The organism is Pseudoalteromonas sp. BSi20495 (assembly GCF_000241185.1).
Lineage (GTDB): Bacteria > Pseudomonadota > Gammaproteobacteria > Enterobacterales > Alteromonadaceae > Pseudoalteromonas > Pseudoalteromonas fuliginea.
Genome location: NZ_BADY01000017.1, coordinates 1 through 57,671 on the forward strand (window position 1 = coordinate 1; position 57,671 = coordinate 57,671).

The following is a 57,671-nucleotide window of genomic DNA, read 5'->3' on the forward strand; positions in this document are numbered from 1 at the left end:
CGAAAGGCCGTAACCTTTCGCTTTTTTAATGCTATTTATTGAATAAGTAATTATGCAAGCTTGTCTGAAGCAACTTTATAAGTTGGATCTTCAATCACATTCACTTCAACCAAATCGCGAGCTTTATGTAATAACTGAGTACAGTCTTTACTTAAGTGACGCAAGTGAAGTTGTTTACCGGCTTTTGTATATTTTTCAGCAAGCGTATCAATTGCTTCTATTGCACTGTGATCCGATACTCGGCTATGTTTAAATTCAACAATCACATTTTTAGGATCATTTTTTACGTCAAACAACTCAGAAAAGTTTTTAACCGAACCAAAGAATAACGGACCATGTAGCTCGTAGACTTTAGCGCCTTCTTCATCAATGTAGTTAGTTGTATATATTTGTTTAGCATGTTGCCAAGCAAATACAAGTGCTGAGACGATAACACCTACACACACCGCAATTGCTAAATCGGTAATAACCGTGACACCTGATACAAGCACAATTACAAACGCATCCGATAATGGTACACGCTTCATCATTTTAAAGCTTGCCCATTCAAATGTACCCAGTACAACCATAAACATTACACCAACAAGTGCAGCTAATGGGATCATTTCAATTAGGCTTGAGGCAAAAATAATAAAACCAAGTAACATAAGCGCAGCACTTATCCCTGATAAACGAGAGCGCCCACCTGAATTTATATTTATCATAGACTGGCCAATCATTGCACAGCCCCCCATTGCACCAAACATACCACAGGTAATATTTGCAGCGCCTTGACCTATACATTCTTTGTTGCTGTGGCCGCGTGTTTCTGTTATTTCGTCAATTAAACTAAGCGTTAATAACGATTCAATTAACCCAATAGCTGCTAAAATAAGTGCATACGGAAAAATAATTTGCAGTGTTTCAAAGTTAAAAGGCACCATAGGAATATGAAATTCTGGTAAACCGCCGGCTATTGTTGCCGCTTCGTCGCCCGTCATTCCTTTTAAGAAATCAAGCACGGTATGCGCTTCTAAATCAAAACCAATCACTAATCCTGTCACTGTTACTATGGCAACTAATGACGAAGGAACCGCTGTAGTCAGTTTTGGTAAAAAGTGAATTATTGCCATTGTTAATGCCACTAATCCCAGCATGATAAACAATGGACTGCCTGTCATCCACTCTTGCCCGCCCATACCGTCAGGCACTTTAAATTGCCCTAGCTGGGCTAAAAATATAACAATTGCTAAACCATTTACAAAACCCAGCATTACCGGATGAGGCACCATACGGATAAACTTTCCGAGCTTAAATATCCCCGCTAGTATTTGCAATATCCCCATTAAGAGCACGGTAGCAAATAGGTACTCTACACCATGATCAAGTACTAAACTTACCATAACAACAGCTAAGGCACCGGTTGCACCTGAAATCATACCAGGACGGCCACCAAATATTGCCGTAATTAAACCAACGATAAACGCGGCATATAGACCAACTAAAGGTTCTACATTTGCTACAAAGGCAAACGCAACAGCTTCTGGAACTAAGGCTAACGCCACAGTCAATCCAGACAGTATATCGTTTTTAGCAGAGCTTGGCGCCCTACTGAGTAAGTTAAACATTGAGTTCCTCAAATGGTATAATGGGTATAAAAAAAGCGCTAAATTCTATCAAATCAGCGCTCAGTTAACAATTGTCATTGTGTGGTTAAGCTAAACTAAAGCAGTTTAGCTTTAAAAAGAAAGTGCTTTTATAAAGGAAGAGAAGTACTACGTTTTACACATGTCATTGTTACATTAGAATGTACTTCTTGTACGTATTCTAAGCTTAATAAATTATCACGGACAAAGTGCTCATAGCCTTCAATGCCTTGTGAAATAATACGTAGCATGAAGTCCATTGTTCCAGCCATAGTGTAACACTCAGTCACTTGGTCGTAGCTCATAATCAGCTTTTCAAACTCAGCAAGGTTTTTCTTACCATGATTTGATAAGCGCACATGTGCATATACCAACATATCAAAGCCTAGTTTTTTCTCATCTAAAAGAGCTACTTTGCTTTTTATGTATCCATCTTGCTCAAGTTTTGCGATGCGTCGCCAGCAAGGTGATTGTGACAAGCCGACTTTATCAGCAATTTCAGCTGTTGATAAACTGGCATCTTGTTGTAAAAGTGCCAAAATTTGGCGATCTACGTGATTTAGAGACATTTTATTTCTTATTTATCAAATAAACTGGTTAAATTATACAGCTATTTTAAAAAACAGTCTGCTTATTTTTATCTTTTATACTTATATGTTATTTCAATCATCAAAGTAAAAAGTCAACCATACTAGCCGATTATAAATGAGCTAGTATTTTCATAACACACCTATTATGCCCTACAAGTATTTGTGTATTGCACGCCCTAGGGCGTATTATATTTCTTTATTCTTTTGATCCGGTATAACAACCTTCTCTTCAAACGACATGAGTATCGGATATTTTAAATAAGCTTGGTCGTAAAACGGACTTTGCTCATATAGCCAATTCAAACGCGCGTCCGCATCTTGAGCAAACGTCTTATCGTCATTGATTTTTTTATCAAACGCGAGTGCAAGTTTCGGATTATCTTTTAGCATTTGACGAGCATATGGAATGAGCGCATAATTTTCCATGTATTCTGTTCGCTGAAAAATTGTATTAAATTCCCCCCAAGCAAAAAATGAGTCTGGCGCTTCAGGATGTAATAAATGCACTGCAAGCTCACCTGCTTTTTGTTGAGTTGTTACTTGGTACCAACCATCTAAATCAACATTAATTGCAGGGATATAATCAAAACTCGCTGATACTCTAAAACGACCTTCAAATGGCGCTTTGTCAAACGTATACTCTGCCACCTTTGCTACTTTTAAAGGCTGTGTATTTTCACCTTCCAGCTTATTAATAGAGACACCGTGTAGTTTCAACTTTTCTATAATATCAATGTATACAGGCGGAATAAAGAACGCTTTGGGTACTTCAACTGTATGCTGTACATCTTTTTGCCAATAAATAGGTAAGTCAGTATATGTATGTGCTTTACCTAAATACTTAACTTCATTTTGGCCCGAGAGCGCATTCATGCTTGATGAATATTCAATACCTTTAAATTGTGTAATCGTATCAGCCTGCTTGGCATAGCCACGCTTGACTATTAACTGTTTAGGAACAAATTCTTGTTCTTTTTTAACTGCATTAGCTAACTCATGACCATGTTTAGATAGTGCATTAATAGCACCATCTAAAAATACGTAAGTTCCTAAAACACGTTGCTTGTATGGCTTTAATGAATGATTTTCTACTAAAATAGTCGGTAATGACTTTAAATCCCCCCAACCATTTGAAAAACGCGGCGTAGCAACCCACCCCGCTAACCCTTTTTTAAAATCTCGCTTATCCATAACAAAAACAAGTGGCCCTGGCGTATGTCCTTGTTTAGCTAGCGTCTCATCTATTAGGGGTTTAAAAAAATTGATTTAAAGCATCAGATACCGCAGGCGATTCGCTTGAAAATACCGGATTGTAACCATAAGTCACATCGTATTGGTAATCTGCGCCATCGGTTACGTGTACATCAATGTATAAATTTGGGTTGTAGTCGTTAATAACCTTTAAAACGCTTCTAACTTCTGGGGTATCTAATTTAGTAAAATCACGATTTAAATTAAGGTTATTAGCATTTGTTCTAAAGCCCATTTTTGTAGGGCCTCGCTGATTGATACGATTGAATGCACTGCTACGTTCGTGTCCATCTACATTTAAAATAGGAATAAATAATATGTTTACCTTTTTTAAAATGTCACGACGCTTACCCGTGGCTATGTCTCTGAGCAGCATAAACATGGCATCTTTACCGTCTATCTCTCCAGAATGTATTCCCGCTTGAATAAAAATAGTCGGCTTAGTGCTATTAGCCATTTGTCCTGATTCAAAAAAACCTTGCTCGCTCGCTATCAACATCTTAATTGCACGTTTGCTGTTACTGTAGCCAATAGTTTGAGATTGAAACTGAGTAGGGTTTGCTGCAACAAGCCTATCAACAAATGCCATAGTATCTGCATAATTAGGCGATATCTCACCGTTAGACAACTCAAAATCGGTTGTTAATGGGCCCTGTTTTTGTAAAAGCTCTACACTTTTTCCCTGCCACTCAATGAGTAGAGGTAAATGTGCGTCATACGCCACACTTGCAGATAAAACGAGTAAACTTGCAAACATAAAATTCTCTAACAAACGCCTTAATTATATAAATTATATCAACTTAATTTTTTATAATGAGAAAACTGCGGTGATTCAACAAAAAAAAGCAGCCAATAGCATATGACTCACTTATGTTTGAAATTTAAGGCTTTATTACGCTAACGAATAATCGATATAAAGTTTTAAAAAAAACAACTGGTTCAAACTCCTCTTCATTGTTGAACTGAATCAGAATTTTTAGCGCCGTTAACGCTAGGTTTAATAACAATCTGCTCATATATGGGTCTATATAACATTAAGAAAATTACGCTAGAGCTAGGCAAAAATTTCGTTATACAGTTGTTCTATATAAGAAATATTTTAACGCAGTTAACGTCAAATTTAATCCCTTAAACTGATTAGGTATTATTGCGGATTGGTATAATTAGTTAAATTACTCAAAGATTTATGCAGGTTGGTTTAATCTCCCAACTTGAGCAAATATTATTACGGATAGGTATTTGTAATTGAAATAAAACTACTAAATAGCAGGCACAAAAAAAGGAGCCATAGGCTCCTCTTTAATACTTATACAAAAAAGCTTAAGCGGCTAGGCCTTCTTTTGCTTTTTCTACAAGCGCTGCGAATGCAACTTGGTCGTAAACAGCGATATCTGCAAGGATCTTACGATCGATTTCTACAGAAGTCTTTTTAAGACCATTGATAAAACGGCTGTAAGACAGACCATTTTGACGTGAAGCAGCATTGATACGTGCAATCCATAATTGACGGAAAGTACGTTTCTTCGCACGACGGTCACGGTAAGCGTATTGACCCGCTTTAGTAACAGCCTGGAAAGCTACGCGGTAAACACGTGAACGTGCTCCGTAGTAACCTTTTGCTTGTTTTAAAACTTTTTTGTGACGTGCACGTGCGACAACGCCGCGTTTAACTCTTGCCATTTCTAAAAACCCCTATTAAGCGAACGGTAACATACGTGAAACTAGACCATGGTCATTTTTATGAACCATCATCTTAGGACGTAGGTGTAACTTACGCTTAGAAGTTTTCTTAGTCAGAATATGACGAAGATGCGCTTGTTTACGCTTGAAACCGCCAGAAGCAGTCTTTTTGAAACGCTTAGCAGCGCCACTGTGACTTTTTAGCTTATAAGCCATTGCAATAACTCCAATTGTATTGCTTTTAAATTAGTAAGCAGGCGTGAGATATATTGCTATAGCTCCACTTTTAGGCCTGACTTACTGCCATGTTCCGGTGAAGACCCAACATAAATGCCGCAATCTTACTTTAAAACCGGTTAACTCAGGTGAATATTCGCATATTGCTTGCAGACCTGAGCTAATTTCGGTGCGTATTATCGCTTAAAAATTATTTTTTAGCAACAGGCGCCATCATCATAACCATTTGGCGGCCTTCAACACGATTTGGGAAAGACTCAACTACAGCAAGCTCTTCTAAATCGGTTTTGATACGGTTTAATAATTCTATACCAATTTCTTGGTGAGCCATTTCACGACCACGGAAGCGGATAGTAATCTTAGCTTTATCGCCAGCTTCTAAGAACTTACGTAAGTTGCGAAGCTTAACCTGATAATCACCTTCATCCGTACCGGGACGGAATTTGATTTCTTTTATCTGGATTTGCTTTTGCTTCTTCTTCTGCTCTTTTAGTTCTTTGCTTTTTTCAAAGATGAACTTACCGTAATCCATGATTCTACAAACAGGCGGCTCAGCGTTTGGACTGATCTCAACAAGATCAACACCCGCTGCATCGGCCATAGTTTGCGCGTCTTGTAATGACTGAATTCCAGCTTGTTCGCCTTCAATGTCAATTAAACGAACTTCTTGCGCTGTAATTTCTTCGTTAATACGATTTTTTTGAGCTGTTTGTTGCCCTTTCTTGCCGCCTCTAATAGTACGTTCCTCCAAGAATATCAATAATATAAGCGTGTAATTGGCTGTTTGTTAATGCCCTACACGCTCGGTTTTTACTGTCGATTTTTAATTTCTTCGCTAATTTTAGCTACAAAATCATCAACATTAAATTTGCCAAGGTCTTCACCTGTGCGAGTACGCACTGCTACTTCTTGCTGTTCAACTTCTTTATCGCCAACAACAAGTAAATATGGAATACGCTTCAGTGTATGCTCACGGATTTTAAAGCCAATCTTCTCATTTCTCAAGTCAGCAGCGGCTCTAATTCCAAGTTTATTTAATTTTTGTACAACTTCTTTAACATAAGGAGCCTGTTTATCGGTAATATTCATAATTACCACTTGCTTTGGTGCAAGCCACGTCGGGAATAATCCAGCGTACTCTTCAGTTAAAATGCCAATAAAGCGTTCAATAGAACCTAAAATAGCACGATGTATCATTACAGGGGTACGACGTTCGTTATTTTCTGCTACATAAGTAGCACCTAAACGACCCGGTAAAGCAAAGTCTAATTGCACTGTACCACACTGCCACGCTCTGTCTAAACAATCGTACAAAGTAAATTCAATCTTCGGACCGTAAAACGCGCCTTCGCCCGGAAGATAATCAAATTCAATATCGTTTAGCTTAAGTGCATCAGCTAAAGCAAGCTCTGCTTTATCCCACATATGGTCTTCACCAATGCGTTGTTCTGGGCGAGTAGATAGCTTAACGATAATCTTCTCAAATCCGAATGTTTCATATGTATCATAAACCATCTTAATACACGCTGATACTTCGTCCATTATCTGCTCTTCAGTACAGAAAATGTGAGCATCATCTTGGGTAAAGCCACGTACACGCATTAAACCGTGTAGTGCACCTGATGGTTCATTACGATGACAACAACCAAATTCAGCCATACGAAGTGGTAAATCACGGTACGATTTTAAACCTTGGTTAAAGATTTGCACGTGACCAGGACAGTTCATTGGTTTAATTGCGTATTCACGTTTTTCAGACTCAGTGGTAAACATTGCTTCTGAATATTTTTCCCAGTGACCTGATTTTTCCCAAAGTGAACGGTCCATCATCATTGGACCTTTTACTTCTTCGTACTCATATTCGCGTAATTTTTCACGTACAAATTCTTCAAGCTCGCGGTAAATGCTCCAACCATCGTTGTGCCAAAATACCATGCCTGGCGCTTCTTCTTGCCAATGCCATAAATCAAGCGCTTTACCAATACGACGGTGATCGCGTTTTTCAGCTTCTTCAAGGCGTTTTAAATACGCTTTAAGTTGCTTTTTATCGCCCCACGCGGTGCCGTAAATGCGTTGTAGCATTTTATTTTCTGAATCACCACGCCAATATGCACCCGCCACTTTCATTATTTTGAAGTTTTGGCAAAATTTCATGTTAGGAACGTGAGGTCCACGACACATGTCTACATATTCTTCGTGATGATATAACCCTGGACGGTCATCTTTTGCAATGTTCTCGTCCAAAATTTCTATTTTGTATGTTTCGCCACGCGCTTCAAATGTATCGCGTGCTTCTTGCCAGCTTACTGTTTTTTTCACTACGTCGTAGTTGGTTTTTGCAAGTTGCAACATGCGCTTTTCAATTGCTTCAAGATCATCTTGTGATAATGAATGATCCATATCGATATCGTAGTAAAAACCGTTATCAATGGTAGGACCAATTGCCATTTTTGCGTCTGGGAAAAGTTGCTTAACTGCATGACCGATTAAGTGAGCACAAGAGTGACGAATGATTTCAAGGCCGTCATCGTCTTTAGCGGTAATGATCTCAAGACGAGAGTCTTCAAAAATTTTATCACATGCATCAACACGGTCGCCATTTACACGGCCCGCAATGGTCGCTTTAGCTAAACCAGGACCAATGTCGTTTGCAACATCAAGCGTGCTTACAGGGTTTTCAAAACTACGTTGACTTCCGTCTGGAAGAGTAATAACTGGCATTATAAATCCTTGCTACAGTGGTGACACCTACAATGTATCACGTGTATTTTTAATAAATTAAATGAGAATGACTCGACAACGCTTTTACGAATAAGCATTGACTAATATATGTAGATGAGGAGTCTATTCAACTACAAAGATATATTGTCGCGTGCCGCGCATTTAATTACAAGTTTAAAGGGGTGAAATCCACCCGTTTTATCCACAAAATGTAGCTTTTAAAGCAAAAAAATCATTTTATTAAAATATAAAAGCATCAATGCATTAATTACGCGCCTACAACTATACCCACACTCGCATTTTAATGTGCGTTGCGTATAATACTGCGTAATTAAGTTATTTTAGAGAATAGACATGAGAACATGTGGTGTAGAAATTACCGGTAGTGATGTACTACTTTGTATTTTAAGTAAAGATAATGACGTATTTGATATTCGCGATGTGCGCCAAACACGCTTTACCTTAGGTAACGGTAACGACACTGAAGTAATGCGTAAATTTCAATTCGATTTTGCAAAACTAATGCAAGATTACCAAATTGATTCTGTTGCAATTCGTGAGCGTCAGCCTAAAGGTAAGTTTGCTGGCAGTGCAAAAGGCTTTAAAATGGAAACTGCAATTCAATTAATCGACAACTTAGATGTACGTTTATTTACTACAACTGAAGTTAAAGAGCAGTTAAAACGCAACCCCATCCCTATTGATTTTGAAGAAACAGGCCTTAAAAAGTACCAAGAAAATGCTTTTGTAAACGCTTACGTTTACATCATGAAAAAAACATACCGCAGCGACGAAATGTAAACTCATTACTCTTTTAAAAACGCGTACTTACAGTGTAAGACGCGTTTTTTTGTGTCTAAAAAGTAGTATTAGCTTTTATTAATCTAATAATACATTAGTCTAACCGCACTTCTCTTTGTCGACAATATGTGTTTATTTTAACTTTGTAGTTTAATAACTCACACACATTTCCATGGAGAGAGCAATGCACACACACACTATTACGGTAAAAGAAGTAGAGAAAATAAATCACTTGCCGTTATCTCAAAGCTACTTTAAAGGTATACAAAGCACACCTTTAACAAATTCAACTATAGGCGAGTACTTTGACTTTATTGTCGACAAAAACCCAGGGGCGTTAGCTGTTGTAGTTCATCACCAAGGTATTAGATTAACGTATAAAGAATTTCAAAAAGAAGTTAATCAGCTTGCTATGGGGTTACTTGCCCTTGGCGTAAAACCAGGTGAACGCGTTGGTATTTGGTCTCCTAATAATATTGAGTGGTGCTTAACCCAATTTGCAACGGCAAAAATTGGCGCAATAATGGTGTGCATCAACCCGGCATATCGTCCTAACGAATTACAATATGCTTTAAATAGTGTTGAATGCTCTACTCTGATCACAGCATCAAATTTTAAAGGCAGTGATTACTTAGAAATGCTTAATGGTTTAGCGCCAGAACTTGCAACTTGCGATAAGTACACACTTAATTTAAAAGCACTACCCACTCTTAAAAATATAATCCGCATTGGCGATGAAGCATCTCCTGGTATGCACTCTTTTAACGATGTTGTTAACTTGCCAACAGCTGCTCATGAGCTTGAATTAAAAGCAATAGGTGAAAACTTAAATGCTGAGCAAGACATCAATATACAATTTACATCAGGCACAACAGGCAACCCAAAAGGCGCAACGCTCACGCATAAAAATATTTTAAATAATGCGCTATTCGTCGCCGAATCTATGCACTTTACGAGCGATGACAAGTTATGTATCCCTATCCCGTTATATCATTGCTTTGCAATGGTATTGGGTAGCTTATTGTGTGTTAGTAAAGGTGCAGCAGCCATTTACCCAAGTGATTCGTTCGATGCAAAAACCACACTAGATGTAGTTCAACAAGAAGGATGTACAGCGCTGCACGGTGTACCTACTATGTTTATTAGTGAGCTTGAGCTAAGTAATTTTAACGATTATGACTTAAGTACTTTACGCACGGGTGTAATGGCAGGCTCTACATGCCCAGAGCAAGTAATGCGCAAAGTACAAACACAAATGAACATGCATCAAGTACTGATTGCTTACGGGCAAACGGAGTGCAGCCCCATAAACAACATTACCGAAACAGACTCTTCAATAGAGCGGCAAGTAACGACAGTTGGCCGCGCCCTTGCCCATACCGAGGTTAAAATAATTGACGAGCTGGGTAACATTCAAAAAATTGGTCAACCTGGCGAAGTGTGTAGTAAAGGTGCTGGCATAATGCGCTGCTATTGGAATGACGAAACTAAAACAAAAGCCACAATAGATGAGGAAGGTTGGCTGCACTCTGGCGATTTAGGTGTCATGGATACAGAAGGGTTTGTCACGATTGTTGGGCGTATAAAAGATATGATTATTCGCGGAGGCGAAAACATTTACCCTCGAGAAATAGAGGAAGTACTTTACACCTACCCGGGCATTCAAGATGCTGCCATATTTGGTATAACCGATGAAAAGTATGGCGAGGAAGTGTGCGCTTGGATCCAACCAAAAGAAGATGCTGTACTTGATGAGCAAGCAATTCGTGACTTTTTAAAAGACAAACTAGCCTACTTTAAAATGCCACGACATATCCGTTTTGTAGAAAACTACCCAATGACAGTAACAGGTAAACTGCAAAAATTTAAAATGCGTGAGCAAATGCAAGAAGAGCTAAGCGAAAATCCTTTTTCCTAGTTTCGTCTTTAAGTAACTGAGACTCTGGATAGGGAATTTATCTCAGAGCTATGTTCAGAGCTAGCAGCGTTAAATTTACGTATGTTAGGACTAATACTAAAAAGCACAGCCAATTGGCTTTGCTTTTTATGAACTGAATTGTACTGAATTTATTATAAATTCAACATTCTCTTTTTTAAACGTTCTAAATCAATCGCACTCGAGCGCACTGTTAATTTAATATGGCTGTATTCATATTCTTCTTTAACAACACTCATACTCGATCGAATTTCGCCCACGATACCTTTGGCTGTGTACGGTATAACAATCTCTTCTTCAATCATGTCCTCTTGAGCAATGCCAATAATGTATTTGTGCAATTTACTAATATCATCTGGATTACGCGTAGAGGTCATCATCGCATCAGGAAACTCATCCATTAGAGACTGCTGCTGTTCAGTACTTAATTGGTCTGACTTATTCAGTACTAATAATTTTTTGCTACCTTCTACCCCAACTTCTGCCAGTACTTTATGTACTACTTCAAGTTGTGAGCGAAAAGAAGGATCTGAAGCATCTACAACATATAACAGTAACGATGCATCATGTGCCTCAGCGAGCGTTGAATGAAATGAAGCAACCAAATCATGAGGTAATTTTTTAATAAAACCAACCGTATCTGACACCAATATACGAGGCTGGGTAATCGGATACAGCGCGCGAACAGTGGTATCTAGCGTTGCAAAAAGTTTGTTTTCGCCTTCTACATCGCTACCTGTAATTGCGCGCATCATTGACGATTTACCCGCATTGGTGTAACCAATTAAGGCAACTGAGAATAGCTCAGAGCGCTGCGTACGTCTGTCCATCATTACATCTTGAACACTAACAAGTTCGCGCTTTAATTCTGCTAACTGATCGCGCACCTTACGGCGATTAAGCTCAAGTGTGGTTTCACCCGCACCTTTACCCATTTGGCGTTCTTTATCGCCTGTTGATGTTTCACGCAGTCGTGGCGCGACATAATTAAGGCGAGCAATTTCAACTTGTAATTTTGCTGTTTTAGTACGCGCATGACGGCTAAATATTTCAATGATAATACCAGTGCGATCAAATACTTCTACACCTAATTGGTTCTCAACATTACGCAGTTGAGAGGGCGTTAAATCGCAGTCAAATACCACTACATCGGCACATGCAAAATCTAAATCGTTTGATGGGATTTCTGAGGATATTTCGGTTAAAGGGTCTTCATCAAGTAAATTATCTTCTTGCTCGTCTTCAACCATCCCTTTATTGCCGGTAAGGTGAGCTATTTCAGCTAGTTTACCTGAGCCCAGTACATTAACTTTTTGAGTTGAGCTTTGCTTTTGCGATTGCGTACCTACTACTTTAAATCCTAACGTAGTCACCAAACGCGCAAGCTCTGCAAGCGACTCTGTTGCTTCGTCACCTTTAAATTGTGGTGTGCTAATAGAAATAAGTAACGCATTAGGAAGTGATGGTTTTGCAGTTAGTTGCATAATTTTTTATATGTTAATGCACCTAAAGTGCAAACCTAATTTTCATTCGAAAGTAAGCTGATCCTACGCTGTTATGGCCGAGCTTTACAGCGTTATAGCTTACGAATGCAATTATTATCTTTATTTTGCCAAAATTAGCGTAAATCTGTGAACTATTTGTGCGGGGGCAATATAATTTTTACACGCAAGTAAACCAATAAGTAACTTGGTGTTGTTATAAATGTATTTAATTTTTAAGTGTTGGGGTTTACCATTGATAATAGGCTTTATGTAGCATTGCACTTACACAAGCCCATTAACTAAAAGCTAATTAGCTAAAAACTAATTAGCTAAAATCAATTACTCAGCAGACTCTTCTGGACGATGCTGCTTTTGTACGCCGGTTAAAAACAAGCGTAATATTTGATCGTTACAAACACGGTAATGTTTGTTATCTACTTTTCGAGAAAATGCACTTAACTCATGTTTACTTAAGTCAAAATCAACAAGTGCAAGTGTTGCTATGACATCTTCTGCTTTCATATTTAAAGCAATACGTAGCTTCATAAAGATAATATTGTTGTTTAGCTTTTTCTCAGGCTCTGGTTGCTCACCTTCGCGTTTGCCACGTTGGGTATTAATAAACCCATTTAAAAAGCTAGCAAACTCAGTATCACTTATTGGGGTAAAAGCCTCTTCACCTTCTTTAGTTAACCATGCAATTACTTGCTCTTTGGTGACCGTATGCTCTGCTGATGCAAAAACATTGACCATAGCAGTATCAGTTAAGTTAAAAGTGTAGCGAATGCGGCGTAAAATATCGTTATTAGTCAAAGTAAATCCCAAAGTGAGGTATAGCAACCAAGCAGTTATTGCTTAATTTTAAATAAGCGCCTAGTTTAACAGGTTTACTAATACCACCCTATTAATTTTTATCTGAGCTTCTTATACCTAGTTACCAAGCACCTTGGCAGGATCTACGCGCGTTGCTTGCCATGCAGGATAAATAGTGGCAAGTATCGCAAGCACAAACGTAACAATCACTGTAATACCAATGTCTTCGAGTACTAATTTACTTGGTAAAAACTCTATAAAATAAACGCCCTCAAGTGGATTGGCTCCAAATAATTGGCTTATCCACGTAAAAAGCTCACTTATATTAAGCGCTAATACCACACCAATTAGTGTTCCTAGTGCCACGCCTACAAATGCTTGCATTAAGCCTTGCATTACAAAGGTGGCTAAAATAGTACTGTCTTTCGCGCCCATGGTTTTTAAAATTGCGATATTGCCTTGTTTTTCGCGAACCTCCATCACTAAAGAGGACACAATATTAAAACTGGCTACCGCTATAATTAAAAACACCACAATATAGACAATGGTACGTACCATTTGAATATCTTGATAAAGGCTGCCTTGGGTTCTGAACCAACTAGAAACATACACATAGTCGTCAATAGTTTGGCCCACTTTTAGCGCTATTTGGTGCGCCGAAAACACATCATCAACACTTAACCGCAGCCCTGTTACTTGAGTTTCATCGTAACCCAATGTTTGCTGCGCTTTATTAAGATGTATAAATGCAGCGGTACTATCAATGGGGCCTCCCATTTCTATAACACCTGCAAGGTTAAGTGTTACGCGTTTAGGCGCTAATAATGACTGACCTTTTTGGCCTATTTGCGGAATAAGTAACGTAATGTTGTCGCCTACTTTTGCATCTAGCTGTTTTACTATTTGCTTACCTAAAATTACATCGTCAAGGCCTAACTGGCTGACCAATTTACCACTGGTAAACTGGTTTACCGCCGATACATTACTCTCGAGCGATGGCTCAACACCTCGAATTTCTATCGCTTTTAGCTGGCTTTTATATTGCGCCATCCCATTCACTGCAATAAATGGCGCAGCCCCTGTTACATGCGGTTGTGTTTGTAAATCCTCAACTTTTTGCGACCAATTCGCGATGGGTCTACTTGGTGCTACATATTCAACCTGCGGCACAACACTTAGTAAACGGTGTACTAGTTGCTGCTCAAAACCATTAATTACCGACAGCGCCACAATTAAAACCGCGACACCTAATAAAATACCAATAGTCGACGCTTTAGCGATAAAACTAACAAAGCCGTTTTTTTCATCTTTGTGGCCTGAATAGGCTCTAAAACGTTTACTTAAAAATGCACTAAGCAACATGCTGCGACTCTTTAATAGCTAATTTTCCATCGTCTAAATAAGCTATTTTGCCTAGCTTATCGGCAAGTTCTAAATCGTGTGTAACTACCACAAAACTCGTGTTTAAGCTTTGGTTAAGCTCATTAATTAAATCGTAAATTTTAATCGCATTTTGTTTATCTAAATTACCGGTTGGTTCATCAGCAAGCACAAGCGCAGGTTTAGTAACCAGTGCGCGGGCAATGGCCACGCGCTGGCGCTCTCCACCAGAAAGCGCAGACGGTTTATGCGAGCTGCGATGTGCAAGGCCGACTTTTTCGAGCATATCGAGCGCTTGAGCTTTGGCTTCTTTTGCACTCAAGCCTTTAATTAATAATGGCATAGCCACGTTTTCAACTGCGCTAAACTCCATTAATAAGTGATGAAATTGATAGATAAAGCCCAAATTTTGGTTTCTAAATGCGGCTTGCTCTGTTCGCGAAAGTTTTGCAACTTCTTGGTTTTTAATTTTAGCGCTACCTGAGCTTGCGGTATCTAATGTGCCAAGTATGTGTAAAAGCGTACTTTTACCAGAGCCAGAACTCCCTACAATAGCGAGCATTTCACCTTGCTGCAGCGCTAAATCAACACCTTTTAATACTTCAACTTGGTTGCTGCCATCTTGATAAACTTTACTTAAATTTTCACAACTAATCACTAAATCATTCATAACGTAATACCTCTGCTGGTTTTACTTTTGCGGCTTTACGCGCAGGATATAAGGTAGCTAAAAAGCTCATAGCAATACTGGCAAACGCTATTATTACTAAACTAAAAATATCAAATTTTACCGGAAGTTCTATACCTGCCAGTAAATTCAAGCCCACTAATGCAAGTAGTTCATTTATATATAAACTAAGTATTACACCTAAAAATGCACCTATTGCAGTTCCAATTACACCGTTATATAAGCCTTGCACCATAAATACTTTTTGCACTTGCGAAGGTGTTAAACCTAACGTTTGTAGTATGGCTACCTCACCTTGTTTTTCGCTTACCATCATGGTTAATGCCGATACAATATTAAATACAGCCACCAGCACAATTAAAGCTAAAAGCATGGTCATAATGCGTTTTTCCATGGCAACGGCTGCAAATAGAGTACCTTGGGTACTGCGCCAATCACTGTAATTGTGATCTTTTAAAATACGTTGGCTTGCTTCAATAAATTCATCTAATTCGAAAGGTTCGTGCAATGAAACACTTAAATTTGGGGCGGTATTTTTATCCATCTTTAGTACCCGCTGTAGCGAAGTGCCACTTGTAAACGCAAGTGCCATATCTATCTCAGATCCGGTTTCGTATATTGCGGCAACTTTAAATAAACGTTGGCTGGGTACTCGCCCAAGAGGTGTATACGTCGAAGCGTTAGGCATAATAACGCGAAGCTTATCACCCACACTAACACCTAATTTACGACTCAAATAACGGCTTATAGCAATGTTGTAATTTTTGTTTAATACAGTTTTCCAATCGCCTTGCACTATTTTATCGGTAATTTTATACAAAGAACCGCTATCGTTATAAAGGCCTTGTAGTAAAACGCCGTGCAAGTCTTTATTTGTTTGCAAAATAGCTTCGCCGTGGCGATATAAGCTTACATGATCAACATAAGGAGATTGTTCGAGGTCGGTTTTAAGAGTGCCCATTTGAGTGGCAGTGTTTTTACCTGCGCTAACTTCAACATGCGGAATAAGTCCAAGCATATTGGTTTTTAGGCTATTTTCAAACCCGTTCATTACACTGCTTACCGTAAATAATGCCATTAAACCAATAGCGATACCGGCAATAGAAAAAAACGAAATAAACGATATAAACGCATTTCCTTTAGATGAGCGACTATATCTAAGCCCTATAAATAAGCTAACCGGTTGAAACATATTATTTTTAACACTTATCGTAAAAGTATTGAGCAATAGTAGCACGAAAAAAGTGCCTTTGGGTATGGCGTAAAATGTAAGAAATAATTTAAAAATCTGATACTTGGCTATATTTACAGCAATATGTATTTAACCATTAATTCGCGGTTAAGCTTTAAGCCCTTTAACTAAATAATCGAGCAATACCCGTACATTAGTGGCCACAAACTGCCTTGGTGGATATACGCCCCATACCCCTTCTTGCTGTGGTTGATAGGGTGTTAAAATAGGCACCAATTGCCCTGAGTTAATTTCGTTTTCAATGTAGTAGTCTGGGAGCTGTACAATACCGAGCCCCTTTTTTGCGCCATCCACCAGCGCCCAACCACTATTACACTGTAGCCGCCCCGCTATTTTAATGTGTTTATCGCGCCCATTTTCGTTTACGCGCCAGTAGCTACTATTCCCAATTAAACATTCATGGCTGTTTAGCTCGCCTAAAGTATGCGGCTCACCAAATCGCGTTAAATACTGTGGTGCCGCGCACATTATAAAGCGCCGCGCACTTAACCTACGCGCTTTTAAGCTCGAATCTTTTAAGTGCCCAAGCCTTATGGCTAAATCAAATCCGCCCTCTAACAAATTTTCTTGTTCGTTACTTAATGTGGCAACAACTTCTACCTCGGGATGATCCTTCATAAAATTATGCACTATAGGCATAATAAAGCTCTCTCCGTACATAACTGGTGCTGTGAGCTTAATTTTACCCTTTGGTGTAGTTTGGTGCGTGGCAAGACCTTGAGTTGCTTCATCCATAGCATGTTGTAAGTGCTTTATTTGATGTAAATACACTTCACCTTCTTTAGTTAAAACCACTTTACGGGTTGTACGAGTTAATAGTTGTGTATTTAAACGTTGCTCAAGCGCCGTAACATGGCGGCTAATATGCGCAACCGAAAGCCCAAGCATTTTTGCAGCCGAGGTAAAGCTGCCCTCCTCCCCTACAGCTATAAACTCATCTATTCCATTCCAACGCGCCATTATTACCATACTGTAAAAGTGTTTTAATAAAATTGAGATTATCATTATTTGAGAAACAAATACAATAAGCACATCACCCAAGCAAATTGGGTCTACAATTATTTTTTAATAGCCAGTTAAAGGAAATAAAACACATGTCTGAATTTATTAAATCAAAAGCCGCCATTGCTTGGGGCCCTAATCAACCACTTAGCGTTGAAGAAGTTGATGTAATGATGCCTAAACAAGGCGAAGTAATGGTAAAAATTACCGCTACAGGTGTGTGTCATACCGATGCATTTACATTATCGGGCCAAGATCCTGAAGGCATATTTCCTGCTATTTTAGGTCACGAAGGCGCTGGTGTTGTTTATGCTGTTGGCGAAGGCGTAACGAGTGTTGAAGTGGGGGATCATGTTATTCCTTTATACACTGCAGAATGTGGCGTATGTAAAATGTGTACCTCAGGTAAAACTAACCTGTGCTCAGCCGTGCGCGAAACACAAGGTAAAGGCCTAATGCCAGACGGCACTACACGCTTTTTTAAAGATGGCCAACCAATTTATCACTACATGGGAACGTCTACGTTTTCTGAGTACACAGTATTGCCAGAAATCTCACTCGCTAAAGTAAATAAAGAAGCATCACTAGAAGAGATTTGCTTACTAGGCTGTGGTGTAACAACAGGCATGGGCGCAGTTACCAACACAGCTAAAGTAAAGCCTGGCGACACTGTTGCTATATTTGGCTTAGGCGGTATTGGTTTGTCTGCGATTATTGGCGCAAAAATGGCTGGTGCTGGTCGTATTATTGGTGTTGATATAAACACCACTAAATTCGATTTAGCTACAAAACTAGGTGCAACTGATTTAATTAACCCAAAAGATTTCGACAAGCCAATTCAAGAAGTTATTGTTGAAATGACAGACGGCGGCGTTGACTACTCGTTTGAATGTATTGGTAATGTTGACGTTATGCGCTCAGCGCTTGAGTGTTGTCACAAAGGTTGGGGTGAGTCGGTCATTATTGGTGTGGCAGGTGCAGGCCAAGAAATATCAACCCGTCCGTTTCAGCTGGTAACTGGGCGTGTATGGCGTGGTAGTGCATTTGGTGGCGTTAAAGGCCGTTCACAACTTCCTGAAATTGTTGAGCGTTACATGGCAGGTGAATTTGCTCTTAGCGACTTTATTACTCACACAATGAGCCTTGAAGATATTAACGAAGCGTTTGATTTAATGCATGAAGGCAAAAGTATTCGTACAGTCATTCATTACTAATAAACTGCATTCGTAAAATAGCTTATTAATAAGCCGTAATACTTTTAAGTTTACGGCTTTTAAGGATTAAGTATGTTAGAAAATATCTCAAGTGTAAAAGTGTCTGGCGGTTGGCATAAGCAATATACTCACAGCTCGCAAAGTACACATTGCACTATGCGCTTTGCCGTATTTTTACCACCTGGCGCAAGTGAAGCAAATAAAGTACCGGTACTTTATTGGTTATCGGGATTAACCTGTACCGACGAAAATTTTATGCAAAAAGCCGGTGCATTTAAAAAAGCCGCCGAGCTGGGTATTGCTATTGTAGCGCCTGACACCAGCCCGCGTGGCGAGAACGTACCCAATGAAGACAGCTACGACTTTGCACAAGGCGCAGGCTTTTACGTAAATGCCACGCAAGCTCCTTACAACACCCATTTTAATATGTACGATTATGTTGTTAGTGAGTTACCAGCATTGATTGAACAACATTTTCCGATAACAAGCACAAAAGCAATTAGCGGTCACTCTATGGGCGGGCACGGTGCATTAATGGTTGCACTTAAAAACCCGACTGCGTTTGTAAGTGCCTCGGCTTTTAGCCCTATTGTAAATCCGATTGAATGCCCTTGGGGTGTAAAAGCATTTACTGGTTATTTAGGAAATGATAAAGCGCTTTGGAAGCAATACGACAGCTGCGAGTTGATGAAAAACGCAGAGCAAGCTCATTACTTACCCATGTTAGTGAGTCAAGGTGATGCCGATGGTTTTTTACAAGAGCAACTTAAGCCAGAAAACTTAGTCGCTATTGCAAATAAAAAAGGCTACCCGCTTACACTTGAAATGCAAGCAGGCTACGACCATAGCTACTTTTTTATAAGCAGCTTTATTGACCAACACTTATTATTTCATCATCAGTTTTTAACTGCTTAGACTCATTAGTGTGTAGAGATGACTTTTCTACCTCTACACACTCTTTTAGACTTTTAGTGACCTGCCTACATACTTGCGTAGTAGTGCTTTCCCCTTTAACTAGGCTAACAAGAGCCGAATCTATCTTTAATCCCATATCAGTAAAGTTAAATCCGTTTTTATCTGTAGGTACTGGCTCTAGTGGGTTTTTATAAGGTGTTGACTGCGCCGGGCTAATACTATTTTTATCATTACGCGCCTGAGATTGTGCTTGCCCATCAATAATAGCGCCCGCAACTGTACAGCCAGAAAGGCAATAAAAAAACAAAAGTACAATAATTGTTTTCATCATTCATCCTAAACAAAATATTACCTAAATTGTATACGTTTTTTATTGTAACTCTGTAAAAAAATGTAAGTATTACTACCTAAAATCATTTATAAACTTTCTTGTAACACCCACCAGCTGCAATATAAAAAATGGTGATCCTAAATAACCTAAAATTTTATTAATGGTAGGTTGTAAGTGTTCTGTGAGAAATTCAGGGAATAAAAAAGCAAAAACAGATAACCCAGCGCAAAATAGTAACGCTGTTTTTTCAAGTTTAGTTGTTGTGATTAATGTTTTATTTAAAGGCAAAAGGTTCACATAGGTGTCTTTTAGTATGATAAAAGAATACGGGGCTTTAAAACTCAGATCAAATTAACTATTGCGTAAAATAGTAATAAAGGCATGTAAAAGTTTCCTCAATAATTCTTGTTAAATACAGGAATTAACAATAACTCATTGATTAATATTCATTTATGCCATGGCTTGCTGTTTGCTTATTATTAATAAAGTTAACCAGCGCAGGCTCAATAATGGAAATTGATTTACAGTGGAATGAAATCATCGATAACTTAATACACTTAGGTATTGCATACCTACTTGCACTACCCATGGCTTACGACAGAGAGCGAAGTAATGATGGCGCAGGCCTTCGTACCTTTCCTCTTGTTGCTGTTGCATCGTGTGGGTATGCATTAATCGCTATGTCGGTTTTAGATGGCGCAGAAGCTCAATCTAAAATGTTACAGGGCATCATTACAGGCATTGGTTTTATTGGCGGTGGCGCAATTTTGAAAAATAACAAATCAACCTCCGGCACAGCAACCGCTGCAAGTATTTGGAATATGGGCTTAATTGGTATAGCTGTAGCCTACAGCCGTTACGAAATAGCCATTTTGCTTGCCATTATTAATTTTATAACGCTTAGGTATGTAAAAAAGTTTAAGTAAATTCAATATAGTTAACGTTCAGATTAGCGAATAAACCTGTACGGTAATTAAGCTTAATATTAAATAACGATATTCCTAATGAACAGGGCTATAAGGAATGGCGGCAGTGTGCCATGAGCTGTCATTTGTAGTGGTCAATAAAATTGAAGATTCTTAATGTGTGAAGTCAAGATTTGACCCCATTCGCTTGCTGACATATCTTCCTCTTTATTATATTAAATATTAAATTCATAATGGCTAACGCTTACATAAGCGGTAAACTATAGTTGGCTATAATGTTTGAAGAAAGAAGACAGCAAACTGTAATTTGCCCAACTTAAAAACTATTACTAGATTACTTTAATTGGGTTAAGAATTGCTCATACTTTGTCGGAAGCAAGCTGTAAGCCCCCCACTTTAAAACCTTACAAGCTACTACACTCTTATCTGCCTCCCAATAAAGAGTTGCCGAAAATAATATGTAACGACCTATAGAAGTGTTATCAATGGATTTCCTTTCATCATAACTTGGCTCCGAATAAATTTTAAACTCATAATCGCCTGATTTTATTTTTAATACATTTCTATGGCTCAGACGGTTAAAGGAAGTTATTTTTCCAAAAAATAATGTTTCTTTTTTAGGTAGCTCCTTTTGAACCTTTAATGTTGAGTAAAGCTGGTCCGATAACAACATCACATATTGCGAATTAGGAAAATAAAACCCTCTTTTTAGATTTTGGGGAAAGTCTTTACATAAAGCCATCACCGTTGAAACATTTGAAGGTGCTTTATATTCTCGACCTGTGTGCCTAGCAATTGCAATCAATGTTTCGGGGCCATTTTTGTTTTCAATTGCAGTTTTTGAAAACTCACCGTTTGGCACTAAATCACTAGAGTTTGAAGGAGGCTCAGACTGCCAACTGCTAACTACAACTAGATCTTTAGCTTCTATAGCTTTACCCACTTCTTCTTCATTCTTATATTTCATTCCAACAGGAGCATTAACACGCCAACCACAAACTTTACTCTCTGGATATTTTTCATGACTTCCATGCTTGAAATGGGCTGAAATATTATTAGTGCTAATATTTTTAAGAGCAGGAGTTCGACTTAAAGGAGTTGCACAAATAGGACAGAATATTTTGTTTTGCATTTCTTCCGAAAAAGCTTCAGGTATAACTTCAATTGATAATTTATCCAATTCGTCTTTACTATTTTTACCATATCTCCAACAATTTGAAAAAAAGGCATATAAAATACTATGTTTTTTACTTTCCATATAAATTCCAAGTATAGGCTTCGATGTAATTGAGGATCACAACTTTATCGGAGAGTGCTTTCGCTTATTCCGCAAAACTGTCCTTGTTCTATGAGGGTCTATTAATAGCAAATAGTGTAAGTTATTGCCAGCTATAAATATTGTTCTTAGGGAAGGCTTTTTCAGCATGCAAAAAAGGAATGTTTTCCCGTAGCACCAATCTCAATGACCGCTTCTCGCTCTTTGCCAAAGTACGGCTCAGTACCGTGAGCGTGCATTAGCTTATTCGAGAAAAATATAATAGATTAGTATCTATCAAAAGTTAGATGAAATACGACGATGTCTTCAATAATTATAAATAATTTCCCAAAACAATTTGGCTTCATGAAAAAGTACGACGATAAATCCAAGCATTGGGATAATAGCCCTAGCACATTTATTGGTTTTCACGTCACTAAACTTGAAGTATTAAAGGGAATTCAATCAGCGTTTAGTAAACTTTTTACTAGTATTTTGCTTCACGATACGATTTACCTTCGTCACCCTGATTACCTTTCTTGCTTTCAACTTTTAGGCTTTGACAACACACTAAAACTTTTAGAACGCGGTATTATTAGGGTTGTTTATGACTTTCATGATTATACCTATAGCTTAATAGAAGGTGAATATAAGTTAAGCTATTGTATGCGGCTGGCTCCCCTTGAAGATTTACTTAATGGGTACGTATCGATTAAACACAAGGATAAAGGCATACAAGCTAGAGCAAGGTATCTTACAGAACGAAATCAGGTTTTATTGAACAAAAGTAATGAATTAAAGGTTGACGCTGATGTTGCTAATATTGATAAATTACCGAATTCAATAATTGAAGAAGTAAATAGGGACTTATCCGATTATAATTTTTGTAACCAATTCGGTATATCTTCTAAGGGCTTCACTGCTAAAAAAGCACTCACTTCTTTAAGAATTTGCGATATATTAACTGGTTATGCGCTTCAACAGCGGTTAGAGGTAAGCGCTATTTCTCAAGATTCCTTCTCCAAAGATTATGCTAACTCTAAACTCTTTATTTCAAACGTAAAAAGCGAGACTACCGATTGCTTTGAAACGATACTAAAAATGAAAGGAGTTCCAAATTTATATAAGTTATTCACTGATGGAGTAATTGCATTTGATGATATTTTAAAAATACGTGAGAAATATTCAGCAAAAACCTTCAGAAGCTGGATTGAAGATAAAGAATATGATCAAGTGGAAGTTACAAAAGAACTACTAAAACCTTGTAAATCGACTATTACTTCGAAGGCAATATCGTTTGTATATCCAAATGTTATCGGTCTTATAAATCCAGTTGCTGGGATTATTGCTTCGGCAACTGACTCGTTCTTTTTAAATTTAATCTCCAATAAATGGAATCCTAAATTATTTTTGGATGATGATTTATCTTCTTTCATAAACGGTAAAATATCAGAATCTGAGGCCAACGAATTGAAGCAAAAAAGAAATATGTATACGAAGTTATCAAGTACTGATTCATGCTACTGCGGGAGCAGAAAAGCTTTCTCAAGGTGCCATGGTAAGTGACAAATAAATTAAGGCTTCAGTGTCCAGTTATCGCTCTTAGCCGCCCCACACGAACCAAACCTCAAAGACACCAGTCCTTCGCTTTAGTGCCACCGCCATAGGAAACACCTAAGCCCGAGCTGATTAGAATGTCAGTCAAGTTTTTGTTGTCCACGAATACGTCAGCCACTATTCTAAAATACTTACCACGTTTCGTGTTCCTAAGCTCAATAGCCTTTGCTGAGCGTAGCGCTTCAACTGTTACTTGCTTAGCTTTGCGAGCAAGATCTTTCTCTTGTTTACACTTACCGCGCATTTCAGGTGTGTCGACACCCGCTACGCGAATACTAATCCTCTCCCCTATCAGAGAATGCAAACCCGCGATATTAGCGCGAAAGGTGTCACCATTATAGATTGAAGTAACTTTTTCAATTATCAACGTTCCGTAGTTTTTGCTTTTGTTTTTGATAAGCTCGGCGTGAGCATTGAACGCCTGAAGTATGAATACAATAAATAGTTTCGCTGTGAATTTTAGAACGATTTAGAGCGGATAAATAGGTCTGTTTGTGGATCTGTACCAATTCTAATATTTAACAAAATATCACTATCGTACATCCCATTAAATACAAGCTGTTGAATATTTTTTATGAGTGCATTAACTTAATAGACATTAAAAAAGGCGCTTAAAAAGCGCCTTGCTAACAAGTATGTGTGCTTAAAACATATCTTGATAGGAATTTGTTGTGCTAAACGTAATTGCTTTTTCAAAGCCTGGTAACTGAATACTTTGCTCGTCTATTACAATGCCGTTGTCGTCAATAAGTCCGTCGCCAAAGCGATAAATAAGCTCGTACTGGCCTAAATCTGCTTGCGTTTGATACGTTTTCTGCGAAGCGCTAACCACACTATTTTTCTGTGTGTAACTAGTCATAACATCATTGCCATGGCGCTTAGCAAGCATTTGCATTGTTACTTTTGGTGAAAGTACAGTAGCTGTTGCATTGTTTCCGCCAAAGCCTTTTGAATTTATAAAAGCAATATCCATATCAGTGCACTCGTAATGGCTATTACGAATATCAAGATGGTCGCTATAAACATCATCAGCCACTTTATCAATTGTGGTAATACCCGGCATAATATTATGACTAAATATGCCTAACGCAATCGCTAACTGGTCACCACTTGCCGGTGCAATAGTATGGCCAACATACGCTTTTGGTGCTGTTACTTTCCAATTATTAATAGCAAACGTTTGTGCCACTTTGTGATAAATCAAAGACTCTGTTACACGGTTTTGCGGTGTACTAGAACCATGGGCTAAAATAAAGCTACGTTCTTGCAGTGCTTCTTTACCTAATAAGCTGCTAGCAAGTGCGGCTGATTTTGCCATTGTAATATAGTTACCAGGGCCAGGTGATGTAATCGACTTTTTAACGCCATCTGCATTTACAAACACATCCGGTACGCTGCCCATAATATCAGCGCCCAACTCAAGGGCTAAAGCATCATCCATTAAAATAGCAACTTGCGCGCCTTCACCTAATGTAAAGCCACAGTTATCGCCAAATGGGCGGCTGCTATTACGGTAATCAGGTTCTTCATCATTTGATAAGTTATCTAAACGGCGCAAACCTTCAACGTTTGCAAGTGCGCTCATGTTACCAAAGCCTTCTACAACTTCTGGTGTAATAGCACACTCAACACTTGCGACAACCGCAACGCGTGTACGCCCTGCCTGTATGTCATTAACCGCTGCACGTAAATTATATAAAAACGTTGCACATGCGCCCGAGGTCGAAAACGTAGTCCCTACATTGCCCGTAACATAGGCATTAATAAAATCGGTAGACATTGTATTTAAGCCCAGTGCTAACTGCTTAGTGCTAACACGGTCGCCTTGTTGGCGCGCCTTTACTAAACCGCCTAGGCCTTTGTCGTCCATTTGGCCAATTACCGATGCTGAATAGGTACCAATTTTATCTGGCTCTACGCTATTCATAATATGCTGCCAATCAAGCCCAGTTGATTTAATCGCGTCAGTAGCTGCAAAAATAGTGGCTTGCAAACCACGAGGCTGATAGCGGCTGTTATACATAACTGATGGATCAAACCCAGTCGGAAATTGCCCAGCAGATTTAATTGGGTTATCGCGTGTTGAGTCGTGCTTTACGTCTAAGTCGGCTGCAATAGTTACTTTAACTTTTTTGCCTTCAAGCTCTTCAACTTGCCAGCTAGCTGGAACAGGTGCAGGTAAGTCGCGAGCACGCGTTTCAAACACAATTGCGTTATCGCTTGATGCGCTCAGTGTCATTTTTTGCTGCCATGGTGTGGCATCGGCATCAAAGTGTTCTTTTTCAATTTTACGAATAAGTGTACCAGCAATAATTTGCTCACCAAAGCGTGCTTCTATGTCGCTTTGCTCAACATTATAACCTTGTGTATCTTGTAATTGGCCGTTTACAACGCTTACTAGATTCATCAGTGTGGCGAGGCCTAAAAATGTTTCACTGCGATCTTGAGCATTTAAACTATCTAACACGATACGGCGATAACCTTGATGAAAAGAAGTACGGCCAGCGGCGTTAATGCCACCCATGCCTACTATAACGGGTAATGCTGTCATAATTTACCTTTTAGAAACGTGTTATAAGGAGAAGAGGCAGTTTAAATGGATTATGCACCACACATTGTGCTTTAATAGCCAAATATTCAGCACAAAAGGCCAAAAGATACTGGTCGGAGCATTTATATGACTGATAAACACACTAATCCACCACTAAACATTGCTATAGCGGTATATCCGCATTTGTTAGTGACTAGTTTAACGCTGCCTATAGAAATGCTAAGAGCCGGCGAGGCCTTTGCTAAAGGGCATCTTGATAAGCAAAGCTTTAGGCCACTTGCTATAAATTTAGTGGCTAAAAGTGCTGAATCTATACCCACCCGTGCAGGCCTTGCTATAAATCCTGATTGCATAACAACTAACGCGCTCTACAGCGATTTAATTATAGTGCCGGGTATTTGGCGAAACCCACGCCCAGTGGTGCGAACAAATCAAGAAATAGTTGATTGGCTAAGTGAAAGCTTTAGCACAGGCAGTCATATAATTGGTGTAGGTACTGGCAACTGTTTATTAGCTGAGGCTGGCTTACTTGATGGCCACCCTGCTACCACCCATTGGCATTACGCCAAACAATTTAGCCATGACTACCCGCAGGTGCGCTTAAAGCCCGACTTTTTTATAACCCAATCAGAGCGCATGTATACCGTAGCAAGCCTTAATGCCCTTGCAGATGTGATCGTGCATATTATCAGCCAATACTACACAAAAGCCGCCGCGCAGCATGTAGAGCGTAATTTTTCGCACGAAATACGTAAACCCTACGAAGATCAACGCTACTTAGAAGGTGCAGTTGACCGCCACCCCGATGAGCTAATTGCGCAAATTCAATTTTGGCTAAAAACTAATTTAGCCACCGAGCTAAACTTGCAAGAAGTTGCTACCCAATTTAGCTTAAGCTATCGTACTTTTACCCGCCGTTTTAGAGCCGCTACTAATCAAAGCCCTATTGAGTATTGGCAGCAATTACGTGTAGAAAGTGCGAAGGAGTTATTAGCATCATCAAATTTATCAATTCAAGAAGTGGCTTTAGAAGTAGGATATAACGACCAAGGGCATTTAACCCGCGTGTTTAAAAAAGTATTAAGCCAAACACCCAGTGGTTACAGAAAAGTAGTTAGGAGAAAGTTATTTGGCTAATTATAGTGCTTGTTCGAATAGTACTAATTTCAATAGCACTAAAAAACGCCACTTTTAGTGGCGTTCTGATTCGTTAAATTCTTTTCGATAGTAACGTTTTTGATAGTTTTTTACTTTAGTGTGTACGCCTTTGCTTAAGCTTTTAAATTTAGCTTCGAGTACGTCTACACCGTATAAAATACCGACCACCAGCACCGAGAGTTTTATTGCAGCGCCAAGGTTTTCGGTCGCTATCATAACGCCTATTGATGCAAGCACCCAAATAGTCGCGGCTGATGTAACGCCAACTACCGCACCATCTTTTGCGAGCATAACGCCTGCCCCTAAAAAGCCAATACCTGTAATTATTTGCCCCACTACACGAGAATGATCTATTACATCCCCCTGTAAATTAAACGCAGTGGATAAAAACAAATACGTACCCAAGGTTATTAACGCTGATGTACGAATACCGACAGGTTTACCACGCAATTGGCGCTCTATTCCAATAATGGCACCGCAAAAAGCCGCAGTACCAATAGCTGCCCACGAATACGGGGCTACATCAATTAAATCTAAAAAAGTCACTGTTAACCTTATATTTTATTAGCTATAGCCACCGCCGTTCTTAAACGTTGGCTACCAAACGCTGACATTTTACTAAAATCACTTCGTGCAATAGGTACATATTGGCAATCTATTGCGAGCTGTTTATCGTTACCAGGCTCACAAAATGGATCGTGAACATACACGCAGTGCTCATCAAGGTGCGTAACACACACCCAATGTGGTGATTTTTTACCATCAAAACTGTATGTACTAATTAATAACAGCACACTAAAGCCTTTACTTAACCACAGCTCAATATGCTCAAGCTCTACATCTTTATACGTAAGCGGTATATTTGCCTGTGCAATACCATCTACAAATTGCTGATGCACTGTGGCAAGCACCACTTTTTTGTTTTCGTTGCGTACGCCATCTAAAAACAAAGGCTCTGTGGTATTAACCATTACTTCGCTTTTAAAACCACGCTTATTAGCGGCAAGCGCCAAACCAAACGGATGGCAACCACCATGACCCGATGTCATAAAAATGGTGGTACCTTCACGCCAAAGTGCCAGCTCATGTGATTGAGTTAGCTCAGTTGTTGGCTCAAGTGCACCCATTGCCATTAATAGCGCAGCAGGCCCACAAGTAAACTCGGTAGTTTGCTGATACCACGGCGTTAAACGTGCCACTTTTAACTCACTTGTTTGTCGAATGTTTTTTTGCATTCGTAGGGCATCACTGTGGTCATCGTAATAATCGCTGTATTGACCAAACACTCTGTAACCCAAGCTTTTATAAAGCCCTATCGCACCTTCGTTATTTACAGCCACCTCTAAACGAAGGTAAATACGCCCACGCTCACACGTTTCTTTTTCAAGGCTAGTAAGTAGTGCTTTTGCAATCCCCTTACCTTGCATTGTGGGTTTTACAGCAAGCGAATATAAACGCGCTAAACGAGTCCCTTTATGGCACCACACTAATCCATATCCACATACTTGCTCGCCATTTTGGGCAACGAGTAAAATACCGTGTTTTGCACTAAGCCAGCGTTTTAGACTACGCGGACTTAATTTATCGTTATTAAAGCAAGCATTTTCAACGTCAACCAGTGCATTTAAATCACTGCTAAGCGCTTTTCGAATAACAAGGTTGCTCATGTTATTACCCACGACCACGTGCTTCTAAGCGTTGTTTAAACTCATCCATAATGATCATGTATAGCTCGTCGCCTAAGTAGCCGTCTTCTACTTTGTGATCAATACTTGGGTTGTCGTTTACTTCAAGCACGTATGCTTTGCCTTGATGCTCTTTAACATCTACGCCATATAAACCTCTACCCACTGTTTTACATGCTTTTAATGCTGCATCTAACACCGCTTTTGGTAACTCAAAGGTTGGTAATGTTTCAAAGCCACCAGAGAAAAAACGTTTAGCATCGTGGTTATAAATTTGCCAATGGTTACGCGCCATTAAATAGCGGCATGCATAAATTGCACGGCCATTTAACACACCCACTCGCCAATCGTATTCGGTATACATGTACTCTTGTGCAAGCACTAATGCGCTAAACTCAAACAGCTCTGTAAGCTTAGCGGCAAGCTCATCACGGTTTGAAACTTTAAACACACCTTTTGAGAACGACCCTTCAGGCATTTTTAAAACAAGCGGATACGTAAACGCTTCTTCTAATTGCTCAAGCGTTTCATTTGCTTGATCAGCCACTACAAGCGTTTTTAAACTTGGCACTTTTTGATAATTAAATGCATCGTGTAAATACACTTTATTACAACAACGTAAAATAGACTCAGCATCGTCAATAACCACTAAACCCAGGCTTTGCGCTTTGCTCGCAAGGCGATACGTTGGATGGTCAATCGCTGTAGTTTGGCGAATAAATAACGCATCAAACTGGGCAATATTGTCAATTTCGTCAAAGCTTAATGCTTGTGCATAAATACCGTGTTTAGCCGCAGCTTTAATAAAGCGTGCGATGGCATCTTTATCACTCGGTGGTACTTTTTCGTTATGATCAACAAGTATTGCCATATCCCATCTAAAACGACGTTGCACCGAACTAATACGCCACTGCGTTTTAGTAAAGTTATCTAGCTTGGATACAAATTCACTGTACTGCTGCTCGCTTAAAGACGACATCGAGCCTTGTTGCAATAATCCTTGTTCATCAACAAATAAAATAGGCGCTGGGTATTGTTTAAATACCGACTTTGCCGCTTTTGATTGTAAATCGTTTTGGGCATTACCAAAGTAAAGTGTGCCGTCTATTTGACCCACATTTAACATAGGAGCTTGGCCACTACGAAGAGCATTAATGGTTTTTACACTGGGTAAAACTTGGTGCTTGCGCGCCTCTGCAAGTAATGAGCAATAGTAACCTTTGCTCAAGTATTGGCTTGAGTCGCATAGATTAATAATGCGTGTTTTTGGTTCGTTATGTTTTGGGTAATCACGTAAGTAGGTATTAAACGTAATTACATTTTCGAACGATTGAGCAAGCGTTTGCTCGTTGTTATCAACCACAATTAAGGTTTTAAACACGACTTTTCCTAGTTAAGTCAAAATATAAAAAGCATGCTTAAGTAACATTACTAAGCATTATAAATAGAAACACCCATCGTACTAAGTGGGCATTGCGCGAATCACTTAATATGATGGGTGCTTTAACAGGTACCTACTGTACGAGTTAGCGCTTAAATTGCTTAAGCGACATGTGCTTTATATGCCCTTTTTTAAAAACGCACAAACGAGATATTTTTAGCGTGAAGATGAAAAATATTGATTAACTAATAACGCAGATTAAAATACGCAAAACAATACCTTATGAGAGTTAAAAATGTCGCTGCCTGCTTGCCCAAAATGCCAATGTGAATATGTTTATGAAGACCAACAACTGCTTGTTTGCCCCGAGTGCGCCCATGAGTGGAACCCAAATACTGCACATGATGAAGACGCAATTTTAGTAAAAGATGCCAACGGCACTTTACTTAATGATGGCGATAAAGTGACCGTAGCCAAAGATTTAAAAATTAAAGGCAGCTCGCAAGTAATTAAAATTGGCACCAAAGCGGTCGTTAGAAGAGTACTTGATAAAAAAGATCACGAGCTTGATTGTAAAGTAGAAGGCATTGGCGAAATGATGGTAACAGCGAAGTTTGTGAAAAAAGCTACCTAAAATTGGATATTTAAAATATAGGATGTTAGATGAAAAATCATAAAAATAAATTCATCCAAGCCTTATGGTCTGTTATTGAAGCTTATTATTAGTGCGTGTAATAGATTTTGTTTAACTGCTATTAGTTGGTGTATATCTAAAGGTCCACCATACATTTAATAAGGCGAATTATCGCTTAGGTATATTTAAGCATTTAACCTCCTTACCTTAATGAGGAGGTATCTCTTGAACTGATCAGTTTACATTTCAGTTAAAGTGCTTTTTAAGCTTTGATTACCCAGTAAAGAAATCAAATACGTTACCAAGTGTTGATGATGAACCTTTATAAAATTCAGTAAAACTACATCGACTGCATGTCACAGCGGTGTACTTTTTATTTTGAACATCAAAAATTCTTGACCAAAAGCCACCCGAAACTCTTATTTCACCGGTATCAAATTCGTTATTATTACACTTAGAGCAAGACCAATTGTTATGTCTCATATTTCAACCTCCATATTATTTATGTACGGTATATTAAACACTTAAGGAACGTGTGTAGCAATTTTTTTAATAAACAAACCATAATTTAGTTCTTATATTGGTTAAGTTGGAGTTTTGATAGATGTTTGGATGGCTTTTTAATAATTGCTTTTTATAATAATTAGTATGGGGGTCATACTAATTTCACTCAGGGATTACCTACTTGTTAGCTTCATATTGCGTTAGCAACAAAAATTTTCGTAAGTCTCGTTCTTGTCTCATTACGTGCAAAATATATACTTTATCGTTATCTTTTTTGTAAAATATACGACAAGGATTCACGACCAGTTCAAGATAATTTAGGTTAGCTAACTCAATTGGTTTTTTACCTGATTCAGGAAAGAGTTCGAGACGTTCAACTTTTTCAAATATTTTGGAAACCAATTTTTTCGCTGACTGCAAATTGCTTAATGCGATATATTCAGCAATATCGTTAAGATCATCCAAAGCTGGATTAGTCCAAATTATTTCAGCCATTTATTCATTTTATCTTTAGCTTCAACATTCGAGATGGTTTCACCACGACTTATCGCCTGCTCTCCTTTTGCAAGAGACTCAAGAATTTGCATACGCTTTTGCATAAATTCATAATCATCAACATCTACTAAGTATGCAGATGGTTGCCCATGTTCAGTTATCAACACAGGTTCTTTAGAGGAATGAAGTTCAGATAATATCTTCGTTGCTTGACGCTTCAATGTTGTTACTAGTTCTACTCTCATAATAATCCCCAAACAGATGTATCACTATAGTAGCACCGAGTAGCCAACTTGGGAAATTCAACTAACGAGGCTGTAAAACCACTAAAATCAATTAAAAAGGGAGCACCTAACGTCAACCCTGCTCATTTTTAAACTATTAGGTACTTTTCATTATATGCCTTTGTACAAATTGAAATACACACCACGTCAGGTATTAAAGCATTGACGTAGGTCGGATGGCGCTTCACTTAAAAAAGCTTTATAAAATCTCTACCACCACATATTCGTTGGCTTTACCTGCAATTGTTAACGTAATTTCATCATCAATCTGTTTATTTAATAACTGCTTACCCATTGGTGCGCCGGGTGTTACTACAGCTATTGCGTGCTCTTTAACGTTTACTGTTAACCCACCAGCTGCGGGGCCTAAATAAAACCATTTTTGGGCTGCGTTATCATTTTCTAAACATACCAGCGAACCGATAGCTATTTTGTCGGTTGGTTTTTCGTTAAAGGCAGGCTCAAACAATTCTATGCTTTTATAGCAATCGTTTACGCGCTGGGCTTGGCCTTGTGCTAAATAAGCGGCTTCGAGCCCGAGGGTATCGTATTTGTTTTCGGCTATGTTTTCTTCATGTGTGGCGGTGTCGTGCGCGGTTTTTGCCGCTACTTTTGCTGTTGTAAGCTGCGCTTCTAGCGCAAAACGAAGATGTTCGATAACGTGGGTTTTATTCATGGGGATTAATACAATACAGGCTGTAAAAATAAGGCCGCTAGTTTAACATTTTTGCGAGGCTTAAAACCATTGTTTTAAACCCCGCAAGTTAGGTGGGAATACTTGTGCGGGGTTTAAATAAACATTAAACAAGCAAAGAGCCGTTAGTTGGTGTAGCTCTTTGCTTGTGCTTTATTAAAAACCTTATGGCATATCTAATAATGTTTGCGTGTGGGCATCTACTTTAACTTCGTAGTTTTTAGCGCTTAAACCCAATAGCTCCGGCAAGGTTGCCGCTATACAAATAGACGAGAACGTACCCACTACAATGCCGGTAAATAATGCTATAGCAAAGCCTTGCAGTGGTGCGCCTGCAAGCAACCAAACGCTCGCAACCGTTGCAAGTGTGGTACCCGACGTTATTAAGGTGCGCGTTAGTGTGCTTTTAATCGCATTATTAATAATAGTCGCTGGGCTAAGTACATTGTTTGATTGAACACGTAAAAGCTCGCGTACTCTATCCCCTACTATTATTGAGTCGTTAAGTGAGTAACCAATAATAGCCAGTAAACTTGCCAGTACGGTTAGGTTAAATTCAATTTGTAATAGTGAAAATAATCCAAGTACGAGTATTAAATCGTGCACTAGCGCAACCACAGAGCCAACGGCTAAGCGCCACTCAAAACGCACTGCAAGGTAAATCATTACTGCAATCATTGCAGCAAACATGGCTAAACAACCTTGATCAAATAACTCATCGCCCACTTGTGAGCCAATATAAGCTGACGATAACACCTGTGCGTTTATATCATCGTTTTGTGTAACGGCGCTTTGCCAATCAAGGCTATTAGCTGCTGCTGTTGATGTAGTTGATGCACTTGGCGCTTCTCTTAATTGAAAATGACTATTACCTTGCGCGGTTAGCTCAAACTCACCGTTGTGATTTTTAGCAATAAACGATTGAAGCTCTTTTAGCTCAACACTTTGGCTGGTTGTAAACTCAGTTAAATAACCGCCGGTAAAATCTAGGCCAAAATTTAAACCTTTTTGCGTAAGCGTAAATACTGATAGCAGCACTAATATAGCGCTTAAAAGCATGCCAATAAAACGTAAACGTGTACCCTTTTCACCTTTCAAAAAAGTGTTAAGCATGTGCTTTTTCTCCTACTTTTTTACCCATTTTTAAATACAACGTTTGGCTTAATATTTTTGATACGTACACACCTGTAAATACAGACGTTAAAAGCCCCAGTGCGAGTGTAATGGCAAAACCTTTAACTGGCCCATAGCCTATGCCGTATAAAATAAGTGCGGTGATCATGGTGGTTATATTGGCATCAAATATTGTATTTGCGGCTTGTTTATACCCCTCTTGAATAGCTTGGTATGGTGCACGGCCTTGGCGACGTTCTTCTTTAATGCGTTCAAATATTATTACGTTAGTGTCTACCGCCATACCTATGGTTAGCACCAGGCCAGCGATACCCGGCAGGGTTAACACAACCCCTGGTAATAATGAGATTAAGCCCACAAGCGACGTTAAATTTAATATAAGTGCCACGTTTGCAATAAGGCCTAAACGACGATACCAAAGCGCCATAAATGCAAGGGTAATACCCATACCTAACATAAGCGCGGCTAAGCCATTACTAATATTTTCGCTGCCGAGGCTTGGCCCTATTGTTTGTTCGTGCACAATTGTAACGGGTGCTGTAAGCGAGCCTGCACGTAGTAATAATGCCAGATCGGCTGCCGCTTGTTGGCTTTTCATATTGGTAATACTAAAATGCGAACTTAAATGCTGAGCAATATTGGCAACGTTAATAACTTCGCTTTTTTTAACTACTTCGCCTTTAGCATTTTGAGAGTACTCAGAGTAAACCGTCGCCATTGGCTTACCAATATTGGCTTTTGAAAACGCCGACATTGCATCCCCGCCTTGGCCGTCTAGGCTTAGTTGTACAAGTGGTTTACCCCAATCGTCGCGGCCTATGTTTGCATTATTAATATGGTCCCCTGTAAAAATTGGCACAGGATCGAGCTTTATGGTTCCGCCCGATTGCATATTAAATGTTTGCCCGCCAATTTCTTTTAATTGATAAAAACCAAGCGATGCTGTTGCACCAATAATACGTTTTGCTTCGGTTGGATCTTGCACGCCTGGTAGCTCTATGCGAATGCGGTGCTTTCCTTGGCGCTGTGTTACCGCTTCGGTAATGCCTAACTCTTCAATACGTGAACGAAGGGTTGTGAGGGTTTGCCCCATTACTTCTTTATCAAAGCTGCTGCGGCCTTGCTCTGAATAACTAAATTTGGCAGTTTTAACGCTGCCGTTATTGCTTGTTACAACGGCTAAATTAGCAAATCGGCTTTGTAGCTCTTCAATAACTGGGGTTAACTTGTCGGTTGCATTAGGCAATGCGTTTATTTCAAACCCGTGCTGAGTTTGCTGCGCTTTTACGCCATGTGCTTTTTGCTTAATGATGATTGATTTAGCTTGTTGATACGCACTGACTAATTGCTCATCAACGGCTTTATCTAAATCTACGTCTAGTACAAATAGCACACCGCCATTTAGATCAAGGCCCAGCTTTATTGGTGATAAACCAAAATCTTGTAACCATGTAGGGCTGGTTGCATGCTCAACAATTTTTACTTGCGTGTTTGGATATTGCGCTTTTATAGCCGCTTGCGCCTGAGCGCTTTTAGTTGGCTCGTTTAAAAGTACATTAATAGTCGATTGCTTATCTAAACCCTGCTCAACCTCAAGCCCTTGGTTATTCAAAAAAGTAACTAGCGTTTTAGTGCTCGGTAAAGATTGCGTTTCGCTGTGCGGCGTATTACTTACGTGCAACCACGATTTATTTGGGTATAAATTTGGTAATGCGCTAATAGCTAATAAAACCAATACTATTAGCATGGCTATATAGCTTAATTTGAACTTAGCCGTAGACGGCTTTTTATCTTTTTTAAAACTTAACATGTTGAATCCTTATTGCCAGCAAAGCTAGCAACGTACTTTTTAAAAGCACAATTAATCTGCAGGCTAAAACTTTAAAAGTTAAAACCTAATAAAATTAAATAAGGAAAATTAAGCGTGGTAGGTAGTTACAGCTCTGTAGAGTAAGTTTACGTCTTTCCAGCCACTCAAGCGCGACTTTTTACTATTAGTTACAAGCGTATACCAAGGCTGTATAGGATTAATCGCTCTTGGTCGTAAGAATATATGCCTAACAAGATTTTGAGCAAAAAATTCAAAAACCACATCGTATTCTGGCTCACTTTGAACAGTGTGCAAAAACAATGATGAATTATTGGCAGTTAACCTTGGTTGGTGCGCGTCAAAATCGGTTTGATGCGTTTTTTTATGTTGCGAAGTATCTACAGACTTACTAATAGGCTGTATTTTAGTTAAATCGCCAATATCAGTAAGCGAAACCTGCGTACTAACAGTAATATTTAAATTTTGTGAGGCGCCCATAGCATTGCTCTGCACACTAAAAAGTGCAGCAAGTAGCAAAAAGGCAGTTAAAAACACTCTAAATTTAAACATTCACGTTTTAAAACTAAAATAAGGGATGCGTAGTATATAAGGGCAAGCATTTAAAATACAATGCTTATTAATTAAGTATTTAGTTTTAACAGAGATCGCTAATGCGCCCCAGACAAAGCACAGAAAAACGACCAGACGCCATGAATTTACGCCAAAGTGTAAAAACACTGTGGCCCTACCTTACAAAATTTAAAGGCCGTGTTTTTATTGCACTTATGGCGCTTATTGGCGCAAAAGGTGCCACGCTGTTAATGCCTTGGGCGCTTAAAGAAATAATAGACTCTGTAGATAAGTCGATTAACCCACTGTTAGTTATTCCCGCTTTATTGTTATTAATGTACGGTGCACTGCGTTTTGCTAGCGTATTTTTAGGTGAAATAAGAGATGCTGTATTTTCTCGCGTAACCGAGCACGCCATGCGTGATATTGGTTTAAAGGTATTTAAGCATTTGCACTCACTTGAGCTGGCTTTTCATTTAGACAGGCAAACTGGCGGTATTAGCCGCGATATAGAACGCGGTACTAGCGGGTTAAGTTTTTTAATGCGCTTTTTAATGTTTAACATTGTGCCTACTTTATTTGAAATACTGACTGTTGCGATTATTTTTGGCACGTTGTTTTCTGTTTGGTTTGCGCTTATTACATTATTGGCAGTTGCTATTTATATTACCTTTACGGTGGTTGTTACCCAGTGGAGAAACCGCTTTATTAGAGAAGCAAATGCTGCCGACAATCAAAGTAATACCCGCGCCATAGACAGCCTACTTAATTATGAAACTGTAAAGTATTTTAATAATGAGCAGTTTGAAGCAAAAACGTACGACACATTTTTAGCAAACTGGGAAAAAGCCCGTTTAAAAAATAGAATGTCGTTGCTCGCCCTCAACTCAGGCCAAGCACTTATTATTGCTTGTGCTATTACCGCGTTAATGTGGTTGGGCTCAACCGAGGTAGTTGCAGGTACGCTTTCTATTGGTGAACTTGTGATGATTAACGCGTATATGATTCAGTTGTTTTTACCGCTTAACTTTTTAGGTTTTGTGTACCGCGAAATAAGACGCGCGCTAACCGACCTTGAAAACATGCTTGGACTACTTAACAAAAAACCACAAATAACCGATGCACTTAATGCTAAAGAACTCAATATTAGACAAGGTGAAATAACATTTAATAATGTAAGTTTTAGTTACGATGCGCATCGCCCTATTCTTAATAATCTTAGCTTTAATGTTAAAGCAGGCAGCAAAGTAGCCATTGTTGGTGCCAGTGGGGCAGGTAAAAGTTCATTAGCGCGACTGCTTTATCGTTTTTATGATGTAAGCGGTGGTGAAATTAGTATCGATAATCAAGCAATAAACTCAGTAACACTTAATAGTTTACGAAAAGCCATTGCAATAGTCCCGCAAGACACCGTGCTGTTTAACACCACGATTCGTGAAAATATCGCTTACGGCAGACCATCAGCAAGCGATGCTGAAATTGATGAAGCCATTGCTATGGCGCATTTAAAAGACTTTATAGGCACACTTGATAAAGGCGATAAAACACTGGTTGGCGAGCGCGGTTTAAAAGTATCCGGCGGCGAAAAACAGCGTATTGCCATTGCCCGCGCCATTTTGAAAAAGTCCCCTATTTTAATTTTTGATGAAGCAACATCTGCACTCGACTCTCATTCTGAGCAAGCAATTCTCGCAGCAATGCGTGAAGTTGCCAGTAACCATACGAGTATTGTTATTGCTCATCGGTTATCTACTATTACCGATGCAGACACCATTATTGTGCTCAAAGCCGGACAAATTATTGAGCAAGGTAAGCACGATGAGTTACTTACTATCGCCGGAGAATATGCCCGTATGTGGGAGCTTCAGCATAAAAAGTAAATAGAGTGTAACCCCTCTTAGCTCGGATACTTTCAAGTATTCGAGCTAAATAAAGCGTTTATAGAACCTATTAGCCTTTCTCTTTTCTCCTATATTAGTTTTATCGAGCACTGTGGTGATTCACCTCAAAAGGTTTGTTTGTCTGATTAATATCAATAACAATCGATAAGTTAAATATTCGTAACAATAAAAATGATTCACTGCTGCTTTAATTCAATCAGTGATACTCAGGAGTAAGTAATGAAAAAGAGTTTAATTGCCGCAGCATTAGCTGCCACATTTATTACCGGTTGTTCAGAGCCGCAAACAACAAAAACAGAAGAGCAACAACCTAAAGTAGCCACTGCAGCAGTGACAGAAAAAGCAGAGTTAGGTAGTTTTGGTGTTGATCTAACAGCCCGTAACGAAGCCGTTAAACCAGGCGATGACTTTTTTATGTATGCCAGCGGCACGTGGTATGACAACTACGAAATGCCTGCAGATAAAACCCGCTATGGTGCATTTTCTGGATTAGCTGAGCGAAGCGAAGACGATGTTAAAGCTATTATTGAAGAAATAGCAGCACGCAAAGATTTAAACGCAGAAGAAAAACTCGTTGCTGATTTTTACAACGCCTACATGGATACCGAAACACTTAATAAACTAGGTGTGGCGCCAATCAAGCCATTATTAAGTGAAATTAATGATATATCGTCGACCGACGATTTAGCTGAGATGTTTGGTAAGTCTTGGTTAACCGGTAATAAAGCCCCTTTTGGCGGCGGCATGTGGTTTAATCGCCTAGACCCTAATAAATATGAAATGTCACTAGGTGCTGGTGGTTTAGGCCTACCCGATCGTTCTTACTACCTTGAAGACGCTGAGCGCTTTGTTAAAACCCGTACAGCTTATGTTGCTCACATTGCTGACATGCTTGAGTTTGCAGGAGTAAAAAATACCGCAGAGCGTGCTCAAGCAATTGTTGATCTTGAAACCAAAATTGCACAAGGTCATTGGCCTCGTGAAAAGCGCCGTAATCGCGATTTAACGCTAAACCAAATTGAACGCGCTGATTTAAGCACTGCTTATCCTGGTTTTAACTGGGATTTATATTTTGCGCAAACAGGTTATAAAGTACCTCAGTTAAATGTCTCTCAACCTGAACCTATAAAAGCGATGATTGAGCTAATCAATCAAGAAGATATTGCAGTATGGAAAGACTACCTAACGTATCACGCTATTAGCGGTAACGCAGGTTTACTATCAGAAGACGTATTTAATACTAACTTTGCTTTTTTTGGTAAAGAACTAAACGGACAACAAGAGCCTCGCCCTCGTTGGAAACGTGCAATAAGTCAAATGTCAGGCACAAGTTCGCTTGGTTTTGCTATTGGTAAAATATACGTAGCACGTTACTTCCCTGAATCATCAAAACAACAAATGTCAGAGCTGGTTGAAAACCTTCGAACAGCTCTTGGTGAACGTATTGATAACCTAGAGTGGATGGGCGATGAAACTAAAGTAAATGCGCGCGCTAAACTGGCTGCATTTGTACCAAAAATTGGTTATCCCGATGTTTGGCAGTCTTATGATGGTTTAAGCATTACTAAAAACGATTTAATCGGTAATGTGAAAAACATGCGTGAATTTTTCCACGCAGAAAGTGTTGAAAAAGAGCTACAAAAAACAGATCGTAACCGCTGGGGCATGACGCCACAACGCGTAAACGCTTACTACAATAGCTCGTTTAATGAAATTGTATTTCCGGCTGCGATACTACAGCCACCTTTTTTCGATCCAAATGCTGATCCGGCTGTAAACTATGGCGGCATTGGCGCTGTAATTGGTCACGAAATGGGTCATGGGTTTGACGACCAAGGTTCAAAATCAGACGAAAACGGTGTGCAACGTAACTGGTGGACTGATGCTGACCGCGCTGCATTTGACAAAAAAGCCGAACAACTGGCTGCGCAGTACAGTAAGTACGAGCCAATTGAAGGTAATTTTGTTAATGGTCGAAATAGCCTTGGCGAAAACATTGGTGATGTAGGTGGATTATCAATGGCCTATCACGCGTACAAGCTGAGTTTAAATGGTAAAGAAGCGCCTGTTATTGACGGTGTTACTGGCGATCAACGTTTCTTCCTAGCGTGGGCACAAGTATGGAAAGAAAAACGTACTGAGCAAAGTATGCTTAACCAACTTCGTGGTGGCACACATGCTCCAGGTCGCTTTAGAGCACAGGCGCCACGTAACCACGATGCATGGTACAAAGCGTTTGATGTAAAACCAGGCGATGCGTTATACCTTCCTGAAGATGAACGTGTGCGTATTTGGTAAGTTACACTTACTTTTTATTACTTAGTAAGGCAACCTGTTATACAGGTTGCTTTTTTATTGAATTAAATTTACACATAATAGATATAATTCCAACGTCTAGAACCCTCGATGATCCCATTAATAAAATACACTTTAGATGGACTTTAAACGTTACCGTTTTAATCTGTTTTAATACTTACTAGCCCTTGAATGCATTTACCTTTAGAATACGCATTATAATTTTATTCTATTATTTACATATATTAAGGCGAAACGCAGATGGGAAGAGCTTACCAAAACAAAAAAGATTCAATGGCTAAGACTGCGGGTGCTAAAACTAAAGTTTATTCTAAGTACGGCAAAGAAATTTATATTTGTGCTAAAAACGGCGGTGTAGATCCAGATGGTAACTTATCATTACGTCGTTTAATTGAACGCGCTAAAAAAGACCAAGTACCAGCACACGTTATTGACCGCGCAATCGACAAAGCAAAAGGCGGCGGCGGTGAAGACTACGCAGCAACACGTTACGAAGGTTACGGCCCTGGTAACAGTATGATTATTGTTGACTGTTTAACAGACAACAACAAGCGTACCTTTGCTGATGTACGTGTTTGTTTTACCAAAGCAAATGCTAAAATTGGCGCTCAAAACTCTGTTTCACATTTATTTGATCACCTTGCTATTTTTGTATTTGACGGTGATGACGACGAAGCAGTACTTGAAGCTCTTATGATGGCTGATGTTGATGTAACTGACGTAGAAGTAGATGACGGTAAAGTTACTGTTTTTGCTCCTCATACAGAGTACAACAATACACGTACAGCGCTTGAAGAAATGGGCGTGACTGAATTTGACGAAGACCTAATTAGCTTTGTGCCACAAATTGAAACGCCGATTGAAGGCGAAGACGTTGAAGTTATGGAACGCTTTTTAGCCATGTTAGAAGATTGCGACGACGTACAAAACGTTTACCATAACGCGCAATTCTAAAGAGCAATTTAGTAAGTTAGAACGACTTTAAGCCAACAGCTATGTTGGCTTTTTCATTTTTAGAACATGGTATTAATATGAACTCCCTTAAAGAGCTTAAAAGTGGCAAACTTGTTGGTGCTACTCGCCTGCAATTAGTAGAAGAGCTAACGACATTTCCTGAAGAAATTTTTAGCTTAGCTGACACGCTTGAAGTTCTCGATTTATCAAATAATAACTTATCAACACTACCTGATGAATTTGCCTGTTTAACACACCTGAAGCGTGTGTTTTTATCGTTTAATCAGTTTAAGCATATTCCTGCTGTGCTGGCTAAATGCCCTGCTTTGATTATGGTCGCGTTTAAAGGTAACCAAATTTCTGAATTTGCTTTAAACAGCCTGCCAAAAAATATTGAGTGGCTAATACTCACCGATAATACGTTAAACGAATTGCCTGAAGATTTTGGTAATTATACCCAGCTTAAAAAGCTTGCGCTTGCAGGCAATCGACTTAAGCAACTGCCAAGTAGCATGGCGCAGTGTAAAAGCCTTGAGCTTGTTAGGCTCTCTGCCAATAACTTAACACATGTAGACGACTGGCTGTTTGACCTGCCTAAACTTGCTTGGCTTGCGTTTGCAGGTAACGATTTTAATAAAGCCCAGTGCCTTACAAAATGCAGCTTAGAAAATAAACTTCTTAACGATTACACGCTTAGTCATGTTATTGGCCAAGGTGCATCAGGCGTTATTCACTTAGCAAAATCGGCTGATAACGCTATAGCGATTAAATTATTTAAAGGCGCAATTACCAGCGACGGCTACCCGCTTGATGAAGTGAATTGCTGCTTACAAGCAGGCGATCACGCTAATTTAATTAAAGTCCTTGCCTACATTGAACAAAGTGATCAGCTAGGTTTAGTGATGGAGCTAATAGATAAAAGCTTCGCTAATTTAGGCCTGCCTCCAAGCCTTGAAACCTGTACGCGTGATACCTTTAATGATGATTGCCATTACTCAACTCAAGCTATTTTAAAAATTGTACAGCAAATGGTAAGTACGCTGCATCACTTGCATGTTCGTAAAGTAAGTCATGGCGATGTGTATGCACATAACACCATGATAAACAAAGATGCTGATGTTTTATTTGGTGATTTTGGTGCAGCCACAAACTTAGTCATGTTAAGTGATTATCAACAAAAGCAAATCGAGTTAATTGAAGTACGTGCATTAGGGTGTTTAATTGAAGACTTATTAGGCACAGTAACTGGCGATGATAGGCAAAGTGCGTTCTTTGTTAAAATGTCCGATATGGCAAAATATGCCATGCAACCTACATTAAATCAAAGACCTACATTTACTGAGTTATTAGCAGAGCTAAAATAAATTTAATATTAATAATATAAGCGAGCAAAATGTAACACCTTGCTCGCTTTTAATTTATGTTTATTCGGATTTTCCGAACTTATTTAGTGCGCTTAAACGGGTAAATCTGTTGCTTAAGCATACCTACGGGCATGTAATCCCCGACTACACCATACGCTTGTGGCCACTCTTTTTGGCCTTTAACAGCAGTACCAAACGCGTAATCTAAAAACGAAAAATGTGCAGCGTAATTTCGGTCAATCGCGGCTTTATCTGACGCATGATGCCAATGGTGAAATTGCGGTGTAACCATAAAATACTTTAGCCAGCCAAATTTCACACGTACATTTGCATGGTTAAACACAGCCTGTAAACCCACAATTATTACGTACAAACTAATTATTTGCTGTGAAAAACCAAGTACAAATATAGGCGTGAGCACTAAGCTGCGCGTTACGAGTATTTCAAGAATATGCTGGCGAGAGCCCGCTAACCAATCCATTTCTTTAGCACTGTGATGTACGCCATGAAAGCGCCATAATAAAGGGACTTCGTGATAGGCACGATGCACCCAATACTGCATTAAATCTGCCACAAGTATTATTAAAAACAACTGCACTACAAAGGGTGTTTGCTCTATATAGCCTTGTACTGTAGATGATACAGCCCAGCCAAAGCCATAATGCACAAAGTGGTTAGTAACGAGTAATACAAAACCAATAATTAAATGATTTACAAAAAAGTGGTTTAAATCGCCTCGCCATTCGCTACGTAATATTTTTTGATCTTTACGATGAGGTAATAACTTTTCAATCACAATAAATATAAGTGTTGAGCCGAGTAAATCTAAAATAAACCAATCAAGCCCTATATAAGGTGTGTCGGTAGCAAATTCGTTTACTTCAACGTTTGGTCCGCCAAACATGATAGCGAGTAAAATAAAAAACCACGCTGTAGCCCCTAAACGCTTATTGGTATTACGCACAAAGTTAAGTAATCCTAGACTACCCGAGACCAATAATGATGCAAACATAAGCTGACGTAAAAAGTCGACGCTGTAGCTTTTTCTCAGCTCTGGTGTGGTTAAGTATTCAGGGAAGTGAAACGCTAATACGCCTAAGCAACTCAGTATTGCTAAAAAGCAGGCTATGTAGCCACTTATGTTGCCCTCACCTATCTGAAGATGATTTGTGCGAAATACTTTTCGCGATAAAGCTCTGATCATTTTTATTATTCCTTGCGTCGTTGAGTTGATTAAATACAACGAAATTCCATTGATTTACACACCCACATATTAACAAAATTTAGGGTATAAAAAATACAAATAGTTCCCTGCTAATTTTGAATTGCAAATATACAGATAAACCAAACGCAAAAAAGCCACGCAATGCGTGGCTTGGTTGGATAAAGCTAAACTTTTACAAGGTCAATTATAAGTACTGACCTAATGCTTTAACTTGGTCTAACATGCGGTTTGAGAAACCCCACTCGTTGTCGTACCAAGCCATTACTTTAACTAGTTTGCCATTGGCTTTAGTTTGCGTTGCATCAAAGATAGACGACGCTGGGTTATGGTTAAAGTCGATAGAAACAAGCGGAAGCTCGTTATATTCTAAAATACTCTTCATTGAACCCGTTGATGCTTCTTTCATGATTGCATTGATTTCTTCTGTAGTCGTATCACGCTTAGTGATAAACGTAAAATCAACTAAAGAAACATTGATTGTAGGTACACGTACCGACATACCGTCTAATTTACCAGCAAGTTCTGGTAATACTAAACCAACAGCTGCCGCAGCACCTGTTTTAGTTGGGATCATAGATTGAGTTGCACTACGCGCACGGTATAAATCTGGGTGGTAAACGTCAGATAAGTTTTGATCGTTGGTGTAAGCGTGAATAGTTGTCATGCTACCTTGTTCAATACCTACAGTGTCGTTAATTGCCTTTGCAATTGGCGCTAAACAGTTAGTAGTACAAGAAGCGTTAGAAATGATATTGCTATCAGCATTAATTACGTCGCTGTTTACACCATGTACTACTGTTGCATCTAAACCAGTACCTGGAGCAGATACGATTACTTTTTTAGCGCCTGCAGTAATGTGCTTAGCAGCGTCATCACGTTTAGTGAAAAAACCAGTACATTCTAAAACGATATCTACGTTTAGCTCTTTCCACGGTAAGTTTGCAGGATCACGCTCTTGCGTTAACGTAATTACGTCATCACCAATTAGCATAGTGTTGTTTTCAAGTGTTACTTTTTTAGAAAAAATACCATGAACTGAGTCATACTGCGTTAAATGTGCATTTACGTTAGCTGGTGCTAAATCGTTAATTGCGACAATTTTAATTTCGTTGTTTTGAGCTGACTCGTAAAGTGCACGTAATACATTGCGACCGATACGGCCATAACCGTTAATTGCTACATTAATCATTTTAGACTCCTATTTAAGTTCACTTGCTTGGCGAGCAAGCGCTTCAATTGCTTGCCAGTCTTTATTTTCAATTAGTTGTTTATCTAGCATCCAAGTACCACCAACACAAATAACGTTGTTAAGCGCTAAATAATTAGGTGCAGTTGCTAGGCTAATGCCGCCAGTTGGGCAAAAAGTAATATGTGGTAATGGGCCACCGATTGATTTAAGCATTGCTGTTCCGCCCGCGGCTTCTGCAGGGAAGAATTTTAAAAACTTAAAACCATGCGACGCAAGCTGCATAACTTCACTCGCCGTTGCAGCGCCTGGTAAAAATGGTATATCTGACTCTTTTGCTAAAGCAATCAGCTCATCGCTAACACCTGGGCTCACCATAAAATCAGCACCCGCAGCCACTGAAAGATCAAAGCTTGCTTTATCTACAACTGTTCCAGTGCCAACATATGCTTCTGGTACTTCCGCTTTCATTATCTTTACAGCTTCTGCGGCAATTGGTGTACGTAGTGTAATTTCTAAGGCTTTTAAACCGCCGTTATATAACGCTCTAGCAAGTGGTGCAGCATCTTCTAATTTTTCGATTACAACCACTGGCACCACTGGTGCCGATGCTAAGATTTTTTCAATACTCATTACTTGTTCCTCATTACCCAGTATGGCTAATTTTTATTCAAGTCCAAAAGCACTCGCCCCTAAATCGGCACTGCTTACGATATTTCTAAACCCTGTAAATAATTCACGACCCGTACCAAATGTTGCACTTGGTTGGCTAAGTTCTAGTTCACGTTTTGCAAGTTCTTCATCGCTAACATGTACTTTCAAAATTCCGTTTGGCGCATCAAGCGTCACTAAGTCACCTTCTCGAATTTTAGCTATAATACCGCCCTCAACAGCCTCTGGCGCTAAGTGAATAGCTGCAGGTACTTTACCAGATGCACCCGACATACGGCCGTCAGTAACAATGGCGACTTTAAAGCCTTCATCTTGAAGCGTTGCCATTACTGGCGTTAGCTTATGTAGCTCTGGCATGCCTTTCGCTTTAGGGCCTTGCTCTTTTAGCACAGCAATAAAGTCTTGGTTTAATTCGCCACGCGTGTATGCATCTTGCAGAGCACTTTGTGAGCTAAATACTTTCGCAGGAGCAGTAACAATCTGATGTTCTTCAGCAACCGCTGACACTTTGATAACAGCTTTACCTAAGTTACCCGTTAGAAGTTGCAGACCACCTTGCTTACTAAATGGGTTGCTCACTGGGCGAAGTACTTCTTCATCGTGTGAGTTTGCTGGGCAATCTACCCATTTAACTTTAGTTGGGCCGGTTGAGTTACTCATGATCAAGCTATCGTCTTTATCTAAACGAGGCTCTGTCATGTAAGGTGCTAAACCATCGCCTAGCATTGTTTTAACGTCTGTGTGTAAGTAACCAGCGCTTGCTAGCTCTCGCATTAAGAAACCCATACCGCCAGCTGCTTGGAAGTGGTTTACATCAGCTGAGCCGTTAGGATAAATACGTGTAAGCAGTGGTACAACTTCTGATAAATCAGACATATCTTTCCACGTAACCTGAATGCCGGCAGCTTTTGCTATCGCAACAATATGGATTGCATGGTTAGTAGAGCCACCTGTAGAAAGCAGGCCCACTAAACCGTTTATAATCGTTTTTTCACTGATCACATCGGCTAAACACGGACTTTCTTTATCATCGGTAAGCTGCTTAAGCATGGTTTCTACAGCATTACCAGTAAGGCCATCGCGAAGCTCAGTGTAAGGATTAATAAACGAACTACCTGGAAGGTGCAAGCCCATTATTTCCATTAACATTTGGTTTGAATTGGCAGTACCGTAGAACGTACACGTACCTGCGCTGTGATAAGACGCACTTTCAGCCTCAAGTAAGTCTTCGCGACTGACTAAACCTTGTGCAAATTTTTGACGAATACGTGCTTTTTCTTTGTTAGGAATACCTGATTGCATTGGACCTGCTGGTAAAAAGAACACAGGTAAATGACCAAACGACAATGCACCAATTAATAAACCAGGAACAATTTTGTCACAAACGCCTAAACAAAAAACGCCATCAAACACATCGTGCGAAAGCGATATTGCTGTAGACATAGCGATTACGTCACGAGAAAATAACGAAAGCTCCATGCCGTCACGCCCTTGCGTAACACCATCACACATTGCAGGAACGCCACCAGCAACTTGAGCTGTAGCATCGTATTTTGTTGCAATGTCTTTAATTAAATCTGGATAGTCTTTGTATGGCACATGAGCCGATAACATATCATTATATGAGTTAATAATAGCAAGATTTGGCTGCTCATCAGCCTTTAAGCGGGCTTTGTCATCACTGCTACATGCAGCCATAACATGCGCAATATTACCGCAACCTAATCCAGCACGAACTCTTGTTTGTTTTTTTGCGTGCGAAATACGATCTAAATAGGCTTGACGGGTATTTTTACTGCGTTCGACAACGCGCTGGGTAACTTCTTGAATACGAGGGTGCAACATAATTTAACTCATCTCTATTAGTTAGAGGATAAAGGCTCAGTAGCAATTACAGACTCCACGTAAATAACTGTACTGAGCATCTTTGATTTACCCGTTCAAAGGTACGCTACCAGGGAGCCTCTCACAACAACCCTGACACCGGTGTCACTGTATTAACGCATGACCATGACACCGGTGTCAACCCTGAGTAATAAAAATAGACTAACTTTTTAACATGACCGATTAATGAACATTATAATTTTTAGGTATAAGCGGCTTTTTAGCAAGTTTATAAAAATAAAAAAGACCCAAATATGCGTCACTCATATTCGGGCTACTGTGAAAAAGAATTTAGACTATTTTTTAACTTGAGCTGTTGATTCACGTGTGATCAAACGAGATTCAAGAATTACCTGAAATGGCTCATCTTGAGGCTGTGCTATATGAGAAATAAGTTGAGTAACAGCCTGCTTAGTCATTTCCTCAACAGGTTGTGCAATTGTTGTTAATCCTGGCCAAATATGGCGTGCAATCGGTGCATTATCAAACCCTGCTATTGAAATATCATCAGGCACTCTTAATTGACGCTGAGTTGCTAATTTAAGTACTGCTGCAGCCATGTAATCGTTTGAAGCAAATACAGCGGTTGGCCTTGGTGACAAATCTAAAATACTACGTGCGCTATCCACACCAGAGTGATAACTAAAGTTACCCTCCTCTACTAGGCGTTCGTTAAATTCTATACCATGGCTGGCAAGCGAACGTCTATAACCTTTAAATCGTTGTTGCGTAGCACTATGATCTGGATGCCCCTTGATAAAAGCAATTGACTTATGACCAAGGCTTATCAAATGTTCTGTTACTTCAAATGCACCTTGCTCATCATTACTGCGCACAGAGATTGAATCATCTTCTAATATTGCTGATGCCACTCTGGCATAAGGAATTTTTTTTGATTTTAAAAAATTAACCAACTCAGCAAAATCACCAAATGGTGGCGTCAGAACAATTCCATCTAACCGTGATGTTTGTAATAATTGCTCAATATTGTTGATAAGAGCTTCACCTCTAAATTCACAAGGGTGAATTAAAAGGTTGTAATTATTCTCTTGGCAAGCAGCTAGCGCACCTGTTTGCACTCGCGTAATGTAACTTTTACTTGGGTTATCGTAGAGGCAACCAATGATAAAACTGCGATTTTGAGCAAGCCCACGTGCTATTGGGTTTGGGGTATAATCAAGCTCTTTGAATACTGCAAGCACCTTTTCACGCGTAGCCACACTAACATTAGGTTCGTTATTTAAAACGCGTGATACCGTTTTTTTAGAAACACCAGCATGGCTTGCTACGCTGTTGATTGTTACTTTTTTCATCACTCTATTTTCCAAATGCAAACAAGGAAACGACCTTATTTACTGTTGTGCAAACATGCTGCGGCACCAATTAACGGGATGTTATCTTGCGTTACAAGCGTTACGGGAATTTGCCCTGTATATTGCGACATAATACCCTTTTGCGAAAAACGTTCAACAAAACGACTTTCAAGTAAGCGAGATTGCATGCGAGGCAAAATACCACCACCAATAAACAAACCACCTAATGCGCCATAAGCCAATGCTAAATCACCTGCCACGCTGCCTATCCAATCACAAAATTGATTGAGAGTTGCATCGCACACTTCACACTCACCACTATTAGCTAAGCTACTAATTTGCGCCGCATCAAGGTTTTTTGCAGTAACACCTTTAACTGCAGCCATTGCTTTGTATAAATGTGTAATGCCTGGACCAGAGAATACGGTTTCTAAAGATACATGCTGATGCTCTTTTCTGAGTTCTGTAATTAGTGCGGTATCTAATTCGTTAACCGCCGCAAGCGATATATGGCCACCTTCAGAACTTAATACTGACGTAGAGTGAGCTGTTCTTACTAAACACGCAGCACCAAAGCCAGTACCGGGGCCCATTACACCAATATTTGCATTTTCATCAGCTTGTCCTGATTTCACAGTCACATTTTGCAGAGGATCTAAATAAGGCGACGCATACGCAAAAGCAGCAAAATCGTTAATAACATCTAATTTTTCTAAATTAAAATGTTGTTTAAATTCGTTAACACTAAAATGCCAGCCTAAATTAGTTAAATGCACTTGCCCTGCTTTTATAGGGCCTGCAACTGCTAAACATGCGCGTTTAGGTTTAATATGTGAGATGGTTGATAAGTAACGCTCTAATGCATTTTCAAGCGAACCAAAATCAGCACTGGGAAATGTGTTGTTATGCTCTATAATAAATTGGTTTTTTGCCTCGTCAAAAGCTGTAATTAGAGCAAAACGAGCATTGGTGCCGCCGACATCAGCAACTAGGATAGGATCAAATTTGGTAGAAGCGTGTAAGCTCATGGTGTTATCTCTTTTGTTTAAGCGATTAATGCTTATTATTCTACAACGGTAAACCATTGGTATTTATTTACTTTAGGCTATCACCCTAAAGCAGCTATCACAGTAAAAATGCTGCCTATAAGAATATAGACAGCCAATACGTTTTGACAACAAAATGATAAAACGCCCACATTATGACACCGGTGTCATGGTCAAATCAATAAATAAATCCCTTTAACCATAAAAAGCTTGAAAAAATCCATTAATAAACGAGAATGGCACAATTATTTATTACTTTAATTAAGTTGTAACAATGAAAGGTAAAGCTACTTCATTCGACATTGCCCACTATGCTGGAGTGTCTCAATCAACCGTTTCTCGTGCTTTACGTAATAGCCCTCTGGTTAATGAAGAAACACGCAAACGTGTTCACGATGTAGCCAAACAACTTAACTACAAAGTAGATAAAAATGCCAGTAATCTTCGCACGCAACAAAGTAGTACACTCGCGTTGTTATTATTTGAAGACCCAACCTCAGATGACTCACAAATTAATCCATTTTTTTTGGCTATGCTAGGTAGCATAACTCGCGCGTGCGCTAAAGAAGGCTATGACTTATTAGTTTCATTTCAATCTGCTAGTGCTGATTGGCAAGCTGACTACGAAGATAGCCACAGAGCTGATGGCATCATTTTATTAGGTTATGGTGATTACATCGACTTTCAACCAAAGTTTAAAAGTCTACTTGAACAAAATACTAAATTTGTATGTTGGGGAGCAACGGTTGATAACCGCCCTGATCTAACCGTATGCTGTGATAACTATGGTGGAGGTAAGCAAGCTGCAGCCCATTTTATTGCACATAATCGTAGCGATTGTGCGTTTATAGGTGATGCTTCAGATCATAGTCCAGAATTTTTTGCACGCTTTCAAGGCTTCAAAGATGAGCTACTTGCTAATAAAGTAACAATAAACGAAAGAAAGATGGCCAACGCTATATCTACAGAAGAATCTGGATATCACGCCACCCGCTCCCTTATTGCTAATAATATAAAGTTTAACGCCTTATTCGCTGCAAGCGATTTAATCGCCATTGGCGCAATACGAGCGCTTAAAGAAGCAAATATCAAGGTACCTAAAGACGTAGCTGTTGTCGGCTTTGATAACATTGCTATTGCGAGCTATGTAAACCCACCACTTACGACCATAGAGCAAAATACGACGGTTGCAGGACAAATGCTAGTTGAAAATTTATTAAAACTCATACGCGGGGAAGAAGTGCAAAGCACTTTATTACCGCCGCTGTTAATTGCCAGAGGCTCAAGTTAATTTAATTGTAAACTTTAGGGCTCATTTTTTACAAATAACTTATTAAATAACATTTCACATTGTTTAAGCCCATCAACCGTTAATACGATAGATTTAGCTTTACCAATAGGGTTACAGATTAAACCTTTTTCAAACAACCGGTTGGTTACTTCCCAATCAACTTGCTTCCAAGCTCGATTGTGCTCATGTAATGTGAGATACATCAACGCTAATGCAGCTTCATCTATTTTATTTTCATCAATATTCATTACTAACTCCCAATCATTAGGACTCTTGAATTCAAGCTTTAAATTATTTACGTATTCATTAAACCCTTTATAGCGAGGCTTTATTCATTAAACCCTTTCATTTTTATAACCAGGACGTGCAGTTCTGCTTTTTCATCACTTCGTCTATCTGCTACTGGTTTAGTTTCATTCTTGAACCAGAGAATGAAGAAGATAAAATAATTGAGCAATATAATTGCCACTGAAACCATTATTTCTAATTCAAACTCTGTGATAATAAGTAACCAGAGTTTTTAAGTAATCGACTTTTTAGTTCTTTGCTGTAAGTACGGCTTACTTTCATAGATTTATCATTTTTTAAAATAGCGTTGTACTCACTATTTCGCAGAGGTTCTAAACGCTTTACATGCTTCAGATTTACGATAGCTGATTTATGTATGCGTACAAAATCAGCTGGGAGTGTATCTTTTTCGAGACTTTTCATTCGAGCGCGCATCACAAATGTTTCTTGTTGAGTATGTACACACATATAATCACCTGCTGCATCTATACATAAAATATCGTTGTAAGGTACAAGTTGTATAGGGTTTCGACCATCTTGTATAATTAAGTTATTAGCCTCAACTAACGTTTCAATTTTTGTTGAGTTGGTGAGTCTTGGTTGCTGCGCGTTTAAATAACTTTCGCGCATTTCAAGTAATTGCTGCTTGTTAACCACGCTACTTAAACGTTCACTTGCGCGCTCAATAGCTTCAGCTAAGCGCTGCAATTTAACCGGCTTGAGCAAATAATCTACCGCCTTAACTTCAAAAGCTTGCACTGCATGCTGATGAAAAGCTGTAACAAAAATAACAGCAGGGCAATAATTCCCAATAAAGTATTTAACTAACTCAAAGCCTGATTTTTCAGGCATTTCTATATCTAAAAAAATAAGGTTTGGTTGGGTTTTATTTATAATACTTACGGCGTCATCTACACTATTAGCATGGCCAATAACATCTATTTGAGGAAAGCTTTCAAGCCTTATCATCAACCCTTCTATAGCACTGTACTCATCATCAACTATCAGTGTTTTTAGCTGCATGCATATTCTCCTGTGTACGCTCAAGTGGAATTGCCATATTAACCCACGCTCCGCCCAGTTCGTTGTTACCTGTTTTAAATTTATTATTTTGAGGATAAATTAAGCTTAATCGTTGTTCACAATTTTTTAAGCCTATTCCTCTTTGAGAATTAGTATTTGTGTTAAAACCTTTGCCTGTATCTAAAACAGAAATAGACAACGTATTATTCTTTTGCTCTATTCTTAGCGTTATTGTTATGTTTTGAGCTTGATCCATTCCATGCTTTAAAGCGTTTTCAACTAAAGGCTGAATAAGCATAGAAGGAATTAAAAAGTCATCGCAGTGAGATTCGGTAATAATGTTTACATTCAGCTTATTACCAAAACGGCATTGCTCTATATCAAGATAGGTATTTAATATTTGTACTTCTTCGTGCACTGTTATTTTAGCAAGCGGATCGGTGTACAAACTATACCGTAATAAATCGCATAGTTTTTCAAGCATATCAACTGCATGCATATTATCTTTTTTTAGTATTAACGTACAAATTGCGTTAATGCTATTAAACATAAAATGAGGATTTAACTGATAACGCAGCATTTTAAGCTGTGCTTCGTTTGCTAAGTTAAGAGCAACAGCAGCTTTTTGTTTTTGCGCTTGGTTATCAAGGTAAGATGTAATACCAAAATAAGCCCCCGTCCATGTTGCTAACATAGTAAGTGACGCCGTACTCCAGGTGCCAAAGTCAAACCAACTCATCGCTGACCACCAATGGCCATAAAACCACTGCAAAGCAGCCCATTTAAAAGCGGTCCACACTATACTTGCAATCAACAGCGCTGAAACATGCAGTGGAATACTTATGTTTGCCGATTTTGTTCTTGCGAACAAATAACACTTCCTTAAACCAAGCGTTATGAAAAGCCCGCATAAGGTGTCGAGTAACAAATGCGGAATATGAATTTGCCAAGGCTCGTTACTAGGTAGCTTTATCATTATTTCAGTTAAAAGCGCATAAATCCCCCAACCACTCAACTGAAAAGCCCAAAATAAATAACGCCGAGATTCTAATTTCACATCTATCCTAATAAAATGAAAACAGGTATTAAACCCGATTAAAGTTTATAAATCATTACAGCCTATAATAAGGCTATTACTCTGTGTCGCTTTCACTAACGCAACATTCGCAATTGCTAAATTGAGTGGATGCTGAGCATTAATACTAAGTATTTCAGTGACTTCGTTCATCTTTGTTTGCGCTGCACTACATCCCAACTTTATAGCGACAGTTTGCCAGCCTTTATTTTTTAACTGGGTAAGTTGAGTCATTAGACTTATTTTAGTCAAACATACTTGTTCCCCACACATTGCGCGAAGCTCAACAACATCCGATTGCACATCATCAACGCGTATATCAAATTGTATGAACTGTTTATCAACGTCTTTAAACTCTGTCGTTGCTTGTTCAAAACGTAAACTCACTATGGCAATCTCTTGTGTATTATTCCAAACAAACTGTCTGCCATCTTCTTGATACGCTAAGTTAACCGATTGCATAGAAATACTTTTGCCGTCGGCGCTCATGGCTGATGAGCTTTTAGTCATCATGTTGGTTTGAGTTTGGTCTGATAACGCCCAGCGAACGTTAGGTGCTAAGTTTCTAACAAAAAATGAGGTGCCTTGGCTGTCACTTTCATTAGCTTTTGGACTGGTTTTTTCTGATAGTTTTTTTACACTTTTAGGTTCTTTATAACTAAGTCCATAACCATAAGCAAATAAAGGATCGTAGTTTTTATCGCCTTTATTGAGAATAAATTGGTCGTCAAATTTTGGCCACGAAAAACTTAATTTACCTGTAAAGTCGTATTTAACAGCATCGTTTTTATCTAAAAGTAAAACGTCAGCAACACCTTGCCCTTGTGAGCCCGGTAACCATGCGGCTACAAACGCATCCGACGCATTTATCTCTTTATTTACCCAAAGCGGACGACCGCTTATAAATACACTCACTACCGGAATGTTTTGTGCTTGCAGCGATTTTAATAAAACGAGATCTTTTTTATTATCTTGCTGATATTCAAGCCCTTGTATGTCGCCAAACCACTCGGCGTAAGGCTCTTCGCCAAACACGACTATTGCTATATCGGGTTTTTGCTTAAATTGTGCATTTTGCGATAATTCAATTTCACCACCAGCGGCAAGTACTTGTTCTTTTAAACCATCAAAAATAGACACTGCATTTGGAAAATCTGCATTGGTATTATCAGTTCCTTGCCATGATACACTCCAACCACCCGCTTGTTTGGCAATATTATGTGCGCCATTACCTGTCACTAATATTTTGCTACGCGGAGAAATTGGTAACACATTTTGATTATTTTTTAGTGTATTATTTTTCAATAATACTAAAGACTTTCTAACAGCCTCACGTGCCAAAGCTTTATGCTCTGGGGCATTTAACCAGTCTGTATTTTTAGATTCTGCACGACTCGATGGCTTATCCTTGGTAAATAATCCCCAACGCACTTTTGCGCGAAGAAAACGCCTAACCGCGTCATTTATTCGCTCAAGCTTTATATCGCCTTGCTTAACTTGCTTAACTGTATTGTGATAAAATGCCTCATAGTGTTCTGGCACCATCATTACATCGACACCGGCATTAAATGCACCGGCACATTGTTCAAGATCGCATCCTTTTACAAATTTATGCGCATTCCAATCACTTACAACAAATCCATCAAACCCCATTTTTTTCTTCAGTACAGTCGTTAATAAATATTTACTGCCGTGAACTCGTCTTGAATTCCAACTATTAAACGAGGCCATGACTGATTGCACACCCGCTTCAATCGCCGAAAAATAACCCGCCGCGTGAATATCTCTCAGTGTTTTTTCATCAATCACAGTATTACCTCTATCTATACCGTTTTCGGTGCCGCCATCACCCACAAAGTGTTTTGCCGTAGCAATACGATGATAACCATTTAAAAAATCGTCGTTTATATCACCTTGTAAACCTGACACCATAGCACTTGCGTAACGTTTAACTATATCAGGGTCTTCTGAATAACTTTCGTAAGTACGTCCCCACCTATCATCCCTTACTACAGCAACTGTGGGTGCAAAACTCCATTCAATACCGGTTACTGAAACTTCTTTTGCTGTTGCTTTGCCAATTTTTTTTATTAATTCTGCATCGTTAGCTGCACCTAAACCAATATTGTGAGGAAACAACGTTGCACCATATACATTACTATGACCATGCATAGCATCTGTGCCCCAAATGGTGGGTATTGTACTTTGGTCTTGCGAGCTATCAATTGAGGCTAAATACATTTCATCAGCAAAGCGTAACCACGTTTTTGAATCTGCGGTTTTATTGCCGTATGGTGCTGAATTACCGCCATTTAAATATGAGCCAAAGCCATACTTTCGCATTTTTTCAACGCTGAGATAGCTTATTTCTGGTTGAATTAATTGCGCTACTTTTTGCTCAATACTCATTGTCGCCATAAGCTCATCAATTTGGTGCTCAACCGATAGATTAGGCTTTAATTGCGTATTAACCATTGGCCAATCTACTGATTCTGTAGCCATTACGCTAACGCTTAAAGTACATACGCTTAACAAAGCAGGAAAAGTATTTCGCCAAAAACGACGATTAATAGTAAGCATTTAGGGATCCTTAGAGTTTTTATAACTTGATTTTTAATGCTGTTAGCCATTCGTGCTAACATTATTACGAAAAACGCTTCCTTGCGATTTTATGTAATTAACCTGAACCCTGGTTAAGAGATTTGCTAACATATTGAATCATGGTGATATTTAAATTTATTCTCTCTAACCAGCGATTTTCAGTGAAACAAGGCGAATTTACACGTCAATAGCTGGCCTACTGCAAGTAAATTTAACGCAGTTAGCGCTGAAAATAGCTGCTCAAGATAGGTTTATTATCCAGAGTTCAGGTTAATTAGCCGTAATAAAATAACGAACCACACAACGTTTAATGTAGTGATCAATTAAACAAAGTACTGTAGAACGACAAAGTGAGCTTAATTAGTTAGCCGTGTACTGAATGAAGTCATAGTATGCCCAAGCAGAGCTTTGATAATACTGACCTGGAAAATAATAAGCTTGCTCTGAGTTATCACCATGCCAGTGATTAATCATCAACTTGGTGTTATCAACCGGCCATGCATAAGCAGGAATTTCGTTATTTGTTAAATTGCCATCACCATTGTCTTTATACATAACGCGAATTGTTTGCTCTGTACCTTGGCTATTATAAATAAACCAGCGTATTTGATTTACACTCCACTCAAATCCTATTTCTACTAACTCATTTTGAATGTTTACTCCAAACTGTGCTAAATCAATATCTTCTTCCCAACTTTGATATACCCCGCCATTTGGCTGATAAATAATATTGGTATGAACAACATTGCCAAGTGAAGGTAAAAATTCAATATCAATTTCTTGCCAAGCCCGTCCTGGCTCATCAAACCATGAGGTATAGGTAAAAATAGATGATACAGTCCCTGGGGTATTCCCTGTTTTTAATGCTCCTTGTACTTTGCCATAGGTTATCGTATTTGTACTTTGTAGCTCAG

At 39.1% G+C, this 57,671-nt stretch carries 50 protein-coding genes and 1 pseudogene (1 of these 51 running past the window's edge); 13 read left to right on the forward strand and 38 right to left on the reverse strand.

Features of this window, described 5'->3' with window-relative positions:
• Window positions 1–50 precede the first annotated feature (50 nt).
• The 7 genes and pseudogenes from P20495_RS17575 to thrS form a co-directional block, all read right to left on the reverse strand.
• Window positions 51–1,607 (reverse strand): SulP family inorganic anion transporter, encoded by a 1,557-nt coding sequence (locus P20495_RS17575; RefSeq protein ID WP_008133998.1) that lies wholly within the window; start codon window positions 1,605–1,607, stop codon window positions 51–53.
• Window positions 1,608–1,735: 128 nt separating this feature from the next.
• A complete protein-coding gene (locus P20495_RS17570; RefSeq protein WP_007375323.1) occupies window positions 1,736–2,194 on the reverse strand; it encodes an Lrp/AsnC family transcriptional regulator in 459 nt (152 codons plus the stop codon).
• Window positions 2,195–2,401: 207 nt separating this feature from the next.
• Window positions 2,402–4,223: pseudogene (locus P20495_RS20075) on the reverse strand (M14 family metallopeptidase).
• A 563-nt stretch (window positions 4,224–4,786) separates the two neighbouring features.
• Window positions 4,787–5,146 carry a 50S ribosomal protein L20 gene (gene rplT, locus P20495_RS17565; protein WP_002960711.1) on the reverse strand — a complete coding sequence of 120 codons (360 nt, stop codon included), beginning with the start codon at window positions 5,144–5,146 and terminating at the stop codon, window positions 4,787–4,789.
• A 15-nt stretch (window positions 5,147–5,161) separates the two neighbouring features.
• On the reverse strand, window positions 5,162–5,362 hold the full coding sequence (gene rpmI, locus P20495_RS20080) for a 50S ribosomal protein L35 (protein ID WP_002960713.1): 201 nt from the start codon (window positions 5,360–5,362) through the stop codon (window positions 5,162–5,164).
• A 211-nt stretch (window positions 5,363–5,573) separates the two neighbouring features.
• Window positions 5,574–6,134 (reverse strand): translation initiation factor IF-3, encoded by a 561-nt coding sequence (gene infC, locus P20495_RS17560; protein WP_007375325.1) that lies wholly within the window; start codon window positions 6,132–6,134, stop codon window positions 5,574–5,576.
• 59 nt (window positions 6,135–6,193) lie between these two features.
• Entirely contained in the window at window positions 6,194–8,104 is a 1,911-nt protein-coding gene (gene thrS, locus P20495_RS17555; RefSeq protein ID WP_008134007.1) for a threonine--tRNA ligase, read from the reverse strand.
• Between the two features lie 354 nt (window positions 8,105–8,458).
• Between thrS and P20495_RS17550 the strand changes: the two genes are divergently transcribed.
• Together P20495_RS17550 and P20495_RS17545 are read left to right on the forward strand one after the other, a co-directional pair.
• A complete protein-coding gene (locus tag P20495_RS17550; protein ID WP_002960715.1) occupies window positions 8,459–8,905 on the forward strand; it encodes a DUF3010 family protein in 447 nt (148 codons plus the stop codon).
• Window positions 8,906–9,089: 184 nt separating this feature from the next.
• Entirely contained in the window at window positions 9,090–10,823 is a 1,734-nt protein-coding gene (locus P20495_RS17545; protein WP_008134009.1) for an AMP-binding protein, read from the forward strand.
• Window positions 10,824–10,975: 152 nt separating this feature from the next.
• Here the strand turns inward: P20495_RS17545 and hflX are convergent, their stop codons facing one another.
• From hflX to P20495_RS17515, 6 genes are all read right to left on the reverse strand, one after another.
• Complete coding sequence (gene hflX, locus P20495_RS17540) at window positions 10,976–12,325, reverse strand: GTPase HflX (RefSeq protein ID WP_007375328.1); 1,350 nt, start codon at window positions 12,323–12,325, stop codon at window positions 10,976–10,978.
• 339 nt (window positions 12,326–12,664) lie between these two features.
• On the reverse strand, window positions 12,665–13,138 hold the full coding sequence (locus P20495_RS17535) for a DUF1456 family protein (RefSeq protein ID WP_002960721.1): 474 nt from the start codon (window positions 13,136–13,138) through the stop codon (window positions 12,665–12,667).
• Between the two features lie 117 nt (window positions 13,139–13,255).
• Window positions 13,256–14,500, reverse strand: coding sequence for a lipoprotein-releasing ABC transporter permease subunit (locus P20495_RS17530; protein WP_008134012.1), 1,245 nt, complete (start codon window positions 14,498–14,500; stop codon window positions 13,256–13,258).
• Window positions 14,490–15,188, reverse strand: coding sequence for a lipoprotein-releasing ABC transporter ATP-binding protein LolD (gene lolD, locus P20495_RS17525; protein ID WP_007375330.1), 699 nt, complete (start codon window positions 15,186–15,188; stop codon window positions 14,490–14,492). The genes P20495_RS17530 and lolD overlap by 11 nt, the downstream gene beginning before the upstream one ends.
• Window positions 15,181–16,398, reverse strand: coding sequence for a lipoprotein-releasing ABC transporter permease subunit (locus tag P20495_RS17520; RefSeq protein WP_008134013.1), 1,218 nt, complete (start codon window positions 16,396–16,398; stop codon window positions 15,181–15,183). The genes lolD and P20495_RS17520 overlap by 8 nt, the downstream gene beginning before the upstream one ends.
• Window positions 16,399–16,545: 147 nt before the next feature.
• On the reverse strand, window positions 16,546–17,418 hold the full coding sequence (locus P20495_RS17515; protein ID WP_008134014.1) for a LysR family transcriptional regulator: 873 nt from the start codon (window positions 17,416–17,418) through the stop codon (window positions 16,546–16,548).
• Between the two features lie 134 nt (window positions 17,419–17,552).
• Here P20495_RS17515 and P20495_RS17510 point away from each other — a divergent pair, with 134 nt between their 5' ends.
• Both P20495_RS17510 and fghA read left to right on the forward strand, forming a co-directional pair.
• Window positions 17,553–18,674: an S-(hydroxymethyl)glutathione dehydrogenase/class III alcohol dehydrogenase gene (locus P20495_RS17510; protein ID WP_008134015.1), complete on the forward strand. Its 1,122-nt coding sequence runs from the start codon at window positions 17,553–17,555 to the stop codon at window positions 18,672–18,674.
• A gap of 72 nt (window positions 18,675–18,746) precedes the next feature.
• Window positions 18,747–19,589 carry an S-formylglutathione hydrolase gene (gene fghA / locus P20495_RS17505; RefSeq protein ID WP_008134017.1) on the forward strand — a complete coding sequence of 281 codons (843 nt, stop codon included), beginning with the start codon at window positions 18,747–18,749 and terminating at the stop codon, window positions 19,587–19,589.
• Here fghA and P20495_RS17500 read toward each other — a convergent pair.
• Window positions 19,543–19,917, reverse strand: coding sequence for a hypothetical protein (locus P20495_RS17500; RefSeq protein ID WP_008134020.1), 375 nt, complete (start codon window positions 19,915–19,917; stop codon window positions 19,543–19,545). The genes fghA and P20495_RS17500 overlap by 47 nt on opposite strands.
• A gap of 512 nt (window positions 19,918–20,429) precedes the next feature.
• On the opposite strand from P20495_RS17500, the gene P20495_RS17490 reads away from it, so the two are divergent.
• On the forward strand, window positions 20,430–20,846 hold the full coding sequence (locus P20495_RS17490) for an MgtC/SapB family protein (protein WP_024590122.1): 417 nt from the start codon (window positions 20,430–20,432) through the stop codon (window positions 20,844–20,846).
• A gap of 334 nt (window positions 20,847–21,180) precedes the next feature.
• Here P20495_RS17490 and P20495_RS17485 read toward each other — a convergent pair whose 3' ends face one another.
• Entirely contained in the window at window positions 21,181–22,104 is a 924-nt protein-coding gene (locus tag P20495_RS17485; protein WP_008134025.1) for a hypothetical protein, read from the reverse strand.
• Window positions 22,105–22,422: 318 nt separating this feature from the next.
• Here P20495_RS17485 and P20495_RS17480 point away from each other — a divergent pair, with 318 nt between their 5' ends.
• Entirely contained in the window at window positions 22,423–23,667 is a 1,245-nt protein-coding gene (locus P20495_RS17480) for a YecA family protein (protein ID WP_008134026.1), read from the forward strand.
• 61 nt (window positions 23,668–23,728) lie between these two features.
• Here P20495_RS17480 and P20495_RS20085 read toward each other — a convergent pair whose 3' ends face one another.
• Window positions 23,729–24,022 (reverse strand): thermonuclease family protein, encoded by a 294-nt coding sequence (locus P20495_RS20085; protein ID WP_232224801.1) that lies wholly within the window; start codon window positions 24,020–24,022, stop codon window positions 23,729–23,731.
• A 339-nt stretch (window positions 24,023–24,361) separates the two neighbouring features.
• Complete coding sequence (locus P20495_RS17475) at window positions 24,362–26,269, reverse strand: beta-ketoacyl synthase (protein WP_008134028.1); 1,908 nt, start codon at window positions 26,267–26,269, stop codon at window positions 24,362–24,364.
• Window positions 26,270–26,395: 126 nt separating this feature from the next.
• Here P20495_RS17475 and P20495_RS17470 point away from each other — a divergent pair, with 126 nt between their 5' ends.
• Window positions 26,396–27,406 carry a GlxA family transcriptional regulator gene (locus tag P20495_RS17470; RefSeq protein WP_008134030.1) on the forward strand — a complete coding sequence of 337 codons (1,011 nt, stop codon included), beginning with the start codon at window positions 26,396–26,398 and terminating at the stop codon, window positions 27,404–27,406.
• A 54-nt stretch (window positions 27,407–27,460) separates the two neighbouring features.
• On the opposite strand, the gene P20495_RS17465 is transcribed toward P20495_RS17470, so the two are convergent.
• The 3 genes from P20495_RS17465 to P20495_RS17455 are packed head-to-tail and all read right to left on the reverse strand — an operon-like array spanning window position 27,461 to window position 30,493.
• Complete coding sequence (locus P20495_RS17465; protein WP_002960746.1) at window positions 27,461–27,973, reverse strand: MgtC/SapB family protein; 513 nt, start codon at window positions 27,971–27,973, stop codon at window positions 27,461–27,463.
• An 8-nt stretch (window positions 27,974–27,981) separates the two neighbouring features.
• Entirely contained in the window at window positions 27,982–29,094 is a 1,113-nt protein-coding gene (locus P20495_RS17460; protein ID WP_008134032.1) for a GNAT family N-acetyltransferase/peptidase C39 family protein, read from the reverse strand.
• A gap of 4 nt (window positions 29,095–29,098) precedes the next feature.
• Window positions 29,099–30,493, reverse strand: a complete 1,395-nt coding sequence (locus P20495_RS17455; protein WP_008134034.1) for a RimK family protein — start codon at window positions 30,491–30,493, stop codon at window positions 29,099–29,101.
• 295 nt (window positions 30,494–30,788) lie between these two features.
• Here P20495_RS17455 and P20495_RS17450 point away from each other — a divergent pair, with 295 nt between their 5' ends.
• Window positions 30,789–31,127: a zinc ribbon domain-containing protein YjdM gene (locus tag P20495_RS17450; protein ID WP_008134036.1), complete on the forward strand. Its 339-nt coding sequence runs from the start codon at window positions 30,789–30,791 to the stop codon at window positions 31,125–31,127.
• Window positions 31,128–31,400: 273 nt separating this feature from the next.
• On the opposite strand, the gene P20495_RS17445 is transcribed toward P20495_RS17450, so the two are convergent.
• The 7 genes from P20495_RS17445 to P20495_RS17420 all read right to left on the reverse strand — a co-directional run bounded on the left by P20495_RS17445 (window position 31,401) and on the right by P20495_RS17420 (window position 36,618).
• Window positions 31,401–31,610 carry a zinc ribbon domain-containing protein gene (locus P20495_RS17445; RefSeq protein WP_007582647.1) on the reverse strand — a complete coding sequence of 70 codons (210 nt, stop codon included), beginning with the start codon at window positions 31,608–31,610 and terminating at the stop codon, window positions 31,401–31,403.
• Between the two features lie 198 nt (window positions 31,611–31,808).
• On the reverse strand, window positions 31,809–32,126 hold the full coding sequence (locus tag P20495_RS17440) for a type II toxin-antitoxin system RelE/ParE family toxin (RefSeq protein ID WP_008134041.1): 318 nt from the start codon (window positions 32,124–32,126) through the stop codon (window positions 31,809–31,811).
• Window positions 32,114–32,371, reverse strand: coding sequence for a type II toxin-antitoxin system Phd/YefM family antitoxin (locus P20495_RS20090; protein WP_033015021.1), 258 nt, complete (start codon window positions 32,369–32,371; stop codon window positions 32,114–32,116). The genes P20495_RS17440 and P20495_RS20090 overlap by 13 nt, the downstream gene beginning before the upstream one ends.
• Window positions 32,372–32,609: 238 nt before the next feature.
• The gene (locus P20495_RS17435; protein WP_008134044.1) at window positions 32,610–33,086 is read right to left on the reverse strand and encodes a GreA/GreB family elongation factor; all 477 of its coding nucleotides are present in this window, start codon (window positions 33,084–33,086) and stop codon (window positions 32,610–32,612) included.
• Window positions 33,087–33,269: 183 nt separating this feature from the next.
• A complete protein-coding gene (gene secF, locus P20495_RS17430) occupies window positions 33,270–34,217 on the reverse strand; it encodes a protein translocase subunit SecF (protein ID WP_008134045.1) in 948 nt (315 codons plus the stop codon).
• A complete protein-coding gene (secD, locus tag P20495_RS17425) occupies window positions 34,210–36,048 on the reverse strand; it encodes a protein translocase subunit SecD (protein WP_008134046.1) in 1,839 nt (612 codons plus the stop codon). Before secD ends, secF begins: the two co-directional genes overlap by 8 nt.
• Before the next feature lie 108 nt (window positions 36,049–36,156).
• Complete coding sequence (locus P20495_RS17420; RefSeq protein WP_008134047.1) at window positions 36,157–36,618, reverse strand: hypothetical protein; 462 nt, start codon at window positions 36,616–36,618, stop codon at window positions 36,157–36,159.
• Between the two features lie 101 nt (window positions 36,619–36,719).
• Between P20495_RS17420 and P20495_RS17415 the strand changes: the two genes are divergently transcribed.
• The 4 genes from P20495_RS17415 to P20495_RS17400 all read left to right on the forward strand — a co-directional run bounded on the left by P20495_RS17415 (window position 36,720) and on the right by P20495_RS17400 (window position 43,153).
• The gene (locus P20495_RS17415; RefSeq protein WP_008134048.1) at window positions 36,720–38,498 is read left to right on the forward strand and encodes an ABC transporter ATP-binding protein/permease; all 1,779 of its coding nucleotides are present in this window, start codon (window positions 36,720–36,722) and stop codon (window positions 38,496–38,498) included.
• A 240-nt stretch (window positions 38,499–38,738) separates the two neighbouring features.
• Window positions 38,739–40,817, forward strand: coding sequence for a M13 family metallopeptidase (locus P20495_RS17410; protein WP_008134049.1), 2,079 nt, complete (start codon window positions 38,739–38,741; stop codon window positions 40,815–40,817).
• 258 nt (window positions 40,818–41,075) lie between these two features.
• A complete protein-coding gene (locus tag P20495_RS17405) occupies window positions 41,076–41,789 on the forward strand; it encodes a YebC/PmpR family DNA-binding transcriptional regulator (RefSeq protein ID WP_008134050.1) in 714 nt (237 codons plus the stop codon).
• A 41-nt stretch (window positions 41,790–41,830) separates the two neighbouring features.
• Window positions 41,831–43,153, forward strand: a complete 1,323-nt coding sequence (locus P20495_RS17400; protein WP_008134051.1) for a leucine-rich repeat domain-containing protein — start codon at window positions 41,831–41,833, stop codon at window positions 43,151–43,153.
• 79 nt (window positions 43,154–43,232) lie between these two features.
• Here P20495_RS17400 and P20495_RS17395 read toward each other — a convergent pair whose 3' ends face one another.
• The 6 genes from P20495_RS17395 to glk all read right to left on the reverse strand — a co-directional run bounded on the left by P20495_RS17395 (window position 43,233) and on the right by glk (window position 50,461).
• Window positions 43,233–44,357, reverse strand: coding sequence for a sterol desaturase family protein (locus tag P20495_RS17395; RefSeq protein WP_008134053.1), 1,125 nt, complete (start codon window positions 44,355–44,357; stop codon window positions 43,233–43,235).
• Between the two features lie 205 nt (window positions 44,358–44,562).
• Window positions 44,563–45,567, reverse strand: coding sequence for a type I glyceraldehyde-3-phosphate dehydrogenase (gap, locus tag P20495_RS17390; protein WP_007375359.1), 1,005 nt, complete (start codon window positions 45,565–45,567; stop codon window positions 44,563–44,565).
• 9 nt (window positions 45,568–45,576) lie between these two features.
• A complete protein-coding gene (gene eda / locus P20495_RS17385) occupies window positions 45,577–46,197 on the reverse strand; it encodes a bifunctional 4-hydroxy-2-oxoglutarate aldolase/2-dehydro-3-deoxy-phosphogluconate aldolase (RefSeq protein WP_008134055.1) in 621 nt (206 codons plus the stop codon).
• A 33-nt stretch (window positions 46,198–46,230) separates the two neighbouring features.
• Entirely contained in the window at window positions 46,231–48,081 is a 1,851-nt protein-coding gene (gene edd / locus P20495_RS17380) for a phosphogluconate dehydratase (RefSeq protein ID WP_008134057.1), read from the reverse strand.
• A gap of 335 nt (window positions 48,082–48,416) precedes the next feature.
• Window positions 48,417–49,433, reverse strand: a complete 1,017-nt coding sequence (locus tag P20495_RS17375) for a LacI family DNA-binding transcriptional regulator (RefSeq protein WP_007375362.1) — start codon at window positions 49,431–49,433, stop codon at window positions 48,417–48,419.
• 35 nt (window positions 49,434–49,468) lie between these two features.
• Entirely contained in the window at window positions 49,469–50,461 is a 993-nt protein-coding gene (glk, locus tag P20495_RS17370) for a glucokinase (protein WP_008134059.1), read from the reverse strand.
• Window positions 50,462–50,753: 292 nt separating this feature from the next.
• On the opposite strand from glk, the gene P20495_RS17365 reads away from it, so the two are divergent.
• Window positions 50,754–51,770 carry a LacI family DNA-binding transcriptional regulator gene (locus P20495_RS17365; protein ID WP_007375364.1) on the forward strand — a complete coding sequence of 339 codons (1,017 nt, stop codon included), beginning with the start codon at window positions 50,754–50,756 and terminating at the stop codon, window positions 51,768–51,770.
• A gap of 14 nt (window positions 51,771–51,784) precedes the next feature.
• Here the strand turns inward: P20495_RS17365 and P20495_RS17360 are convergent, their stop codons facing one another.
• The 5 genes from P20495_RS17360 to P20495_RS17340 all read right to left on the reverse strand — a co-directional run.
• Entirely contained in the window at window positions 51,785–52,018 is a 234-nt protein-coding gene (locus P20495_RS17360) for a DUF6429 family protein (RefSeq protein ID WP_008134061.1), read from the reverse strand.
• 235 nt (window positions 52,019–52,253) lie between these two features.
• Entirely contained in the window at window positions 52,254–53,081 is an 828-nt protein-coding gene (locus P20495_RS17355; protein WP_008134062.1) for a LytTR family DNA-binding domain-containing protein, read from the reverse strand.
• On the reverse strand, window positions 53,056–54,138 hold the full coding sequence (locus tag P20495_RS17350; RefSeq protein WP_007375367.1) for a sensor histidine kinase: 1,083 nt from the start codon (window positions 54,136–54,138) through the stop codon (window positions 53,056–53,058). The genes P20495_RS17355 and P20495_RS17350 overlap by 26 nt, the downstream gene beginning before the upstream one ends.
• Window positions 54,139–54,183: 45 nt before the next feature.
• Window positions 54,184–56,736 (reverse strand): glycoside hydrolase family 3 protein, encoded by a 2,553-nt coding sequence (locus tag P20495_RS17345; RefSeq protein WP_008134063.1) that lies wholly within the window; start codon window positions 56,734–56,736, stop codon window positions 54,184–54,186.
• Window positions 56,737–57,117: 381 nt separating this feature from the next.
• A protein-coding gene (locus tag P20495_RS17340; protein WP_007375369.1) for a family 16 glycosylhydrolase crosses the window boundary here: on the reverse strand, window positions 57,118–57,671 show its 3' portion. 220 nt of this gene lie beyond the right edge of the window; 554 of the gene's 774 nt are visible here — the last part of the coding sequence; its start codon lies beyond the right edge, outside the window; it ends in the stop codon at window positions 57,118–57,120.

Coding starts and splice junctions, on each gene's coding strand:
- P20495_RS17545 (WP_008134009.1), top strand. CDS start 9,090: ATGCACACACACACTATTACGGTAAAAGAAGTAGAGAAAATAAATCAC.
- P20495_RS17365 (WP_007375364.1), top strand. CDS start 50,754: ATGAAAGGTAAAGCTACTTCATTCGACATTGCCCACTATGCTGGAGTG.
- P20495_RS17480 (WP_008134026.1), top strand. CDS start 22,423: ATGTCTTCAATAATTATAAATAATTTCCCAAAACAATTTGGCTTCATG.
- gap (WP_007375359.1), bottom strand. CDS start 45,567: ATGATTAATGTAGCAATTAACGGTTATGGCCGTATCGGTCGCAATGTA.
- P20495_RS17470 (WP_008134030.1), top strand. CDS start 26,396: ATGACTGATAAACACACTAATCCACCACTAAACATTGCTATAGCGGTA.
- P20495_RS17410 (WP_008134049.1), top strand. CDS start 38,739: ATGAAAAAGAGTTTAATTGCCGCAGCATTAGCTGCCACATTTATTACC.
- thrS (WP_008134007.1), bottom strand. CDS start 8,104: ATGCCAGTTATTACTCTTCCAGACGGAAGTCAACGTAGTTTTGAAAAC.
- secD (WP_008134046.1), bottom strand. CDS start 36,048: ATGTTAAGTTTTAAAAAAGATAAAAAGCCGTCTACGGCTAAGTTCAAA.
- P20495_RS17490 (WP_024590122.1), top strand. CDS start 20,430: ATGGAAATTGATTTACAGTGGAATGAAATCATCGATAACTTAATACAC.
- P20495_RS17355 (WP_008134062.1), bottom strand. CDS start 53,081: ATGCAGCTAAAAACACTGATAGTTGATGATGAGTACAGTGCTATAGAA.
- P20495_RS17550 (WP_002960715.1), top strand. CDS start 8,459: ATGAGAACATGTGGTGTAGAAATTACCGGTAGTGATGTACTACTTTGT.
- P20495_RS17360 (WP_008134061.1), bottom strand. CDS start 52,018: ATGAATATTGATGAAAATAAAATAGATGAAGCTGCATTAGCGTTGATG.
- P20495_RS17415 (WP_008134048.1), top strand. CDS start 36,720: ATGCGCCCCAGACAAAGCACAGAAAAACGACCAGACGCCATGAATTTA.
- P20495_RS20090 (WP_033015021.1), bottom strand. CDS start 32,371: ATGAGAGTAGAACTAGTAACAACATTGAAGCGTCAAGCAACGAAGATA.
- P20495_RS17445 (WP_007582647.1), bottom strand. CDS start 31,610: ATGAGACATAACAATTGGTCTTGCTCTAAGTGTAATAATAACGAATTT.
- P20495_RS17450 (WP_008134036.1), top strand. CDS start 30,789: ATGTCGCTGCCTGCTTGCCCAAAATGCCAATGTGAATATGTTTATGAA.
- edd (WP_008134057.1), bottom strand. CDS start 48,081: ATGTTGCACCCTCGTATTCAAGAAGTTACCCAGCGCGTTGTCGAACGC.
- P20495_RS17345 (WP_008134063.1), bottom strand. CDS start 56,736: ATGCTTACTATTAATCGTCGTTTTTGGCGAAATACTTTTCCTGCTTTG.
- P20495_RS17375 (WP_007375362.1), bottom strand. CDS start 49,433: ATGAAAAAAGTAACAATCAACAGCGTAGCAAGCCATGCTGGTGTTTCT.
- eda (WP_008134055.1), bottom strand. CDS start 46,197: ATGAGTATTGAAAAAATCTTAGCATCGGCACCAGTGGTGCCAGTGGTT.
- P20495_RS17420 (WP_008134047.1), bottom strand. CDS start 36,618: ATGTTTAAATTTAGAGTGTTTTTAACTGCCTTTTTGCTACTTGCTGCA.
- P20495_RS17570 (WP_007375323.1), bottom strand. CDS start 2,194: ATGTCTCTAAATCACGTAGATCGCCAAATTTTGGCACTTTTACAACAA.
- P20495_RS17510 (WP_008134015.1), top strand. CDS start 17,553: ATGTCTGAATTTATTAAATCAAAAGCCGCCATTGCTTGGGGCCCTAAT.
- rplT (WP_002960711.1), bottom strand. CDS start 5,146: ATGGCAAGAGTTAAACGCGGCGTTGTCGCACGTGCACGTCACAAAAAA.
- secF (WP_008134045.1), bottom strand. CDS start 34,217: ATGCTTAACACTTTTTTGAAAGGTGAAAAGGGTACACGTTTACGTTTT.
- rpmI (WP_002960713.1), bottom strand. CDS start 5,362: ATGGCTTATAAGCTAAAAAGTCACAGTGGCGCTGCTAAGCGTTTCAAA.
- P20495_RS17440 (WP_008134041.1), bottom strand. CDS start 32,126: ATGGCTGAAATAATTTGGACTAATCCAGCTTTGGATGATCTTAACGAT.
- P20495_RS17530 (WP_008134012.1), bottom strand. CDS start 14,500: ATGTTGCTTAGTGCATTTTTAAGTAAACGTTTTAGAGCCTATTCAGGC.
- P20495_RS17400 (WP_008134051.1), top strand. CDS start 41,831: ATGTTGGCTTTTTCATTTTTAGAACATGGTATTAATATGAACTCCCTT.
- P20495_RS17395 (WP_008134053.1), bottom strand. CDS start 44,357: ATGATCAGAGCTTTATCGCGAAAAGTATTTCGCACAAATCATCTTCAG.
- lolD (WP_007375330.1), bottom strand. CDS start 15,188: ATGAATGATTTAGTGATTAGTTGTGAAAATTTAAGTAAAGTTTATCAA.
- P20495_RS17485 (WP_008134025.1), bottom strand. CDS start 22,104: ATGGAAAGTAAAAAACATAGTATTTTATATGCCTTTTTTTCAAATTGT.
- P20495_RS17575 (WP_008133998.1), bottom strand. CDS start 1,607: ATGTTTAACTTACTCAGTAGGGCGCCAAGCTCTGCTAAAAACGATATA.
- P20495_RS17460 (WP_008134032.1), bottom strand. CDS start 29,094: ATGAGCAACCTTGTTATTCGAAAAGCGCTTAGCAGTGATTTAAATGCA.
- fghA (WP_008134017.1), top strand. CDS start 18,747: ATGTTAGAAAATATCTCAAGTGTAAAAGTGTCTGGCGGTTGGCATAAG.
- P20495_RS17515 (WP_008134014.1), bottom strand. CDS start 17,418: ATGGCGCGTTGGAATGGAATAGATGAGTTTATAGCTGTAGGGGAGGAG.
- P20495_RS17500 (WP_008134020.1), bottom strand. CDS start 19,917: ATGAAAACAATTATTGTACTTTTGTTTTTTTATTGCCTTTCTGGCTGT.
- P20495_RS17435 (WP_008134044.1), bottom strand. CDS start 33,086: ATGAATAAAACCCACGTTATCGAACATCTTCGTTTTGCGCTAGAAGCG.
- P20495_RS17405 (WP_008134050.1), top strand. CDS start 41,076: ATGGGAAGAGCTTACCAAAACAAAAAAGATTCAATGGCTAAGACTGCG.
- P20495_RS17475 (WP_008134028.1), bottom strand. CDS start 26,269: ATGACAGCATTACCCGTTATAGTAGGCATGGGTGGCATTAACGCCGCT.
- P20495_RS17520 (WP_008134013.1), bottom strand. CDS start 16,398: ATGTTTCAACCGGTTAGCTTATTTATAGGGCTTAGATATAGTCGCTCA.
- hflX (WP_007375328.1), bottom strand. CDS start 12,325: ATGCAACTAACTGCAAAACCATCACTTCCTAATGCGTTACTTATTTCT.
- glk (WP_008134059.1), bottom strand. CDS start 50,461: ATGAGCTTACACGCTTCTACCAAATTTGATCCTATCCTAGTTGCTGAT.